Origin of the sequence: Saccharothrix deserti (genome assembly GCF_009769385.1) — a bacterium.
Lineage (GTDB): Bacteria > Actinomycetota > Actinomycetes > Mycobacteriales > Pseudonocardiaceae > Actinosynnema > Actinosynnema deserti.
In genome coordinates this window covers 1-57,671 of the sequence record NZ_VKAB01000026.1, presented here as the reverse complement: position 1 = coordinate 57,671, position 57,671 = coordinate 1, and the positions used below count along the sequence as shown (strand labels likewise).

The 57,671-nt window shown below is 71.4% G+C and carries 50 protein-coding genes and 1 pseudogene (1 of these 51 running past the window's edge); 27 read left to right on the top strand and 24 right to left on the bottom strand.

Translation table 11 applies throughout. The features are described 5' to 3' along the window. Positions 1–678: the 5' portion of a DUF4331 domain-containing protein gene (locus FM051_RS34495; protein WP_158850832.1), read on the bottom strand. The gene continues 897 nt to the left of window position 1, outside the view; only the first 678 of its 1,575 coding nucleotides appear in the window; the start codon lies at positions 676–678; its stop codon lies off the left edge, out of view. A gap of 200 nt (positions 679–878) precedes the next feature. Here FM051_RS34495 and FM051_RS34490 point away from each other — a divergent pair, with 200 nt between their 5' ends. From FM051_RS34490 to pcaC, 7 genes are read left to right on the top strand one after another with little or no spacing between them, the layout of a single operon-like run. Beyond that, on the top strand, positions 879–1,676 hold the full coding sequence (locus tag FM051_RS34490; RefSeq protein WP_158850830.1) for a CoA transferase subunit A: 798 nt from the start codon (positions 879–881) through the stop codon (positions 1,674–1,676). Between the two features lie 38 nt (positions 1,677–1,714). Beyond that, positions 1,715–2,437: a CoA-transferase subunit beta gene (locus tag FM051_RS34485; protein ID WP_158851073.1), complete on the top strand. Its 723-nt coding sequence runs from the start codon at positions 1,715–1,717 to the stop codon at positions 2,435–2,437. 33 nt (positions 2,438–2,470) lie between these two features. Next, entirely contained in the window at positions 2,471–3,193 is a 723-nt protein-coding gene (pcaH, locus tag FM051_RS34480) for a protocatechuate 3,4-dioxygenase subunit beta (protein WP_158850828.1), read from the top strand. Further along, entirely contained in the window at positions 3,186–3,806 is a 621-nt protein-coding gene (pcaG, locus tag FM051_RS34475) for a protocatechuate 3,4-dioxygenase subunit alpha (protein WP_202919169.1), read from the top strand. Before pcaH ends, pcaG begins: the two co-directional genes overlap by 8 nt. Then, entirely contained in the window at positions 3,781–5,157 is a 1,377-nt protein-coding gene (pcaB, locus tag FM051_RS34470) for a 3-carboxy-cis,cis-muconate cycloisomerase (protein ID WP_158850826.1), read from the top strand. The genes pcaG and pcaB overlap by 26 nt, the downstream gene beginning before the upstream one ends. Continuing rightward, positions 5,154–5,903: a 3-oxoadipate enol-lactonase gene (gene pcaD, locus FM051_RS34465; RefSeq protein ID WP_158850824.1), complete on the top strand. Its 750-nt coding sequence runs from the start codon at positions 5,154–5,156 to the stop codon at positions 5,901–5,903. Before pcaB ends, pcaD begins: the two co-directional genes overlap by 4 nt. A gap of 17 nt (positions 5,904–5,920) precedes the next feature. Next, complete coding sequence (gene pcaC / locus FM051_RS34460; RefSeq protein ID WP_158851069.1) at positions 5,921–6,265, top strand: 4-carboxymuconolactone decarboxylase; 345 nt, start codon at positions 5,921–5,923, stop codon at positions 6,263–6,265. A gap of 190 nt (positions 6,266–6,455) precedes the next feature. Here the strand turns inward: pcaC and FM051_RS34455 are convergent, their stop codons facing one another. From FM051_RS34455 to FM051_RS52255, 8 genes and pseudogenes are all read right to left on the bottom strand, one after another. After that, a complete protein-coding gene (locus tag FM051_RS34455) occupies positions 6,456–7,217 on the bottom strand; it encodes a DUF3618 domain-containing protein (protein WP_158850822.1) in 762 nt (253 codons plus the stop codon). Continuing rightward, the gene (locus tag FM051_RS34450) at positions 7,193–7,648 is read right to left on the bottom strand and encodes a phage holin family protein (protein ID WP_158850820.1); all 456 of its coding nucleotides are present in this window, start codon (positions 7,646–7,648) and stop codon (positions 7,193–7,195) included. Before FM051_RS34450 ends, FM051_RS34455 begins: the two co-directional genes overlap by 25 nt. Then, positions 7,635–8,360 (bottom strand): hypothetical protein, encoded by a 726-nt coding sequence (locus FM051_RS34445; protein WP_158850818.1) that lies wholly within the window; start codon positions 8,358–8,360, stop codon positions 7,635–7,637. Before FM051_RS34445 ends, FM051_RS34450 begins: the two co-directional genes overlap by 14 nt. Positions 8,361–8,567: 207 nt before the next feature. Beyond that, the gene (locus FM051_RS34440) at positions 8,568–8,942 is read right to left on the bottom strand and encodes an SSI family serine proteinase inhibitor (protein ID WP_158850816.1); all 375 of its coding nucleotides are present in this window, start codon (positions 8,940–8,942) and stop codon (positions 8,568–8,570) included. Between the two features lie 123 nt (positions 8,943–9,065). Next, a complete protein-coding gene (locus tag FM051_RS34435; protein ID WP_202919168.1) occupies positions 9,066–9,815 on the bottom strand; it encodes an SDR family NAD(P)-dependent oxidoreductase in 750 nt (249 codons plus the stop codon). A gap of 40 nt (positions 9,816–9,855) precedes the next feature. Then, entirely contained in the window at positions 9,856–11,736 is a 1,881-nt protein-coding gene (locus FM051_RS34430; protein WP_238412865.1) for a vWA domain-containing protein, read from the bottom strand. 82 nt (positions 11,737–11,818) lie between these two features. Beyond that, positions 11,819–12,046, bottom strand: a pseudogene (locus FM051_RS52260) (P-loop NTPase family protein); the annotation flags it as partial. 262 nt (positions 12,047–12,308) lie between these two features. Then, the gene (locus FM051_RS52255) at positions 12,309–12,848 is read right to left on the bottom strand and encodes an MOSC domain-containing protein (protein ID WP_158850814.1); all 540 of its coding nucleotides are present in this window, start codon (positions 12,846–12,848) and stop codon (positions 12,309–12,311) included. Positions 12,849–12,933: 85 nt separating this feature from the next. On the opposite strand from FM051_RS52255, the gene FM051_RS34415 reads away from it, so the two are divergent. The 4 genes from FM051_RS34415 to FM051_RS53365 all read left to right on the top strand — a co-directional run bounded on the left by FM051_RS34415 (position 12,934) and on the right by FM051_RS53365 (position 15,318). Further along, a complete protein-coding gene (locus tag FM051_RS34415; protein WP_158850812.1) occupies positions 12,934–13,170 on the top strand; it encodes a hypothetical protein in 237 nt (78 codons plus the stop codon). Between the two features lie 176 nt (positions 13,171–13,346). Then, complete coding sequence (locus tag FM051_RS34410) at positions 13,347–14,333, top strand: LacI family DNA-binding transcriptional regulator (protein WP_158850810.1); 987 nt, start codon at positions 13,347–13,349, stop codon at positions 14,331–14,333. A gap of 203 nt (positions 14,334–14,536) precedes the next feature. After that, positions 14,537–15,190: a glycosyltransferase family protein gene (locus FM051_RS34405; RefSeq protein ID WP_158850808.1), complete on the top strand. Its 654-nt coding sequence runs from the start codon at positions 14,537–14,539 to the stop codon at positions 15,188–15,190. After that, entirely contained in the window at positions 15,187–15,318 is a 132-nt protein-coding gene (locus FM051_RS53365; RefSeq protein WP_274383825.1) for a hypothetical protein, read from the top strand. Before FM051_RS34405 ends, FM051_RS53365 begins: the two co-directional genes overlap by 4 nt. 220 nt (positions 15,319–15,538) lie before the next feature. Here FM051_RS53365 and FM051_RS34400 read toward each other — a convergent pair whose 3' ends face one another. The 3 genes from FM051_RS34400 to FM051_RS34390 form a co-directional block, all read right to left on the bottom strand. Beyond that, complete coding sequence (locus FM051_RS34400) at positions 15,539–15,985, bottom strand: alpha/beta hydrolase family protein (RefSeq protein ID WP_158850806.1); 447 nt, start codon at positions 15,983–15,985, stop codon at positions 15,539–15,541. Between the two features lie 402 nt (positions 15,986–16,387). Beyond that, entirely contained in the window at positions 16,388–18,115 is a 1,728-nt protein-coding gene (locus tag FM051_RS34395; protein ID WP_158851063.1) for an ABC transporter ATP-binding protein, read from the bottom strand. Next, the gene (locus FM051_RS34390) at positions 18,112–19,788 is read right to left on the bottom strand and encodes an ABC transporter ATP-binding protein (protein ID WP_238412864.1); all 1,677 of its coding nucleotides are present in this window, start codon (positions 19,786–19,788) and stop codon (positions 18,112–18,114) included. Before FM051_RS34390 ends, FM051_RS34395 begins: the two co-directional genes overlap by 4 nt. 138 nt (positions 19,789–19,926) lie before the next feature. Here FM051_RS34390 and FM051_RS34385 point away from each other — a divergent pair, with 138 nt between their 5' ends. From FM051_RS34385 to FM051_RS34370, 4 genes are all read left to right on the top strand, one after another. Beyond that, positions 19,927–21,255: a lysine N(6)-hydroxylase/L-ornithine N(5)-oxygenase family protein gene (locus FM051_RS34385; RefSeq protein WP_158850802.1), complete on the top strand. Its 1,329-nt coding sequence runs from the start codon at positions 19,927–19,929 to the stop codon at positions 21,253–21,255. Positions 21,256–21,333: 78 nt separating this feature from the next. Further along, the gene (locus tag FM051_RS34380; protein ID WP_158850800.1) at positions 21,334–22,341 is read left to right on the top strand and encodes an iron-siderophore ABC transporter substrate-binding protein; all 1,008 of its coding nucleotides are present in this window, start codon (positions 21,334–21,336) and stop codon (positions 22,339–22,341) included. A gap of 91 nt (positions 22,342–22,432) precedes the next feature. Beyond that, a complete protein-coding gene (locus FM051_RS34375; RefSeq protein ID WP_158850798.1) occupies positions 22,433–35,791 on the top strand; it encodes a non-ribosomal peptide synthetase in 13,359 nt (4,452 codons plus the stop codon). Further along, positions 35,788–35,982: an MbtH family protein gene (locus FM051_RS34370; protein WP_158850796.1), complete on the top strand. Its 195-nt coding sequence runs from the start codon at positions 35,788–35,790 to the stop codon at positions 35,980–35,982. Before FM051_RS34375 ends, FM051_RS34370 begins: the two co-directional genes overlap by 4 nt. Positions 35,983–36,228: 246 nt before the next feature. On the opposite strand, the gene FM051_RS34365 is transcribed toward FM051_RS34370, so the two are convergent. Further along, complete coding sequence (locus FM051_RS34365; protein WP_158850794.1) at positions 36,229–36,795, bottom strand: snapalysin family zinc-dependent metalloprotease; 567 nt, start codon at positions 36,793–36,795, stop codon at positions 36,229–36,231. A 180-nt stretch (positions 36,796–36,975) separates the two neighbouring features. Between FM051_RS34365 and FM051_RS34360 the strand changes: the two genes are divergently transcribed. Genes FM051_RS34360 through FM051_RS34350 form a run of 3 tightly spaced genes read left to right on the top strand, consistent with a single transcriptional unit; the run spans position 36,976 to position 39,435 of the window. After that, a complete protein-coding gene (locus tag FM051_RS34360) occupies positions 36,976–37,557 on the top strand; it encodes a PadR family transcriptional regulator (protein ID WP_158850793.1) in 582 nt (193 codons plus the stop codon). Continuing rightward, a complete protein-coding gene (locus FM051_RS34355) occupies positions 37,554–38,729 on the top strand; it encodes an FAD-dependent oxidoreductase (protein WP_158850791.1) in 1,176 nt (391 codons plus the stop codon). The genes FM051_RS34360 and FM051_RS34355 overlap by 4 nt, the downstream gene beginning before the upstream one ends. A 16-nt stretch (positions 38,730–38,745) precedes the next feature. After that, positions 38,746–39,435: a phosphotransferase family protein gene (locus FM051_RS34350; RefSeq protein WP_202919167.1), complete on the top strand. Its 690-nt coding sequence runs from the start codon at positions 38,746–38,748 to the stop codon at positions 39,433–39,435. A gap of 98 nt (positions 39,436–39,533) precedes the next feature. Here the strand turns inward: FM051_RS34350 and FM051_RS34345 are convergent, their stop codons facing one another. From FM051_RS34345 to FM051_RS34335, 3 genes are all read right to left on the bottom strand, one after another. Continuing rightward, positions 39,534–40,559: a class I SAM-dependent methyltransferase gene (locus tag FM051_RS34345; RefSeq protein WP_238412863.1), complete on the bottom strand. Its 1,026-nt coding sequence runs from the start codon at positions 40,557–40,559 to the stop codon at positions 39,534–39,536. A gap of 27 nt (positions 40,560–40,586) precedes the next feature. Next, on the bottom strand, positions 40,587–41,999 hold the full coding sequence (locus FM051_RS34340) for a hypothetical protein (RefSeq protein WP_238412862.1): 1,413 nt from the start codon (positions 41,997–41,999) through the stop codon (positions 40,587–40,589). A 331-nt stretch (positions 42,000–42,330) separates the two neighbouring features. Next, positions 42,331–43,236: an NADP-dependent oxidoreductase gene (locus tag FM051_RS34335; RefSeq protein ID WP_158850789.1), complete on the bottom strand. Its 906-nt coding sequence runs from the start codon at positions 43,234–43,236 to the stop codon at positions 42,331–42,333. A gap of 219 nt (positions 43,237–43,455) precedes the next feature. On the opposite strand from FM051_RS34335, the gene FM051_RS34330 reads away from it, so the two are divergent. Continuing rightward, on the top strand, positions 43,456–44,250 hold the full coding sequence (locus FM051_RS34330) for an alpha/beta fold hydrolase (RefSeq protein ID WP_158850787.1): 795 nt from the start codon (positions 43,456–43,458) through the stop codon (positions 44,248–44,250). Positions 44,251–44,296: 46 nt separating this feature from the next. Here FM051_RS34330 and FM051_RS34325 read toward each other — a convergent pair whose 3' ends face one another. After that, positions 44,297–44,611 carry an ArsR/SmtB family transcription factor gene (locus tag FM051_RS34325; protein WP_158850785.1) on the bottom strand — a complete coding sequence of 105 codons (315 nt, stop codon included), beginning with the start codon at positions 44,609–44,611 and terminating at the stop codon, positions 44,297–44,299. Between the two features lie 102 nt (positions 44,612–44,713). On the opposite strand from FM051_RS34325, the gene FM051_RS34320 reads away from it, so the two are divergent. After that, positions 44,714–45,436: a hypothetical protein gene (locus FM051_RS34320; protein ID WP_238412861.1), complete on the top strand. Its 723-nt coding sequence runs from the start codon at positions 44,714–44,716 to the stop codon at positions 45,434–45,436. A gap of 40 nt (positions 45,437–45,476) precedes the next feature. Here the strand turns inward: FM051_RS34320 and FM051_RS34315 are convergent, their stop codons facing one another. Continuing rightward, entirely contained in the window at positions 45,477–46,508 is a 1,032-nt protein-coding gene (locus FM051_RS34315) for a helix-turn-helix transcriptional regulator (RefSeq protein ID WP_158850783.1), read from the bottom strand. Positions 46,509–46,596: 88 nt separating this feature from the next. Here FM051_RS34315 and FM051_RS34310 point away from each other — a divergent pair, with 88 nt between their 5' ends. Together FM051_RS34310 and FM051_RS34305 are read left to right on the top strand one after the other, a co-directional pair. Further along, on the top strand, positions 46,597–47,049 hold the full coding sequence (locus tag FM051_RS34310) for a cupin domain-containing protein (protein WP_158850781.1): 453 nt from the start codon (positions 46,597–46,599) through the stop codon (positions 47,047–47,049). After that, complete coding sequence (locus tag FM051_RS34305) at positions 47,037–47,450, top strand: DUF1304 domain-containing protein (RefSeq protein WP_238412860.1); 414 nt, start codon at positions 47,037–47,039, stop codon at positions 47,448–47,450. The genes FM051_RS34310 and FM051_RS34305 overlap by 13 nt, the downstream gene beginning before the upstream one ends. Before the next feature lie 696 nt (positions 47,451–48,146). Here FM051_RS34305 and FM051_RS34300 read toward each other — a convergent pair. Continuing rightward, the gene (locus FM051_RS34300; RefSeq protein WP_158850779.1) at positions 48,147–48,683 is read right to left on the bottom strand and encodes a hypothetical protein; all 537 of its coding nucleotides are present in this window, start codon (positions 48,681–48,683) and stop codon (positions 48,147–48,149) included. 74 nt (positions 48,684–48,757) lie between these two features. Here FM051_RS34300 and FM051_RS34295 point away from each other — a divergent pair, with 74 nt between their 5' ends. Genes FM051_RS34295 through FM051_RS34285 form a run of 3 tightly spaced genes read left to right on the top strand, consistent with a single transcriptional unit; the run spans position 48,758 to position 51,631 of the window. Beyond that, positions 48,758–49,759 (top strand): FecCD family ABC transporter permease, encoded by a 1,002-nt coding sequence (locus FM051_RS34295; protein WP_202919166.1) that lies wholly within the window; start codon positions 48,758–48,760, stop codon positions 49,757–49,759. Between the two features lie 10 nt (positions 49,760–49,769). Then, the gene (locus tag FM051_RS34290; protein WP_238412859.1) at positions 49,770–50,798 is read left to right on the top strand and encodes a FecCD family ABC transporter permease; all 1,029 of its coding nucleotides are present in this window, start codon (positions 49,770–49,772) and stop codon (positions 50,796–50,798) included. Between the two features lie 2 nt (positions 50,799–50,800). Continuing rightward, a complete protein-coding gene (locus FM051_RS34285; RefSeq protein WP_158851051.1) occupies positions 50,801–51,631 on the top strand; it encodes an ABC transporter ATP-binding protein in 831 nt (276 codons plus the stop codon). Between the two features lie 7 nt (positions 51,632–51,638). Here the strand turns inward: FM051_RS34285 and FM051_RS50845 are convergent, their stop codons facing one another. Next, a complete protein-coding gene (locus FM051_RS50845; protein ID WP_202919165.1) occupies positions 51,639–52,094 on the bottom strand; it encodes a hypothetical protein in 456 nt (151 codons plus the stop codon). A 159-nt stretch (positions 52,095–52,253) separates the two neighbouring features. Here FM051_RS50845 and FM051_RS34275 point away from each other — a divergent pair, with 159 nt between their 5' ends. Then, positions 52,254–53,519 (top strand): helix-turn-helix domain-containing protein, encoded by a 1,266-nt coding sequence (locus tag FM051_RS34275; protein ID WP_158850775.1) that lies wholly within the window; start codon positions 52,254–52,256, stop codon positions 53,517–53,519. On the opposite strand, the gene cutA is transcribed toward FM051_RS34275, so the two are convergent. The 3 genes from cutA to FM051_RS34260 are packed head-to-tail and all read right to left on the bottom strand — an operon-like array spanning position 53,503 to position 55,472. Then, the gene (gene cutA, locus FM051_RS34270; protein WP_158850773.1) at positions 53,503–53,829 is read right to left on the bottom strand and encodes a divalent-cation tolerance protein CutA; all 327 of its coding nucleotides are present in this window, start codon (positions 53,827–53,829) and stop codon (positions 53,503–53,505) included. The two genes, FM051_RS34275 and cutA, sit on opposite strands and share 17 nt — an antisense overlap. Before the next feature lie 28 nt (positions 53,830–53,857). After that, positions 53,858–54,685: an SDR family NAD(P)-dependent oxidoreductase gene (locus FM051_RS34265; protein WP_158850771.1), complete on the bottom strand. Its 828-nt coding sequence runs from the start codon at positions 54,683–54,685 to the stop codon at positions 53,858–53,860. Between the two features lies 1 nt (position 54,686). Next, positions 54,687–55,472: a carbon-nitrogen hydrolase family protein gene (locus FM051_RS34260; RefSeq protein WP_202919164.1), complete on the bottom strand. Its 786-nt coding sequence runs from the start codon at positions 55,470–55,472 to the stop codon at positions 54,687–54,689. 138 nt (positions 55,473–55,610) lie between these two features. Here FM051_RS34260 and FM051_RS34255 point away from each other — a divergent pair, with 138 nt between their 5' ends. Beyond that, positions 55,611–56,483, top strand: coding sequence for a UvrD-helicase domain-containing protein (locus tag FM051_RS34255; protein WP_202919163.1), 873 nt, complete (start codon positions 55,611–55,613; stop codon positions 56,481–56,483). 580 nt (positions 56,484–57,063) lie between these two features. Here the strand turns inward: FM051_RS34255 and FM051_RS34250 are convergent. Then, entirely contained in the window at positions 57,064–57,510 is a 447-nt protein-coding gene (locus tag FM051_RS34250) for a hypothetical protein (protein ID WP_158850767.1), read from the bottom strand. Positions 57,511–57,671: the final 161 nt, after the last annotated feature.

Below are 57,671 nucleotides of genomic sequence, written 5' to 3'. Positions count from 1 at the left end.
CCCGACCTCGGACAGGTCCGCGCCGTAGAGCAGGTCGAACACCCGCAGGTCGAGGAAGAACGAGTCGTCGGCCTGCCCGACGTACGCCTTCGCGCCGCCCTGGATCTGGGTGATGGCCTGGTCGCGCAGCGCGGCGTAGTCCGGCATCGACTTCGGGCCGGTGTTGGACGGTGCGACCTTGCCCTTCTGGACCAGCTTCGTGGACGCGCCGCGCTGGTCGACCAGTTCCAGCGTGTAGGTCTGCCGGAACAGCAGGTTCTCGTCGTCCAACGAGTCCACGACGCCGTTGTTGTACAGGAACGTGGACTTGCCGCGCCGGTCGTCGTTCTGGAACGTGAACCGGTAGGTGAGGTCCGCGCGGGCGTCACCGTCGTTGTCGACGTTCAGGTCGTACCGCGCGTCGGTCGCCCACGGGTAGAAGTTGGGGCCGCCGTTCGGCTCCTGGAACGGTGAGAAATTCGCGATCAGCGTCACGGTGTCCTGGTGGTCGGGACTCACGAACGCGTAGACGTCGGTGTTGTCGACTGCAGGGTCGCCCGCGATCAGCGGCGCCTCGCGGTGGCTCGACGCGCCCGCACCGGACGTGCCGAGCAGGCCGGTGGCCAGGGCGGTTGCGCCGACCGCGGCCAACGCGGCGACCACCCGGGTGGCGCGGCGGCTGGTGAGCGGTGTGGACATGCTCGATCCCTTCATCGGATTCGCGAGCGTGCTGACACTGATCAGTTCGTCCCAGCGGCACTTCCGGTTCAGAACGTAGGGGTTGCGGGCTTCCGTTCAGTGGAAGGGGCCGTTGACCCGCGACGAGCGCGCTCAATAGCGTTCGCCGCACGAAATCCGCACGAATCGCCGGTTCGGACCGCGCACAACAGGAGGTCGGATTGGCCACCATCGCCCCCCTCGCGGAGGCCGTGGCGCACGTCGTGCGTGACGGCGACACCGTGGCTTTCGAGGGGTTCACCCACCTGATCCCGTTCGCCGCGGGGCACGAGGTGATCCGGCAGGGCAGGCGCGACCTGACCCTGGTCCGGATGACCCCGGACGTGCTGTACGACCAGCTCATCGGCGCCGGCTGCGCCCGCAAGCTGGTGTTCTCCTGGGGCGGCAACCCCGGTGTCGGCTCGCTGCACCGGTTCCGCGACGCCGTCCAGCACGGCTGGCCGAGGCCGCTGGAACTGGAGGAGCACAGCCACGCGGGCATGGCCAACCGGTACGTCGCGGCGGCGTCCGGGCTGCCGTTCGCGGTGCTGCGCGGCTACACCGGCACGGACCTGCCCGACCAGACGGCCAACATCGCCTCGGTGACGTGCCCGTTCACCGGTGAGGTGCTGACCGCGGTCGCCGCGTTGAGCCTGGACGCCGCGGTCGTCCACGCCCAGCGCGCGGACCGGCACGGCAACGTGCAGCTGTGGGGCATCACGGGGGTGCAGAAGGAGGCGGTGCTGGCCGCGACGCGTTCGCTGGTCACCGTCGAGGAGATCGTGGACGAGCTGGAGCCGCGGCCGGGCGCGGTGGTGCTGCCGTCCTGGGTGGTGGACTACGTCGCCGAGGCGCCGGGCGGTGCCCACCCGTCCTACGCGCACGACTACTCCGTGCGGGACAACGACTTCTACGTGGCGTGGGACGAGATCAGCCGCGACCGGGACAAGTTCGCGCAGTGGCTGGAGAGTGTCGCGTGACCGATCAGAAGCCCACGACCGACTACACATCGGACGAGATGATGACGGTCGCCGCGGCACGGGCGCTGCGCGACGGGGCGGTGTGCTTCGTCGGCATCGGCCTGCCCAGCACGGCGGCGAACCTGGCCCGCCGAACGCACGCGGAAAACCTCGTGCTGATCTACGAATCCGGCACGATCGGCGCGAAACCCGACCGGCTGCCGCTGTCCATCGGGGACGGTGTGCTGGCCGACACCGCGGTCAGCGTGGTGGGCGTGCCGGAGATCTTCAACTACTGGTTGCAGCCGGGCCGGATCGACGTCGGCTTCCTCGGCGCGGCCCAGCTCGACCGGTTCGGCAACATCAACACCACGGTCATCGGCGGCGACTACCGCAACCCCGGCGTGCGGCTGCCCGGCGCGGGCGGCGCGCCGGAGATCGCCGCGTCGTGCCGCGAGGTCGTCGTGGTGGTCCGGCAGACCGAACGGGCGTTCGTGGAGCGGGTCGACTTCGTCACCTCGTTCGGCTTCGGCCGCGGGCCGGGCGAGCGGGAGAAGCTGGGGCTGACCGGCGCCGGACCGCAGCTGGTGATCACCGACCTGGGCGTGCTGCGGCCCGACCCGCGGACCCGTGAACTGGTGCTCACCCAGCTGCACCCCGGCGTGGAGGTGGCGACCGTGCGCGAGCGCACCGGGTGGGACCTGAAGCTCGCCGACGACCTCGGCCGCACCGAGCCGCCGACGGACCGTGAACTCGCCGTCCTGCGCTCGCTGAAGCACTGAAATCCCCCTCGGCACGACGAACAGGAGAACGCGGTGCCGACCTATCGACCGCACACCTACAGGCCGGACACGCCGTCGCACCCCCCGGTGAGCTGGCCCGAGTACAAGTCCAACGTCGGCCGGGCCCCGCACAAACCCTTCGTGCTGCTGCCGCAGCGGCTCGGCGAGATCACCGGTCCGCTGCTCGGCGAGGGCCGGGTCGGGGCGAACGACAACGACCTGACCCTCGGCCACGACGGCGAGCCGCAGGGCCAGCGGATCATCGTCTCCGGCCGCGTGCTGGACGGTGACGGGCGGCCGGTCGCGGGCACCCTGCTGGAGGTGTGGCAGGCCAACGCGGGCGGCCGGTACCGGCACGACGCCGACCGCCACCCCGCGCCGCTCGACCCGAACTTCACCGGCGTCGGCCGCACCATCACCGACTCGGACGGCCGCTACTCGTTCACCACGATCCAGCCCGGCGCGTACCCGTGGCGCAACCACGACAACGCGTGGCGGCCCGCGCACATCCACTTCTCGCTGTTCGGCACCGCGTTCACCCAGCGGCTGATCACCCAGATGTACTTCGAGGGCGACCCGCTGTTCGCCCAGGACCCGATCTTCAACTCGGTCCGCGACCCCAAGGCCCGCGAGGCGATGGTGGCGAAGTTCGACCTGGCCACCACCGTGCCCGAGTGGGCGCTGGGTTTCCAGTGGGACATCGTGCTGCGCGGCAAGAACCCGACGCCGCTGGAAGAGGAGGACGACGATGAGTGAGTCCCAGTCCACTGGTCTTCAGCTGAGCGGGCTCCAGACGACCCCCTCGCAGACCGTCGGCCCGTTCTTCAGGCACGGCCTCGAGTGGGAGGACGGCCCGTACGTAGTGCCCGAAGGCACGTCCGGAGCGTTCCGGATCGAGGGCACGGTGTTCGACGGCGCGGGTCTGCCGGTGCCGGACGCGGTGATCGAGACCTGGCAGGCCGACCCGGACGGCCGGTTCGACCACCCCGACGACCCGCGCGGTGCGGTGCGGTGGAAGGATTTCCGCGGTTTCGGCCGCAGCGCCACCGACCCCGAGGGGCGGTACTCGGTGCTGACCGTCAAACCCGGTCCACTGCCGGTGGCAGGGGGCGGTCGGGAGGCACCCCACCTCAACGTGTCGGTGTTCTGCCGGGGCATGCTGGTGCGGCTGGTCACCCGGATCTACTTCCCCGACGAGGAGGAGGCCAACACCGTGGACCCGGTGCTCACCTCGATCGACGACCCCGCCCGGCGGGCCACCCTCATCGCCGGGATCGCCGGGAGCGCCCCGACGGAGACCACCCCTCCCGGCTACCGCTTCGACATCCACCTGCAAGGGGAGCATGAAACCGTCTTCTTCGACCTCTGAGCACAGCACCCGTTCACCCGGGCCACGCTCGCTGTGGGGCACGTTGTTCACCGACCCGGACGTCGAGGCCGAGACCTGCGACCGGGCGTGGCTGCGGGCCATGCTGGACTTCGAGCGCGCCCTGGCCATCGTGCAGGCCAGGGCGGGCATCGTGACCGAGGAAGCGGCCCGGATGGTGGTCACCGCCATCGACGTCGGGCACTACGACCCGGTCGTCCTCGGCGAGGGCGCCCTCATCTCCGGCACGCCCGTCGTGCCGCTGGTCCGCGCGATCAACGCGCACGTCACCGCGGAGGGTCGCGCGGCCGTGCACAACGGCGCCACCAGCCAGGACGTGCTGGACACCGCGTTGTCGCTGGTGGCGCACCGGGCGCTGGGGCCGATCCTGGCCGGGCTGCGCGGCGTCGCCGCCGAGTGCGAACGGCTCGCCGAACGGCACCGGGACACGTTGATCGCGGGCCGCACGCTCACCCAGCACGCGCTGCCGACCACGTTCGGGCTCAAGTGCGCCGGGTGGATGGTCGCCGTGGACGAGGCCGAGACCGCGCTGGCCCGCGTGCGCGCGCACCGGCTGGCCGTGCAGTTCGGCGGCGCGGCGGGCACGTTGGCCGCGGTGCGCGACCCCGGCGGTGCCCTGACCGAGCAACTGGCCGCCGAACTCGGCCTGGCCGCGCCGCTCATCCCGTGGCACACCAACCGGACCAGGGTGGCCGAGCTGGCGGGCGCGCTGGGCGAGGCGTCCGGTGTGCTGGCCAAGATCGCGCAGGACGTGGTGCTGCTCGCGCAGACCGAGGTCGCCGAGGTGGCCGAGGGTGAGGGCGGCACGTCGTCGGCCATGCCGCACAAGCAGAACCCGGTGCGCGCGGTGCTGGTGACCGCGTGCACCCGCCGCGTGCCGGGGTTGGTGTCCACTGTGCTGTCGGCGATGGCGCAGGAGCACGAACGCGCGGCCGGCGCGTGGCACAGCGAGTGGCAGACCGTCACCGAGCTGCTGCGGCTGGTCGGCGGAGCCGTGCGCGGCACCCGTGAGCTGCTGTCCCGGCTGCGGGTCGACCCGGCGCGGATGCGCAGCAACCTGGACCTGACCGGCGGGCTGCTGATGGCCGAGAACGTGGCCGTGCGCCTGGCCGACCGCATCGGCCGGTCCGAGGCGCAGGACCTGGTCGCCGAGGTGTGCCGGACCGCGGTGGCGGCGGAGCAGTCGCTGCGCGACGCGCTGCTGGCCGACCTGCGGATCGGGTTGTCGGAGAAGGAGATAGACGACGCGCTCGACCCGGCCGGGTACATCGGCAGCGCGGGCGAGTTCGTGGACCGCGCCCTCGCGGCGCACCGGGGAAGGGAGCGGCCGTGAAGCTGCACTACGAGTTGAGCGGGCCGACGGACGCGCCGGTCGTCGTCCTGGGCAGCTCGCTCGGCACCACGACCGCGATGTGGGAGCGGCAGCTGCCCGTGCTGCACCGGCGGTTCCGGGTGCTGCGCTACGACCACCGCGGTCACGGCGGCAGCCCCGCTCCGGCCGGGCCCTACCGGATCGACGACCTCGCCGACGACGTGCTGGAGCTGCTGGACGCGTTGGGCCTGGCGCGGGTGTCGTACTGCGGGGTGTCCCTGGGCGGCATGGTCGGCATGTGGCTCGCCGGGCACGCGCCCGAGCGGATCGAGCGGCTGGTGCTGTGCTGCACGACGGCCACGTTCCCGACGGCCCAGCCGTGGCTGGACCGCGCCGCCGCCGTGCGGGCGTCCGGCACCGGTTCCGTCGCGCCCGCCGTGGTGGGCCGCTGGTTCACCCCGCCGTTCCGCGACCGGTCGCCCGAGTTGATCGCCGCGTACGAGGCCGGTATGTCCGAAGTGGACGACGAGGGTTACGCGGGGTGCTGTGAGGCGTTGGCGTCACTGGACCTGCGGTCCGTGCTGCCCGTGATCGAGGCGCCCACGGCCGTCATCGCCGGCGCGGACGACGAGGCCACGCCGGTCGCGTGCGGGCAGGCCGTCGCCGACGCCATCCCCGGTGCGAAGTTCCACGTCGTGGCGGGGGCGCACCTGGCGAACGTGGAGGCGGACGACGAGGTGTCGGCGATCCTGGAGGGTCACCTGTGAGCGGGTTCGACGAGGGCATGAGGGTGCGCCGGGAAGTGCTCGGTGACGAGCACGTGGACCGGGCCGTGGCGCGCACCGACGCGTTCACCGCGGATTTCCAGGACTTCATCACCCGGTACGCGTGGGGCGAGGTGTGGACCAGGCCGGGGCTGGACCGGCGGGTGCGGTCGTGCATCACGCTGGCGATGCTGGCCACGCTCGGGCACGAGGAGGAGTTGGCGATGCACGTGCGCGCGGCGTTGCGCAACGGTGTGACGGCAGACGAGATCAAGGAAGTCCTGCTGCAGGTGGGCATCTACGCGGGCGTACCGGCCGCGAACCGGGCGTTCGCCGTCGCCCAGCCGATCCTGGCCGAGGCGTAGGCGCCCCCGTCCGCATCGAGCGCGATTCGGTTGGCTGCGGCCGGTTGTAGATCACCACCGTCTGCAGATCACCCCGTCGCCCATCAGACCTGAGTTCAGCTGTCGGTGCCCGGCTCCCGTGGCCCGGACAGCGAGCAGCGCCGGTCTCCGCCGGGAGATCGGCGCTACTTGCCGGAGCCCTTGGGAGCCGTTACTGGTTCTTGGCCTCCTGCTTGACTTGTTGACCGGACTCGCGGGCGTGCTCGCCGACGTCCTGGGCCGACCCCTTGGCCTGCTCCACGGTCGTCTGCGTGGCGTCCTGGGCGACCTGCTTCACCTGGTCCGCGGCCTCGCCGACCACCGTGCCCGCGTCGTCCTTCAACCTCTGCGCGGACTCGGAGATCGCCTCCTTCACCGGCTCCACCGCGCCACCGGCGCGTTCGCCGAGCTGCCGGACGGCGTCCTGCTCGGTCCGGGTCGCCGGGATCAGCGTCGCGACCAGCGCACCCGCGCCGAACGCGATCAGGCCCGCCGCGAGCGGGTTGCCGCGGGTCTGCTGCCGTGCCTGCTCCGGGGCGCTCTGCACGGCCTGCGCGGCTTCCTGCGCCTTGTCGCTGACGGTGGTGCTGACGGTGGACGCGACGTTCTGCGCCTTGTCACCGACGGTCGAGGCGGCTTCCTGCACCCGCCCGCCGACACCGGACGTCATGCCCGCCGGCTGGTCGTACCCCGGTTGGTCGTACCCCAACGGCTGGCCGTAGCCCGCCGGACGGTCGTACACCATCGAGGTGGTGTCCGGAGCCGTGCCCATGACTCTCTGCCTCAAGCCGGCCATGCCGCGCCGGACCCGGTCGACCCGGCGTTGCGCGATGTTGCGCGGCCTGGCGTGGTCGACGATCCGGTTGGCGTCGGCGACCAGCTCCGAGCGGGTCTGGTCGATGTCCTGCCTTATTTGGTCGGGTGACGGGCCCATTCCGCGTCCTCCTTCAAGGTATCGATGGTGTGCTCCGGCTTGGGTGACACCTTGCGCAGCCGAGCTCGGCCGGTGGAGAACAGGACGAACCCGGCGATGGCCCACAGCGCGGCGACGATGAGCGTGGCCCAGCCCAGGGCCATGAACGACGCCAAGGCGAACACGAGGGCCAGGCTGAGCAGGAGCGCGGTCATGTAGCCCGCGAACCCGGCCGCGCCGAGCATCCCGGCCGCCTTGCCCGCCTTCGTGGCTTCCTGCCTGATCTCGGCCTTGGCGAGTTCGAGTTCCTGGCGCATCAGTCGCGACAGGTCCTCGGTCAGCTCACCGACCAACTGCCCGAGCGAGGCCTCGTCGGTCGGCGGCGCTCCGGTCTCCGGCGCACGGCTCTCCGGCACGTGCGGGTGCGGTGTGTGTGTCTCAGCGCTTGACATACGGCGCTCCCTCTGGCTGGTACGGGGTGCGCGGCGACGGCGCCGGATAACCCGGCGGCACCGTGCCGTGCTCGCGCGACGGTGTCCCGGTCGGCGGTGCCGCGGCCGGCGCTGTCGCGGTCGGCGGCGGTGTCGTGACCGGTGGCGGCGGCATCGGCGCCGCGGTCGGCGTGGTGACCGGGGTCGTCGGCATCTGGTCGGTGTACCCGCGCTGCGGTTGCGCCGCGCGCGACTGGTCGGCGGTGCCCATGCTCTTGGCCGCGCGGGCGACCAGGAAACCGGCCACCGCCGCGCCGATCAGGAACGTCCCCGGCTTGCGCCGCGCGAAGTCCTGCGCGGAGTCCAGCAGCCCTCGCGCGCCCCGCTCGTCGAGGTAGCGGGCCGCCTGCCGGCCGGCGTCGGAGACCTGGCGCAACGTGCCCGCGGTCATCGAGTCCGGCCCCGAGTTGTCGGCCATCGTGCCCAACTCGTCGGCGATCCGGTCGATCTGGCGCGACACCCGCCGCGCCTGGTCCTCGGCCTCACCGGCGACGCGTTCCCGCATGTCGCGGACGACGTGCTTGGCCTGGCCCGTCGCTTCCTGGGCCACCTGGCCGGCCTGCTCACGCGCGGTCGCACTCACCTCTCCGGCGGCCTGCCGGGCGTGCTGCGCCACGGCGGTGCCTTCCTGCCCGGCGGTCTCGCGGACCGCACCCACTTGGTTCTTGTCCACGACTGACTCCTCACGATCGGCGTGTTCCTCGCCTACCGACCTACCCAGGTGGCGGACGGCTAACCTCCTTCGCAACGGCAACTATCTGGCCGTGAAGGAGTGCCCACTCCCAGTTATCCGAAATGATCCGAAAATGCGCGACGACCCCGCGGCCGGTGGTCGGCCGCAGGGTCGTCCGCGGGGTCGTCCGGAAATTCGGTCAGGTGGTCAGAACGAGAAAACCGTGCCGGTCTCCTGCTCCATCACGCACCGGTTCGGGAATTCCTCGACGTACTGCACGGGCTCACCGCGCCACGAGCCGAACGCGGCCACCCGCACCGGGTTGTAGTCGAACGTGCACACCTGCGGCCCGGTGCCGGTCAACTGCGTGAAATCACCGCCGGCGGCCTCGATCTCACCGCACGCGGCCTGCGCCCGCACGTGCTCGCCCGCCGCCGGGTCGCAGGTCAACCGAGTGCTCTCGACCCCGGTTTGCTCCTGGTAGACGGCCAGCACGAGGTCGGTCTCCGGTGGTGCGGCGGACGCCGTGCCGGTGCTGATCAGCGGGGCGGCCAGCAGGCCGGATGCGAACAAGGAAGCCATGAGGGTTCGTGTTCGTCGCATGGCCCCGGGGTGACCCGATCGAGTGGAAGTATTCGGTCGGATTCGCACGTCACCGAGATGTCGTAATCCGTGGACCAACGTTTCCAATTCAACCGGAATCTCTCACCAGGTGGGTCGCGAGGTGATTCCGCCGTCCACTACCAGGTCGTTTCCGGTGATCCACGACGCCATCGGCGAGGCCAGGAAGACGCAGGCGTCACCAACGTCCTCGGGTCGGCCGAGCCGGCCCAGCGGCGCGGCCCGCGTCCACCGCTCGACCCCGTCCGGCCAGTCCTCGGCCAGACCCGGCCGGTCGATCAAGCCGGGGGAGACCGTGTTGACCCGGATGCCACGCGGCCCGTACTCCAGCGCGGCCGACCGTGCATGCATGATCAGGGCGGCCTTGGACGCGCTGTAGTGCGCGTGCCCGGCGGCGGGGTGCGTGCCCTCGACCGAGGCGATGTGGGTGACCGACCCACCCGCCGGCAACACCTCGGCCGCGGCCTGGGTGCAGCAGAACGCACTGGTCAGGTTCACATCCACCACCGCACGCCACTGCGCGGCCGTCATACCCGTCAGATCCTGCACCGGCTGCACCCCCGCGTTGTTCACGACCGCGTCCAACCGCCCACTCCACTCGGCCGCCTCGCGCACCAACCGTCGGCACTCCTCTTCGTCGCCGAGGTCGGCCTGGATCCCGATCGCCCGACCACCGGCCGCCGAGACCTCCGCGACGACCGCACCCACATCACCCCGGTTGCCGTGCACGACCACCGCCGCCCCGGCTCGCGCGAACCGCCCCGCGATCCCGCGCCCGATCCCTCCGCTGGCCCCGGTGACGAGCGCGACCTTGCCTGCGAGAAGTCCTGTCACGGACGCGCACAGTAGTGCCAGGAAGGCTTCCGGACGTCGGTCAGCTCATCCGGAACACCGGGCCACGCGGCCGGAACGGGAGGTGGGCGCCCTTGGGCACCAGGAAGGCGTGTTCGCGGCGCACCCGCACCACGTCGCAGTAGCCGTCGGTGATCACCAGGATCGGGCCGTCGTCCGGGAAGTCGTCGGCTCGTTCCAGCACGTCGACGCCCGGCTGGAGGATGGTGCCGCCCCGGCCGCGCACGCGCACCCGGCCCGCGATGTCCTCCACCGGCACGTAACCGGCGTCGTAAGCCACGGCGTCGCAGAACACCACGCGGGCCGCCGGGACGTCACGGGATATCGCATACGAGGCGATCGCGCCCAGCGCCTTGCCCAGCAGCTCGGGGTCCATCGAACCCGACGTGTCCAGCACGACACCGAACGTCGCCCGCCGCTCGACTTCCTCCGGCCGCACCCAGCCCGGACGCGGGATGTGCGGTGTCGCGGACTGGCGGCGGGACGCGCGGGCGTACGTGCGGCGGCGTTCGACCGACGGCACGTGCTCCTCGAACCACCGCGCCAACCGGGCGTCCCAGTCCAACGGCGGCTGTTCCAGCGCACGGATCTCCTCGACCAGGCCCGAGGGCAGCAGGCCGCGCTCGGCGGTGTGGTAGCTGAGCCCGGTCAGCAGGGCCCGGCGGTAGAACGCGTCCAGGTCCGCGGTGTGGCGCGGTCCGTGCCGGGGGTCGCCGAACAGGTCGGAACCACGACCGCGCAACGTGGCGAGCTTGCGGTAGCGGCGCAGGTCGGTGGTGATCCGGTCGTACACGGACTCCGCCGACAGCCCGGCCGGCTCCGGGTCGTGCAGGACGCCGTCCGGCGCGACGCCGACGCCCATCTCCACCAGCCAGCCGTTGACCACGAAATCCGCCGCGACGTTCCACAGGTACGGGTCGCGGCCGTCCACCCGGTCGCCGTGCCGCAGCGCGGCGTGCAGCATCTCGTGCGCCAGCACGAACCGCCACTCCGCCGGTGTGAGATGAGCCCTGGGGTTGACGTAGATCTCGCCGCGCGACGCGTCGACCGCCGCGATGGAGATGTCCCAGCCGCGCGCCAGGTCCGCGTCCGCGACCACCGTCATGCCCGACGCCAACGCGCCCAGCAGCGGGTACGACGAGACGAACCAGCCCAACGCCAGGTCCCACACCGAACGCGTCGGACGCGAGTCCGTGAGCTGCTTGCGCGCGCCGCCGGCGACGTCCACCGCCGCCACGGCGGCGCCCGCCAGGCCCGCGGCGAACAGGTCCGTCCACTGCACCGGTTTCGGGCCGGGAGGCATCACGTCGAGGCAGCCGAACCCCTCCCACGACTCCGGCCGCCGGCCGAGCTTCACCGCCGCCTGGAACTCCACCACCTCGCCGCACTCGACCACACCGAAGCCCAGGTGCAGCAGGCAGTGCGCCAACGACTTCCCCGCCGCCGGCCCGTGCGCCTTGTCCGCCGGCAGCTCCTTCACCAGCCGCGCCCGGAACGCCTCGGCCAGGAAGTACAGCAGGTCGCGGTCGGCGGGCGCGTGCGGCCACCGGGCGTCACCGCGCAGCACCGCCTCCAGCCCGTACGCGTGCCGCACGGTCTTCACGTACGCCTTGAACATCGACGCGTGCGACGACGTGAGCGTGCCGAACGCGAGCACGCCCAGCACGTCGTCGGTGATGTCGTCGCCGTACGAGTGCAGCGCGTCGGACAGCATGTGCCAGCCGCGCGGCGTGGAGAACGGCTCCTCCACCTTCGGCGGCGCGCTCCACAGGTGGTCCGGCCGCTGGGTCAGGTAGTCGAACACCCACGGGTGGATGCCCGCGCCGCCCGCCCACGCCAGCCAGTCCTTCGGCGACGCGGCCAGGTGGACGTGCACCATGCGGTTGACCAGCGCCGAGGCCATCGGCCGGGCGAGGGGCGTTGTCGGTGGCGCGGTTGCCCGCGCCGATCACCACCGAACCCTCGGGCAGCTCGTAGGAGCCGATGCGGCGGTCCAGGATCAGCGAGTAGAACGCCTTCTGCACCTCGGGGGAGGAGGCGTTCAGCTCGTCCAGGAACAGGCAGTACGGCTCGTCCCGGGCGATCGACTCGGGCGGCGCGAACCGGGACCGGCCGTTCACCAGCTCCGGCACGCCGATCAGGTCCTCGGGCGCGAGCTGGGCGCCGAGCAGCGTCACGCACTCCAGGCCGAGGGATTCGGCGAACTCGCGCACCAACGACGACTTGCCGATACCGGGCGCGCCCCACAGGAACACCGGGCGCACGACAGCGAGGTGCAGCAGCACGTCGGGGAGCTGCACAGGAGTCACGGTCACGGCACTTCGCACGCCGCAGAGGATCCTTGTTCCACCAGGCGAAGTCGATCCGTTTTAGCCCCGACAGCCCCGACAGCCCCGACAGCCCCGACAGCCCCGACAGCCCCGACAGCCCCGACAGCCCCGACCGGTTCCGCGACCGTGCTCTCGGGCGGCGCTCCTAGACGGGCCCGAGGGGGCTGTGCGGTTCGGCGGGCAGCTCCACGCGGATCTCGTCGCCGGGGCGGACCTCGCCGCCGACCAGCACGACGGACATGATGCCCGCCTTGCGGACCACGTTGCCGTCCTCGTCGCGGCCGACGACCTCCTTGAGCAGGCCCTGCCGGAACGCCTCGATCTGCGGGCACGGGTTGCGCAGCCCGGTCACCTCGACCACGGCGTGCGGACCCAGGTGCAGGCGCGTGCCCGTGGGCAGTCCGAGCAGGTCGACACCGCGCGTGGTCACGTTCTCACCGAGTTGGCCGGCCGCGACCTCGAAACCGGACGCGTTCAGCTCGTCGTGCAGCTCCGCGTGCATGAGGTGCACCTGGCGCAGGTTCGGCTGCGTGGGATCGCGCCGCACCCGTGACCGGTGCTTCACCGTGACGCCCTGGTGCACGTCGCCCTCGACGCCGAGCCCGGCGACGAGCGTGATGGCGTCCTGGTTGGGCTTGGTGAACGTGTACTCCTCGCTGCGGCTCACGGCCACGACTCTCCCCATGAGATCGACCCTACCCAGTAAGACTTCGCGGTGTCGCGGCGATAACCCCAGTGCACAACCACCTGTGGACAACGGTGAAACGATCATGGATGCCGAGCTGAACCACCGCGCACGCGCTCTGCTCCGCGCGATCGGCGCGGGACGGGCCGAGGTGACCCGCAGCAGCGAACCGGACCTGAAGGTCGACGGGCTGCTGTGCTGCGACCAGGTGACCGCCCACGAACTGGCCCACGCCGGACTGGTCCGCCCGGCCCAACCGGAGACCTCCGAGCCGTGGGTGCGGGCCGAGCTGACGCCCGCCGGCCGCGCGGTGCTGGCCTGAACGGCGGGTCGACCGGCACCGGCCCGGCGCGTGGCCGCCGCACGCTGACGGCGTGGCCGCACTCTTGACGCTGCCTGCGCGTAGCGGTTGACTGCGTGTCCGTAACCGGTTTCGGTACCGGTTACGGGGGCCGGTTACGAGGACCGGTCAGCCGGGGAGCAGCCGAGGAGTGCACCGTGCGCGTCACGATCGCCGAAGTCGCCCGACGCGCCCAGGTGAGCAAGGCGACCGTGTCCCGCGTGCTCAACGGCAAACCGGATGTCGACGCGGCCACCGCGGCACGGGTGCGGCAGGTGATCGCGGACGTCGGCTACGTGCCCAGCGCACGGGCCGTCGGCCTCGCCCGGGGCCGGGCCCGCACCGTCGGCATGCTGGTGCCGTCGCTGACCTGGCCGTGGACCGGCGAGGTCGTGCAGGGCGCGGTGGACGAGCTGGAGGCCGAGGGGTACGGCCTGCTGCTGTACACGGTGAACCGGGGCGCGGAGTCGTTGGCGCAGTTCGCCAGTCACGTGTCGGCGAAGGCGTTCGACGGGCTGCTGGTGATCGAGCCACCGGACACCTTGAGCTACATCGAGACGTTGCACGACCAGGGCCTGCCGGTGGTGATGATCGACGACCGGGGCAGCAGGCCCGGCTTCCCGTCCGTGTGCACGACCAACCGGGAGGGCGCGCAGGCGGCGGCACAGCACCTGATGTCCACCGGGCGCACGGCGTTCGCCATCGTGACGGGACCGTCGCACTTCGGGTGCGTGCGCGAGCGGCTGGACGGTTTCCTCGACGCGCTGGGCGCCGCGGGCGTGCACGTCGACCCGAGGCTGGTGGTGGAGGGCGACTTCAGCACCGATCGCGGCGCGGTGGCGACGGAGAAGCTGCTGGCCACCGGGCTGCGCTTCGACGCGGTGTTCGCGCACAACGACCTGTCCGCGCTGGGCGTGATCCGGGCGTTGGGCGCGGTCGGCCGGAGGGTGCCGGACGACGTCGCGGTGGTCGGCTTCGACGACGTACCCATCGCCGCGCACACCGAGCTGACGACCGTGCGGCAGCCGATGAGGGAGATGGGCGAGGCCGCCGCGCGCCTGCTGCTGTCCCGCCTCGAAGGCACGCCCCCGCCCCCGGAACCGGTCGTGCTGCCGACGGCGTTCGTCGTCCGCCGGTCAGGCTGACCGGGAACCGGCCAGGAGCGGGTCACCGTGGCCGACGCACAGCACGTCCGGTTCGAGGTCCAGCAGGCGCCGCACCGAGTCCAGCAGTCGTGGCCGGTCGGTGTTGAAGACGCCGGGGATCGCCCGTCCACGTCGTGAGTCCGCTGCCCGGACCGCGGCCGAATGGCGTAACGGGCGCGCGCCTGCCGGGCCGACTGCCAGGTATGCGTGTTCTCTTCGCGACCACCGCCGATGTGGGCCACTTCGGACCGGTCGTTCCGTTCGCGCGGGCGTGTGCGGCCGCCGGGCACGACGTCGGGGTCTGCGCGCCGGTGTCGTTCGCGGGCGCGGTCGAACGGGCCGGGTTCCGGCACCTGCCGGTGGGCGAACCCGAGCCCGCGGAGATCGGGTCGATCATGGCCCGCGTGCCCGAGCTGTCGATGGAGGAAGCCAACCGGGTCGTGGTGCGGGACGTCTCCGCCGGTGTGGACGCCCGTGCGGCGCTGCCCGGCGTCGAGGCCGCCGTGCGCGAGTTCAAACCCGACGTGGTGGCGCGGGAGATGGCCGAGTTCGCGTCGTTCGTGGTCGCGCGGCGGTGGGAGGTGCCGCAGGTGGAGATCGCCGTCGGGCCGGCCGAGACCGACGTCGCCGCCTGCGCCCTGCTCGACGACGCGTTGGCGCGGCTGGGCTGCCCGGACGACGCCGAACTGCTGACCAGACCGTTGCTGACCTCGGTGCCGGAGTCGCTGGACGCCACCGACGGCCTGCCCGCCCGACCGATCCACCGCTTCCGCTACGAGCCACCACCGGCGACGGCACGCGGCCTCCCGGAGTGGCCGGATTCCGACGCTCCGACGACGCCGCGTCGACCGACGTGACCGAGGCCCTGTCGCGAGTGCTGCGGGACGAGTCGCACCGGCCGGCCGCGCGCAGGCCGGCCGATGAGATCGCGAACCTGCCGTCGGTCGGGGAGAGCGCCGCCGTGCTCGCGCAAGCGCTTTCCTAGTGTCCTGCGCCTGAAATTCGTCGAGTAAGCGTGGGATTTGCCGGATGGCTCGGACGGGAGCGCCGCGGGCCGGTCCGGTGTCCGCGCACACCGGTGGCGGCACAACTCCGCCCATGAGCGGAAGCGCGCCGGCGGCGACACCTGCGACCCGGTGCTGGTGCTCGGCTGGACCTCCGAGGACATGCCCCGGCATACCGTGCCCGGATTCGGGCACGGCGGTTCACACGGACGGGTTCAGGCGCCTTGGTCGCCGGTCCGGCCGATGATCCACCGGGTCAGGGCGTCGAGGTAGCCGGGCGCCAGGCGGGTGCCGCCGTCGGTCCGGACGCGGTGGTCGGCGCCGGGGAACACCTCGACGGTCAGCGTCGCCCGGCGGTCGCGGCAGGAAGTCCAGCGCGGCGGCGGCGTCGGACGCCAGGTCGTCCATCGTCGCGTCGAGCCAGTCGCCGGACGACCCGCCGACGCCGCGCTTGTCGTAGGACAGCACGGCGATCCCGGCGTCCACCAGGTGCCGCCGGATCGCCGGGAAGTGCGTGCCGTTGTCCCGGTCCGACGGCCCCGCCCCACCGACCATGACCACACCCGGCACCGGCGCACCGCGGTCGGGCAAGGTCAGCGAACCGGCCAACACCACCCCGGCGATGGTGAAAGTGACGTTCTCCGACAAGACTCCCCCTGAGTCGACGATGATCACCGGCGTAGCGCCGGCGGCTCCAGTTCGAGGTACCGGATCGCCCCGCCGCCTCGCACAAAACCCAGTGTCCTGCGCCGGCGAATTCGATCGAGATATGAGGCGAGGCGGTCGAGGATCGCGTCCGCGCCCGCGCGGATGCGCTTCCGGCCACTTCCGCACGGTGGGGTGTTCGTGCGTGCGGTAGTCGTCGCAGATCAGGTGTGCGTCGAGGTCGGCGGGCACTTCCTTGTCCGGCTAGGCCGGGCATTTCCTGGACTCCACGGCCCGGTGGCGGCGGTGGACGGAGCCGATGGCCTCGCCGGTGGCGACTCGACGAATCTCAGACCCAGGACACTGGACGAACACGTGCGATCCAGGACCGCACGTGTTCCGCCGCTAGGACCGGGTGCCCGACCAGGCCGACCAGAGCACCGCGTAACGACCGCCGGCGGCGAGCAGTTCCTCGTGCGTGCCGCTCTCCACCACCCGACCCGCCTCCAGCACGACCACGCGATCCGCCGTCGCCGCCTGGGTGAGCCGGTGCGCCACCAGCAGCCCGGTCCGCCCGTCCAACGCCCGCGCCGCCGCCGCCTCCAACTCCCGCGCCCCCGCACTGCCCGCGTCCGCGGTCGCCTCGTCCAGGATCGCCACCGGCGGGTCGGCCAGCACGAGCCGCGCCAACGCCAGCTGCTGCGCCTGCGCCACGGTCAACCGGTGCCCGCCCTCGCCGACCACGGTCTCCAGCCCGGACGGCAAGGCCGACGCCCAGCCCAGCGCCCCGACCCGCTCCAACGCCGCCGCGATGTCCTCGTCGGAGGCATCGGGACGGGCCAGCCGCAGGTCGTCCACCAGCGGACCGGCGAAGACGTGCACCTCCTGCGTGATCAACGCGACCGACCGCGCCGCCAACCCCAGCTCCACCCCGCCGAGGGTGATGGACCCGCTGGTCGGCTCGTGCACGCCCGCGATCAGCTTCGCCAACGTCGTCTTGCCCGCACCGGACGCGCCGACCAGCGCGACCCGCTCACCCGCGCCCAGCTCCAGGTCGACGTCCCGCAGCACCGGGTGTCCGTCCACATAGGAATACCCGACCCCGGCCAGCTTGATCGTCGTGTCCACCGGCCGCACCCGCCCTTCGACCGCGGGCATCGGCTCGTCCGTCACGCCCACCAGCCGTGCCAGGGACGCGGTCGCGGCCTGGGCGTCGTCCGCCAACGCCAGCGCCGCGTTGATCGGGTTGAACAGGCTGTGGAAGTACAGGGCCGCCGCGGTCGCCGTGCCGACCGACGCGGAACCGGCGCCCACCAGCAGGTACCCGGTCACCAGCACGCCCGCCAGACCGATGAACTCGGCCACGTTCAGCCGCCCGTAGAACCGGGTCAGCAGCCGGATGCCGCGCAACGCCAGGTCCACCGCCGCCTGCGACCGCGACCGCACCCGCGACACGTGCGACGAGGCCAACCCGAACGTCCGCACGGTCGCCGCGCCGCCGATCGAGTCCAGCAACTGCTGCTGCTGCACACCGACGGCCACCCGCTGCGACGCGTACAACCGCACCGCCCGCCCGCCGTACCAGCGCACGGTGTGCACGTGGATCGGCATCGCCAGCAGCACCGGGATCAGGAACCGCCAGTCCAGCACCGCGATGCCGACCACGGTCAGCCCGATGGTCAACGCCGACCGCGCCATCACCGGCAGCGCGTTGCGCACCGCGTCCGCGATCACCTGCACGTCCCGCGTCACCCGCGAGGTCAGGTCACCCGCGCCGGCCTTCTCCACCCGCTCCAACGGCAGGTGCAGCGCGCGCTCCACGAACTTCTCGCGCAGGTCGGCGAGCATCCCCTCGCCCAACCGTGCCACCAAAGCAGTGCCGAACGCCGTCGACACGCCCTGGGCGACCGCGACCAGCACCAACACCACCACCGGCCAAGCCAGAGCGGACGACCCGGCACCGACCAGGTCCACGATCCGACCGAGCATCGGCGCGGTGATCAACCCGACCGCCGTGCCCGCGAACAGCACCAGCAGCGCCGCCCACGCCAACCCGCGACGCGGTCGCACCAGTTCGCCGACCGCGGCCCAGGTCCGCGTGCCGGACGCGGTCGCCAACAGCTCGCGCATCAGCTCAACACCACCAGTCGGTAGTCCTCGTCCGCCACCAGGTCCGCGTGCGCGCCGGACGAGACGACGACACCGGAAGCCAGGAACACCACGCGATCCGCCGCGGCCAGCAACGCCGGGCTCGTCGCCACCACGATCGTCGTCAGACCCGACCGCATCCGCTTGATACCGCCGGCCAGCGACACCTCGGTCACCGCGTCGACCGCGGTCGTCGGGTCGTGCACCACCAGCACCGGGGGAGCGGCGGCCAGGGCACGCGCCAGCGCCACCCGTTGCCGCTGCCCGCCCGACAACGACCGGCCGCGCGCCGAGATCACCGTGTCCAACCCGTCGGGCAGCGCCCGCGCCACGTCGTCCACCCGTGCCGCGTCCATCGCCTCGTCGATCCGCGCACCACCGGCCGCGACGTTCTCCCGGACCGATCCCTCGAACAGGTCCGCGTCGTGCGCCGCGACCAGCACCGCCGACCGCAGCGCCTCACTCTCCACAGTGGACAGGGGCAGGCCGTCCAACGTCACCGAACCGGCCGCCGGGTCCACCTCGCGCGCCAGCACGGCCAGCAACGACACCGCGTCCGCCGGGTCGCGGGCCACGACGCCGAGCAGCTCACCGGGCGACGCCGTCAACGACACACCGCGCAGCGACCCGGACACCACGTCCACCAGCTCCACCCGCCCGGACACCGGAGGCGGCAAGGGTGACGACCCCGGCGGCACGGCCGGGGGAGCGGCCAGCACCTCGGCCACCCGCGCGGCCGACGCGCGGCCCTGCGCGAGCAGCCCGTTCACCCACGAGAAGATCGACAGCGGCCACAGCAGGAACTGCGCCAACCCGACCGCGGCCACCAGGTCGCCGACGCTGATCGACCCGGACGCCGCCAGGTGCCCGCCGACCAGCGCCACGATCGCCAGGAAGACGCCGGTCATCGCCAGCATCGAGCCGTCCAGCCAGGCCCGCGAGCGGGCGGCCCGGATCGCGGCCTCCATGGAGGACCGGCTGGTCAGCCGGTACCGCTGCGCCGCCGTCGCCTCCGCGCCGATGCCCTTCAACGCACGCAGCCCGGCGATCAGGTCGGCCGCCACGCCGGACGCCAACGCGGCCCGGTCCTGCTCGGCGTCACTGCGCCGTTCGAGTGGTTTGCCGAGGACGTGCGCGAGGCCCAGCAGCACCGGCGCGGCCACCAGGACCAGCAGTCCCAGCACCACCGACACCCGCAGCAACGCCACCGCGCCCACCAGCACGCCGATCACCGCGGAGAACGCGATCGGCAGCGCCAGGTTGACCTGCCCGACGCGTTGGGCGTCGCTGGTCGCGATGCTCGCCAACTCCCCGGACAGCCTGCCGTGGGCCGCGCCGCCGTCCGCCGACAGCACCCGCGCGGCCAGCTTGGACCGCACCTCGTGCCCGGCCTGGTGCGAGGCTTTTTCCCCGCTGCGCAAGGAGAACCGGAAGCTCAGCGACAGCGCCACGAACACCGCGGCGAGCACGCCGATCCAGAACACCAGCCGCCCGCCCGCGCCGGTCCGCACCGCCTCGTCGATCACCACGCCGATGAGCAGGGGTACCGCGGCCTCGCCCGCCTGGTGGGCCGCGCCGAGCACCGAAGCGAGGGTCACCGACTTCCACTGCCCGGTCACTGCCCCCTTGAGGACATCCGTCTTGAGGACCGTCTTCACCCCGGCGTCCGCCTTCCACTGGATGTCAGGTGAGGCTACCCTAATCAAAAGAGAGGTCTGGATCACTCCCATGGCGACCTTGCTTAGGTTAGGGTAACCAAAGTTCGATCAACCTGTTGTCGCACCGATGGGACAGCCATGCAACAGCCACCGGTCTTCGACGTCCTCGGCGTCGGCTTCGGGCCGTCCAACCTGGCCCTCGCGATCGCCGTCACCGAGTACAACGCCGCCGCGCGCCCCGAAGACGTGGTGACCGCCCACTTCCTGGAACGCCAGCCGGAGTTCGGCTGGCACCGCGGGATGCTGATCGAGGACGCCACCATGCAGGTGTCGTTCCTCAAGGACCTGGTGACCCTGCGGAACCCGAACAGCACCTTCACCTTCCTGAGCTACCTGCACAGCAAGGGGCGCCTGGTCGACTTCATCAACCACAAGAACCTGTTCCCGCTGCGGGTCGAGTTCCACGACTACTTCGAGTGGGCCGCCGGGCGCGTGGACGACCTGGTGTCCTACGACCACGACGTGGTGGACGTGCGACCGGTGACCGAGGACGGCGTGATCACGCACTTCGACGTGGCCTCGCGCACCTCGTCCGGTGAGCTGGAGGTGCGCCGCGCCCGCAACCTGGTGCTGGCCACCGGCCTGCGGGCGGCACTGCCCGACGGCGTCCGGCCGTCCGAGCGGGTCTGGCACAACCGGGACTTCCTGCACCGCGTCGAGGCGCTGACCGACCCGCGCCGGCTGGTCGTGGTCGGCGCCGGGCAGAGCGGCGCCGAGGTCACCGCGTTCCTGCACGAGAGGTTCCCGTCCGCCGAGGTGTGCGCGGTGTTCGCCCGCTACGGCTACAGCCCCGCCGACGACAGCTCGTTCGCGAACCGGATCTTCGACCCGGACGCGGTCGACGACTACTTCACCGCGCCCGAGCCGGTCAAGCGCAAGCTCATGGACTACCACGGCAACACCAACTACGCGGTGGTCGACAACGACCTGATCGCCGAGCTGTACCGGCGGGTGTACCGGGAGAAGGTGTTGGGGGAACAGCGGTTGCGGCTGCTCAACCTCTCCCGCGTCGCCGAACTGGACGACCGCGAGGACGGGCTGACGGTGACCGTCGAGTCGCTGAACACCGGCGAACGCGAGGTGCTCGACGCCGACGCGATCGTCTACGCCACCGGCTACCGCGAGGCCGACCCGACCGCGTTGCTGGGCGACCTGGCCGAGCACTGCACGCGTGACGCGCAGGGCAGGCTCAGCGTCGGCCGCGACTACCGCCTGGACACCGACGACGACCTGCTGGCCGGCCTCTACCTGCAGGGCGGCACCGAGCACACGCACGGCATCTCGTCGTCGCTGCTGTCCAACACCTCGGTCCGGGTGGGCGAAATCCTGGAGTCCGTCCTCGGTCGCCGCGAGCCCACGGTGCCCGTGCAGGCCGAATACGCGATCAGCGTCTCACGGATGAGCTAAAACGCCTCGCGATTTGTTAGGTTATGCAAACCTAACTGCACAGCGGCGCGCCGCCGCGCCTCCGAAAGGGAAACCCTGATGTCCACGAAGTTCAAGCTGGTCGCGGTCGTCTCGGCCGCCGCGCTGGCGCTGGCCGCCTGCGGGGGCGGCGGCGACGCCGGCTCCGGCGGGACCCCGACCAACGCGGCCTCCTCCGGCGCGTTCCCGGTCTCGGTCGAGCACAAGTACGGCACCACCGAGATCAAGGCGGAGCCGAAGAAGGTCGTCACGCTCGGCCTGTCCGACCAGGAGCCCGTGCTGGCCCTGGGCGTCAAGCCGGTCGGCGTCGTGGACTGGTTCAAGGAACGGCCGTTCGGCAACTGGCCGTGGACCAAGGAACTCTGGGGCGACACCCAGCCGGAGATCGTCGGCGAGCGCGACGAGTACAACCTGGAGAAGGTCGCCTCGCTCAAGCCGGACCTGATCATCGCGGTCTACTCCGGCATGAAGCAGGAGCAGTACGACACGCTGTCGAAGATCGCGCCCGTGGTGGCGCAGCCCAAGGCGTTCCCGGACTACGCCGCGCCGTGGCAGGACCAGACCCTGCACATCGGCAAGGCGCTGGGCAAGGAGAAGGAAGCCCAGGCGCTGATCGACGGCGTGGCGAAGAAGTTCGGCGACGCCAAGGCCGCGCACCCGGAGTGGGCGGGCAAGACGATGGTGGTGGCCGACAGCTTCAAGCCCGGCCAGTACTCCGCGTTCGCGCCGACCGACCCGAAGGCCATCTTCATGAAGGAGTTGGGCTTCACGCTGGTGCCCGAGATCGGCACGCTCGCCGGCGAGAAGAACGTGGCCGAGTTCAGCGAGGAGCGGTTCGACCTGCTCGACGCCGACCGCCTGGTGTGGATCATGTTCGACCAGAGCGCGTGGGAGCGGATCAAGGGCGTGCCCGCCTACCAGCGGCTCAAGGTCGTCACCGAGAAGCGCGACCTGTTCCTCACCTACATGGACCCGCCGATCGGCGCGGCCATGTCGTTCAACACCGTGCTGAGCGTGCCCTACGGCATCGAGCAGGTCGTGCCGCTGCTCGAAGCGATCAAGAACTAACAGGCGGTCCAACGGGTGGGGGTGCCGTCGCGCATCCCCACCTGTTGCGTGCGCTGGGTGAAGTCGGGAAGAAGCGGGGAAGGTTGTGACCATGGCTCTGCCCTTGACCGGTGCTCAGACGGGTGTCTGGTTGGCACAGCAGTTGGAACCCGACAACCCCGTCTACAACGTGGCCTGGTGCCTGGACCTGCGCGGCGCGGTCGACCACGACCGGCTGGAGGCGGCCGTCCGGCAGGCGATCGGCGAGGCGGGCGCGCTGCACGTCCGGTTCACGGGGCAGGGCCAGGTGCCGGTGCCGGTGTCCACCGACATCACGCACCTGTCGTTCGACTCGCCCGCCGACGCGCGGGCGTGGATGGACGACGACCTCGCGCGGCTGACCGACATCGCCAACGGTCCGCTGTTCCACCACGCTTTCCTGTGCATCGCCGACGACCACGTGATCTGGTACCAGCGCTACCACCACCTCGTGCTGGACGCCTACGGCTGCGTGCTGATCACCCAACGCGCCGGCGAGCTGTACGCGGCTTCCGATGAGCCGCGCCCCAAACCGGTGGAGGCGTTGGTCGACGCTGACATCACCTACCGCGATTCCTCGGCGCGCCGAGAGGACCGGGCGTACTGGCACGCGAAGATGGCCGACCACCCGGAGCCGGTGCGACTCGTGCCGCGTGCCGCCGGGCAGGTGCGCCAGGTCATCCGACGCACCGTCGAACTGCCGAACGCCCTGTCGTCACGGCAGGTCATCGCCGCCGTCGCCACCTACACCCACCGCGTGACCGGCGCGTCCGACCTGGTGCTGGCCATGCCCATGACCGGTCGGCGGGACGAGGTCAGCCGGGTCACGCCCGGCATGGCGTCCACCGTGCTGCCGCTGCGCGTCACCGTGCGGCCGGACAGCACGATCACCGGCCTGATCGCGGACGTCGACCGGGAGATCCGCGAAGTCCTCCCGCACAGCGCCTACCGGGGCGAGGACCTGGCCCGCGAACTCGGCCTGCGCGACGGCATCCCCGAGCTGGTCGGGCCGACGGTCAACTACCTGGGCTTCGGTCGGGAGACGGAGTTCGGCGACCTCGACACCACGTTCCACATGCTGTCGCTGGGACCGGTCAACGACCTCACCACGTCGTTCCTCCGGCGCGGTGACGGACGGCTGGTCGTCACGTTCGAGGCGAACGCCGCCGTGTGCACCGAGGAGGAGCTGGCCGACCACCAGCGGCGGTTCCTGCGCGTGCTCGACGCCGACCCGGACCAGCCGGTCGCGCACATCGACCTCGTGGACGACGGGGAACGCGCGCGGCTGCTGGAGTTCGGCACGTCGCCGCGCGAGGTGGACGAGGTGACGTGGCCCGGCGCGTTCGAACGCCAGGTCGCCCGCACCCCGGACGCCGTCGCGGTCGTGTGCGAGGACGTTTCCCTGACCTACGCCGAGCTGAACGTCGCCGCGAACCGGCTCGCGCGTGCGCTGCGCGCGCAGGGCGTGCAGCCGGAAGACGTGGTGGGCGTGGCGTTGCCGCGGTCGGCCGACCTGGTCGTCACGCTGCTCGCGGTGATGAAGGCGGGCGCCGCCTACCTGCCGCTGGACCTCGACCACCCGCGTGACCGCGTCGACTACATGGTGGCCGACGCGGGCGCGAAGCTCGTGATCACGCCGGAGTCGCGGTTCGAGCTGCCTTTCGACGGCTCCGACCTCGGGCTGGACATCGCGCTGGACCAGGCCGCGTACGTGATCTACACGTCCGGCTCGACCGGCAGGCCCAAGGGCGTCGTGGTGACGCACGAGGGCATCGGCAGCCTCATCGCGACCGCGCTGGACCGCATCGGCATCACCCCGGACAGCCGGGTCGTGCAGTTCGCGTCCGTCGGCTTCGACGTGGCCGTGTGGGACCTGTGCATGTCGCTGGGCGTCGGCGGGCGGGCGATCGTCGTGCCGTCGCACCGCCGGGTCGCGGGCGAGGCGTTGACCTCGTACATCGCCTCACACCGCGCCACGCACATGATCCTGCCGCCGTCGCTGGTCGCCGCGCTGCCGCCGGAGTGCGAGCTGCCCGAGGGCGCGGTGCTGATCGTGGGCACGGAGACCGTGCCGACCGAGCTGATCGCCCGGTGGGCACGGCGGCTGCGCGTGGTCGCCGCCTACGGGCTCACGGAGGCCACGGTCAACTCGACCCTGTGGGCCGCGCAGCCGGACTGGACCGGGCCGGTGCCGATCGGCGTGCCCGACCCCAACACCCGCTGCTACATCCTCGACTCGGCGTTGCGGCCGGTGCCGGTGGGTGTGGAGGGTGAGCTGTACGTCGGTGGGCGCGGGCTCGCGCGTGGTTACCAGGGGCAAGTGGCGCTGACCGCGTCCCGGTTCGTGGCCGACCCGTTCGGGGCTCCCGGCGCGCGCATGTACCGGACGGGCGACCGCGCCCGGTGGCGTGCCGACGGGAACGTCGACTTCCTGGGCCGGGCCGACGGCCAGGTGAAGATCCGCGGGTTCCGGATCGAGCCGGGCGAGGTCGAGAGCGTCCTCATGGCGCACCCGGACATCGCGCAGGCCGCCGTGCTGGTGCGGGAGGACCACCGGCGGGTGAAGCGGCTGGTCGCCTACGTGGTCGGGTCGGCTACGCCGGTGGTGGCGCGGGAGCACGTCGCGGGGGCGTTGCCCGAGTACATGGTGCCGTCCGTGGTGGTGCCGCTGACCGGGCCGTTGCCGTTGACGCCGAACGGGAAGCTGGACCGCGCGGCGCTGCCCGAGCCGGACTGGACCGCGCTGGGCGGTGACGCGCCGGCGACCAACCCGGTCGAGCAGACTCTGGTGGACCTGGTGGAGGCCGTGCTGGGGCTGACGCCGGGTATCCACGACAACTTCTTCGAGCTGGGCGGCGACAGCATCGTCACCATGCAGCTGGTGTCGCGGGCCCGTGACACCGGTCTGGTGATCACGCCGCGTGAGGTGTTCGAGCACCGGACCGTGGCCGCGCTGGCCCGTGTCGCTCGTGAGGCCGTTCCCGAGGTCGAGCTGACCGGGTTCGACGGTCCCGTGCTGCCGGTGTCGCCGTTGCAGGAAGGGTTCTTCTTCCACGCGCAGTACGACACGGACGACTCGTACGTGGTGCAGGAAGTGCTGACTTTGGACGTCGGCCGGGAGGACGTGCAGGGGCTGCTGGACCGGCACCCGTTGCTGCGGGCGGGTTTCCGGCAGACCGACCGGGGACGCGTGGAGCAGGTGATCGCGGAGGCGTTGACGCTGCCTTGGCGCGAGTACCCGGCTTCCGATGATCTCGAAGGCGTTCTGGCGGCCGAGCGCGCGGAGGGCTTCGACCTGTCCCGGCCGCCGTTGATGCGGGCGGCCCGGTACGGTGACCGGCTGGTGCTGACGCTGCACCACATCCTGCTCGACGGGTGGTCGGTCGGGTTGGTGCGGCGGGAACTGGTGGGTGGCCGGGTCGAGCCCGTCGACCACCGGCGTTACTTCGCGTGGCTGGCGAGCCGGGACCGGGACGCCGCACACGCCGCCTGGCGCGCGGCACTGTCCGATGTGGACGAACCGACCAGAATCGCCGGAACCGCAATTGTCGGACCCGGCCGGCAGAATAAAAGCAGGGGTCCCCTGGGCGGGGACGCTCGCGAAGCACTGCGCTCGGGCGGGGACCTCCGCGAAGCACTGCCGTCGACCGCGCTTGAGGTGTCGCCGAGGCACGGGCAGCACCGCGTGCGGCTGCCTGCCGAGCTGAGCGCGTCACTCGTCGCCGAAGCGCGTCGGCGCGGCCTCACGCTCAGCACCGTCCTGCACGGCGCCTGGGGGCTGCTGCTCGGCGGACTCACCGGGCGCGCGGACGTCGTCTACGGCACCACCGTCGCGGGCCGCCCGGCCGAGGTGCCCGGTATCGAGAACGCGGTCGGTCTGTTCATCAACACCGTCCCGGTGCGCCAGCGCTGGCGCGGTGCGGACAGCCTCGCCACCGTCTTCCGGCACTTCCAGGACGAGCAGGCCCGCCTGCTGGACCACCAGCACCTCGGCCTGGCCGAAATCCAAAGGGTCACCGGGCACGGCGAGCTGTTCGACACCCTCGTCGTGGTCGAGAACTTCCCGGACGTGGTGGACGACGTCGAGATCCGCGACCAGGTGCACTACCCGCTCGCCCTCGTCGTCCTCCCCGGCGAGCGCATCGAACTCCGCCTCAAGCACCGCCTGCCGGACGCCGAAGTGGCCGCCCTCGGCGAACGGCTGGTCGGGCTCCTGTCCGCGTTCGCCACCACCCCCGACCGACCCGTGGCGAGCCTCGACCTGGTCTCCGCCCGCGAAACCGAGTGGTTCGCCGAACTGAACGCGACCGCCGCCGACGTGCCGGAAGGCACGCTGGTCAGCCGGATCGCCGCCCAGACCGCCCGCACCCCGGACGCCGTCGCGGTCGTCTACGACGGCGTCTCCCTCACCTACGCCGAACTCGACCGCCGCGCCACCGCCCTGGCACGCAGGCTCCGGGCCGGCAACGCCGGTGACGTCGTCGGCGTCGCCGTGCCCCGCTCTGCGGAACTGGTGGTCGCGCTGCTGGGCGTGCTCAAGTCCGGCGCGGCCTACCTCCCGCTGGACCTCGACTACCCGGCCGAGCGCATCGAGTTCATGCTCGCCGACTCCGGCGCGACGACCGTCGTGCGGCCCGAGGACTGCCTGGACGAGAACGCGCCAAACGTCGAACTGCCCGCCGTGCAGCCGGACCAGCCCGCCTACCTGATCTACACCTCGGGCTCGACCGGACGGCCCAAGGGCGTCGTGGTCACGCACCGGGCCATCGTGAACCGGCTCGCGTGGATGCAGCACGAGTACGGCCTGGTCGCCGACGACCGCGTGCTCCAGAAGACCCCGTCGAGCTTCGACGTGTCGGTGTGGGAGTTCTTCTGGGCGCTGTGCGAAGGCGCGGCCGTCGTGCTCGCCAAGCCGGACGGCCACCGCGACCCGGCCTACCTCGCCGACCTGATCCGCCGCGAACGGATCACCACGCTGCACTTCGTGCCGTCGATGCTGGCCGCGTTCCTCGGCGTCCCCGAGGTGCACGAAAGCGCACAGTGGTCCGCGAGCCTGCGCCGCGTGTTCAGCAGCGGTGAGGCGCTGACCGGTGACGTGGCCGGGCGGTGGCTGGAGCTGACCGCCGTGCCACTGCACAACCTCTACGGCCCCACCGAGGCGGCTGTCGACGTCACCTACTTCGAGTACGACGCCGCGCCCGACCTGGCCGTGCCGATCGGCCGCCCGGTGTGGAACACCCAGCTGCACGTGCTCGACCCGTTCCTGCGACCCGTCCCGACCGGCGTGCCGGGTGAGCTGTACCTGGCGGGCGTGCAGCTCGCCATGGGCTACTACGGCCGGTTCGCGCTCACCGCAGAGCGGTTCGTGGCCAACCCGTTCGGTGCGCCTGGTTCCCGCATGTACCGCACGGGTGACCTGGTGGTGCGCCGCCCGGACGGCGCCATCGTCTACCTCGGTCGCACCGACCGGCAGGTCAAGGTGCGCGGCAACCGGATCGAGCTGGGCGAGGTCGAGTCCGCGCTGGGCAAGCTGCCCGGCGTCCGGCGAGCCGCCGTGATCGCCCGGGACAACCAGCTGCTGGGTTACGTGACGCCGCAAGACGTCGACCTCGACGCGCTGCGCTCTGGGATCGCGGAAGCCCTGCCTGCCGCGATGGTCCCGCACGCCCTGGTGGCGCTGCCGGACTTCCCGCTCACGCCCAGCGGCAAGCTCGACCAGAACGCGCTGCCCGCGCCGACCGCCACGGTCACCGCCGACCGCCGTGCACCGCAGACCGACCGGGAACGCCTGCTGTGCGAGGTGTTCGCCGACGTGCTGGGTTTGACCGAGCCGGGCGTGGACGACGACTTCTTCGTGCTCGGCGGCGACAGCATCACGTCGATCGCGGTGTCCAGCCGGGCCCGCAGGCTCGGCATCGAGATCAGCCCGCGTGACGTGTTCGAACACCGCACGGTCGCCGCGCTGGCCACGGTGGAGGCCGTCGACACGGCGGTCGAGGACGCCCCGCTGCTCGTGCTGACCGACGAACAGCGCCGCGCCCTGCCCGAGGCGGAGGACGTGTGGCCGCTCTCGCCGTTGCAGGAGGGCCTGTACTTCCACTCCAGCTACGACACCGGCGCGCTCGACGTCTACCTCTCCCAGGAGACGATGGACTTCGCCGGCCGGCTGGACCTCGACCGGCTGCGCCGCGCAGGTGCCGCCCTGCTCGAGCGCAACCCGAGCCTGCGCGCCGGGTTCACCAGCGACGGCGTGCCCGGACCGGTGCAGTTCATCGCACCCGGCCTGGAGATCCCGTTGCGCGTGGTCGACCTGGCCGACGAAGCCGGGATGTCCGACGAAGCCGCGATGGCCGATCTGCTGGCCGCCGACCGGCGTGAGCGGTTCGACCTGGCCGCGCCGCCGCTGTGCCGGTTCCTGGTGCTGCGGCTGCCCGACGGCCGCGACCGGCTCGTCATCACGCACCACCTGATCCTGTGGGACGGCTGGTCGGCGTGGCTGTTCCTGGAGCAGCTGCTGGAGCTGTACCGGGACGTCGACGCCGAGCTGCCGCCGCCCGGCTCCTACCGCGACTACCTGACGTGGCTGGCGCGGCAGGACCACGACGTCGCACTGCAGGCGTGGCGCACCGCCCTCTCCGGCCTGCGCGAACCGACCCTGGTCGCGCCGGTGGACCGCTCGCGTGAGCCGGTCATCCCGGCCGAGTTCCACCGGGAGCTGTCCGAGGACCTGACCGACCGCATCCGGGCGCAGGCCAGGCAGCACGGCCTGACCGCCAACGCCGTGTTCAACGCCGCGTGGGCGCTGGTGCTGGCGAGCCACGTCGGCCGGGACGACGTGGTGTTCGGCACCGCCGTCGCGGGCCGCCCGGTCGAGGTCGAGGGCGTCGAGCACGTCATCGGCATGTTCCTCAACACCATCCCGACCCGGATCGCGGTCAACCCCCGCGAGACCGTGCTGGAGCTGCTGCGCCGCATCCAGGCCGAGCGGACCGCGCTGATGTCCTACGAGCACGTCGGCCTGGGCGAGATCCAGCAGGAGGCCGGGCACCGGCAGCTGTTCGACACGCTGTTCGTGCTGCGCACCGGCGACGGCGACGACCGGCAGGGCGAGCTGGCGTCCCGGCACGGCGTGCTCGACGTGTCCAATGTGGACGGCACGCACTTCCCGTTGACGCTCATCATCACGCCGGGCGCCCGCACTCGCGTCACGCTCGCCTCCCGGCCGGACGTCTTCGCCACCGACGCCGCCCAAGCGCTGCTCACCCGGTACACGACCGTGCTGGAACGGCTGGTCGACGCGCCGAACGCCCTGCTCGGCGCGCTCGACGTGCTGCCCGACCACGAGCGCCGCGCGTTGGCCGCCGAGTGGGACGCCAGCGCCAACCCGATGATCGAGGACACCGTCGCCGACCTGCTGGTCGCCCAGGCGCGGAAGACGCCGGACGCGACCGCGCTGGTGTTCGGCGACCAGCGGCTGACCTACGCCGAACTGCAGGACCGGATCGACACGCTGGCCCGGCTGCTGATCAGCCGGGGCGCGGGGCCGGAACGGGTCGTCGCGCTGGCGTTGCCGCGCACCACCGAGATGGTGGTGGCGCTGTTCGCGGTGCTGCGCACCGGCGCCGCCTACCTGCCGCTGGACCTCGACCACCCGGCCGACCGGCTGCTGCTGATGATCGAGGACACCGAGCCGCTGTGCGTGCTGTCGACCACGGCGGTCGGGTTGGTGCCGGACGCGCTGTGCTTGGACGATTTGGGCGCGGACGACCTGCCTGACGCGCCCGACGAGGTCGAGTGGCCCCGGTTCTCGCTGGAGCACCCGGCGTACGTGATCTACACGTCCGGCTCCACCGGCCGCCCGAAGGGCGTGGTCACGCCGTACCGCGGCCTGACGAACATGCAGCTCAACCACCAGCAGGCGATCTTCGCGCCTGCCATCGCGGCGGCCGGGGGACGACGGCTGCGCATCGCGCACACCGTGTCGTTCGCGTTCGACATGTCGTGGGAAGAGCTGTTGTGGCTGGTCGAGGGCCACGAGGTGCACGTGTGCGACGAGGAGCTGCGCCGTGACGCGGCGGCACTGGTGGCGTACTGCGACGAGCACCTGATCGACGTGGTCAACGTGACCCCGACCTACGCCCAGCTGCTCATCGAAGAGGGCCTGCTGGAGGGGCACGTGCCCGCGCTGGTGCTGCTCGGCGGCGAGGCCGTGCCGGAATCGGTGTGGCAGCGGCTGCGCGACACGCCCGGCACGTACGGGTACAACCTGTACGGGCCGACCGAGTACACGATCAACACCCTGGGTGCGTCCACTGAGGACAGTGAGACGGCCACCGTGGGCAAGGCGATCTGGAACACCCGCGCGTACGTGCTGGACGCGCACCTGCGGCCGGTGCCGCCCGGTTCGCCCGGTGAGCTGTACATCGCCGGTGTCGGCCTGGCCCGCGGCTACCACGACCGGTTCGGCCTGACCGCCGAGCGGTTCGTCGCCGACCCGTACGGCCCGCCCGGAACCCGCATGTACCGCACCGGTGACCTGGTGCGCGCCCGTGCCGACGGCAATCTCGACTTCCTCGGCCGCACCGACGACCAGGTCAAGATCCGCGGCTACCGGGTGGAGCTGGGCGAGGTCGAGTCGGCGCTGGCGGCCCAGCCCGGCGTGACGCACGCGGCGGTCGTCGTGGACGCCGGTCCGGGCGGTGTGAAGCGGCTCATCGGCTACGTCGTGTCTTCCGTCGAACCCTCTGTGTTGAAGGAAGGCCTCAAGTCCGGCCTGCCCGACTACATGGTGCCCGCCGCGATCATGCCGGTGGACGCGCTGCCGCTGACCGTGAACGGCAAGCTCGACGTGCGGGCCCTGCCGAAGCCCGTGGTGACGGGCATGGCGTCGTCCCGTGCCGCCGCGACCCGCGAAGAGGAAGTGCTGTGCGGGTTGTTCGCCGACGTGTTGGGCGTGCCGTCGGTGGGCGTGGACGACAACTTCTTCGACCTCGGCGGCCACTCGCTGCTCGCCACCCGGCTGATCAGCCGGGCCCGGTCGGCGCTGGGGGTGGAACTGGCGATCCGCGACCTGTTCGACGCGCCGACGGTGGCCGAACTGGCGTCACGGGCCGGTGGCGGGTCGGTTCGGCCGCCGCTGGTGCCCGTGGAACGGCCCGCCGAGCTGCCGCTGTCGTCGGCGCAGCAGCGGTTGTGGCTCATCCAGCAGATGGAGGGCACGTCCGCCGCGTACAACTTCCCGCTGGTGTTCAAGCTCTCCGGCCCGCTGGACGTGCCCGCGTTCACCGCCGCCGTCGGTGACGTGGTCGACCGGCACGAGGCGCTGCGGACCGTGTTCGGTGAGCACGAGGGCGCGCCGTTCCAGCGGGTGCTGCACGACGTCGCGCCCGTGGTGGTGGTGCGTTCGGCTGTCGAGGACGACGTGCCCGGCATTGTGCGCGAGGAGGTCGACCGGCCGTTCGACCTGCGCACCGAGCTGCCGTTGCGGGTGACGATCGCGTCGCTGGGTTCGGACGAGCACCTGATCGTCATCCTGCTGCACCACATCACCACCGACGAGTGGTCCGACCGGCCGTTCCTGCGCGACCTCGCGTCGGCGTACCGGGCGCGGCAGGCCGGTGAGGCTCCGCAGTGGGCTCCGCTGCCCGTGCAGTACGCGGACTACACGGTGTGGCAACGGAACGTGCTCGACGTCGTCGGCGAGGAGCAGTTGGACTTCTGGGCGAAGGCGTTGGCCGGTGTGCCGGAGGAGCTGGAACTGCCGGTGGACCGGCCGCGTCCGGGACGGCCGACGTTCCAGGGCTCGGACCTGGAGGTCGTGTTCGAGCCGGAGTTGGCCGACGGGCTGCGGGCGTTGGCGCAGACGTCCGGTGCGTCGATGTTCATGGTGTTGCAGGCCGCCGTCGCCGCTCTGCTGGGTCGGCTGGGCGCGGGTGACGACATCCCGTTGGGCGCGCCGATCGCCGGCCGCACCGACGAGGCGTTGGACGACCTGGTCGGGTTCTTCGTGAACACGCTCGTGCTGCGGGCGGACCTGTCCGGTGACCCGAGCTTCGCCGAACTGGTGGCGCGGGTGAAGGAGACGTCGCTGGCCGCGTTCTCGCACCAGGACGTGCCGTTCGAGGCCGTGGTGGACCGGCTCAACCCGGTCCGGTCGGCGGCGCGCAACCCGCTGTTCCAGGTGATGGTCGGCTACCACAGCCGGGGCGGTGACGCGGGGTCGTTCGACGGCCTGCCGGTGACGTGGGTCGGCCACGAGACCACGACCGCGAAGTTCGACCTGGTGTTCAGCTTCACCGAGGTGGTCGACGGGCCGGTGACGTGCCGGCTGGAGTACGCGACCGACCTGTTCGACCGGGTGACCGTCGAACGCCTCGGCGCGCGGCTGACCACGCTGCTGGACGCCGTGCTGGCCGCGCCGTCCGCGCCGGTGAGCGCGGTGGACCTGCTGGCGCCCGACGAGCGCCGGCGCGTGGTGGACGAGTTCAACCGGACCGCCCGGGTGGTGCCGGAGGAGACGTTCACGACGATGTTCGCCCGGTGCGTCGCCACCGCACCCGACGCGGTGGCCGTGGTCGACCGCAACCGGTCGGTCAGCTACGCCTGGCTCGACGCCCGGTCCAACCGGATCGCCCGGCTGCTCGCCGCACGCGGCATCGGCCACGAATCGGTGGTGGGCATCGCCGTGCCGAAGTCGGCGGACATGGTCGCCACCGTCGTGGCCACCCTGAAGCTGGGCGCGGCCTACCTGCCGCTGGACCTCTCCCACCCGGCCGACCGGATCACGTACATGATCGAGGACTCGGCGGCGTCGGTCGTCGTGACCACGTCCGCCGCGCCGGTTCCGGTGCCCGCCGTGCTGCTGGACTCCCCGTCCGTGGTGGCGGAACTGGCCGCGCTGGACGAGTCCGCTGTGGACGGTGGGCCGCTGGGCCTGGACTCCGCGATGTACGTGATCTACACGTCCGGCTCGACCGGTCGTCCCAAGGGTGTGGTGGTGCCGCACGAGGGGATCTCCAGCCTCGCCGCGACCGCGATCGACCGGATGGGGCTCACCTCGGAGAGCCGGGTGCTCCAGTTCGCGTCGGTCGGGTTCGACGTGGCCGTCTTCGAGCTGACCATGGCGCTGTGCGTCGGCGGGCGGCTCGTGTTCGCGCCGGACGAGGTGCGGGTCGCCGGTCCCGAGCTGACCGACTTCCTGCGCGACCGCCGGATCACGCACATGATCCTGCCGCCGTCACTGGTGTCCGCGCTGCCCGCCGACTGCGAACTGCCCGAGGGCTCCACCATCCTGGTCGGCACCGAGACCGTGCCGCCGGACGTGATCGGCCGCTGGGCGGGCCGGCTCAACCTGCTCGCCGCGTACGGCCTCACCGAGGCCACGGTCAACTCCACGCTGTGGAAGGCGCTGCCGGACTGGGACTCGGCGGTGCCCATCGGCATCCCCGACCCCAACACCACCGTGTACGTGCTGGACGACCGGCTGCGGCCGGTGCCGCCCGGCGTCGTCGGCGAGCTGTACGTGTCCGGGCGCGGCCTGGCCCGCGGCTACCTCGGCCAGTTCGCGCTGACCGCGTCCCGGTTCGTCGCCTCGCCGTTCGGTCCGCCCGGAGCCCGCATGTACCGCACCGGCGACCGCGCGCGCTGGCGTGCCGACGGCAACCTGGACTTCCTCGGCCGCGTCGACACCCAGGTGAAGATCCGGGGCTTCCGGATCGAACTCGGCGAGATCGAAGCCGCCCTGGCACGGCACCCGGCCGTGACGCAGGCGGCCGTCGTCGCCGACCGCACGGGTGACGTGACCAGGCTCGTCGGGTACGTCGTCGGCTCGACGGCGGACGACCTGCGGGCGTTCGTCGCCGAACGGCTCCCCGAGTACATGGTCCCGGCGACGGTGATCTTCCTGGACGGCCCGCTGCCGTTGACGCCGAACGGCAAGCTCGACCGGCGTGCCCTGCCGCAGCCCGACTGGTCCGCGCTGACCGGCGACGACCGGCCGGTGACGCCGGAGCAGAAGGCGATCGCGGAGCTGTTCGCCGAACTGCTGGGGGTGTCACCGGGCATCCACGACAACTTCTTCACCCTCGGCGGCCACTCGATGGCGTCCATGCGGCTGGTCGGCAAGATCCGGTCGGTGTTCGGGGTCGACATCGCGTTGCGCGACGTGTTCGACTCACCGACCGTCGCCGGGCTGGCCGGGCGGCTGACCGGCGTCACGTCGGCCCGTCCGCCGTTGCGCCGGTTCGACCGGCCGGTGGACCTGCCGTTGGCGCCCGTGCAGCGGGGGCGTGGCTCGTCTTCGTGGGACCACGCCCTGGCTCTGCGTGCTCGGACGCCGTTCGACGTGCCCGCTCTCGTCGCTGCCTACGCCGATGTGGTCGGCCGCCACGAGCCGTTGCACACGGTGTTGGACGGTGACGTGCAGCGTGCCGTGCCCGTGCCGCCGCTGGAGGTCGTGCCGGTGGTGGCGTTGGACGAGGCGCTGGCCGCGGTCGCCGCCGAGGCGGTCGACCTGACCGCGCAGCCGCCGGTTCGCGGTCGGTTGGTCGTGGACGCGTCCGGCGGGCAGGCGCTGCTGCTGACCATGAGCTACCTGGCGGTGGACGAGTGGTCGGTCGTGCCGCTGTTCCGCGACCTCCAGCACGCCTACGCGGCCCGCCGCGCCGGTGACGCTCCACAGTGGACCGAACTGCCGGTGGCCTACGCCGACTACACGTTGTGGTCGCTGGAAGTCGTGGAGTCGGTGGGGGAGAAGCAGCACGCGTTCTGGCGTGAGACGTTGCGTGACCTGCCCGTGCTGGCGCTGCCCTACCAGGGGGAACGCCGGCCCGGTCGTTACGCCGCCGCGGTGATCCCGTTCTCGCTCCCGGCGTCGCTGCACGCGTCCATCGACCGGTTGGCGGCGCAGACCGGCACCAGCATGTTCATGATCGTGCAGGCCGCGTTGGCCGCCGCGCTCACGCCGTACGGCACGGACATCCCGATCGGCACGATGGTGGCCGGGCGGACCGAGGAGGCGCTGGCCGACCTGGTCGGCTCGTTCTTCAACCGGATCGTGCTGCGCACCGACACCGCCGGCGGCCCCAGCTACACCGAACTGCTGGCCCGGATCCGCGCCACCAACCTGGCGGCGCTGGACCACGCGGACGTGCAGGTGCCCGCCGAGCCGCAGGTCATGATCGTCCACCACGAGAAGGCCGTGCTGTCGACGCTGGAAGGCGACACCGGCTCGCTCGAAGCCGTGCCCACCGGCACCACGCCGGCCGAACTGACCGTCAGCTTCTACGAACCCCAGGACGACGGCCCCGTGCCGTGCTTCCTGGCCTACTCGACCGACCTGTTCACCCCAGCCACCGCCCAACACCTGGCCGCCGCCGTGCTGGACCACCTGCACCGCGCGACGACCGACCCCGACCGGAGGATCGAGCCGTGACCAACCCGTTCGAAGACCCCGAAGGCCGCTTCCACGTCCTCGTGAACGACGAGGGACAGCACTCGCTGTGGCCGTCGTTCGCCGACATCCCGGCCGGCTGGACCGCCGAGTTCGGCCCCGACACCCGAGACGCCTGCGTCGCCTACGTAGAGGAGCACTGGACCGACCTACGCCCCCTCACCCTGCGCTAACCCCCCCAGCCCCCAGCCCCCAGCCCCCAGCCCCCAGCCCCCGAGAGTCGAACGTTCAGGTCGCGTGTGTCCTACGTTCAGGCGCGGTGTGTCCTACGTTCAGGAGCCCTGAGTTCTACGTTCAGGTTGCCCCGGGTTCGTCCTCGGGCTCCGGACGCGGCGCTTGGGTGGACGTCCCGCGGTGTTCCGGACGTGCGACGCAGGGGCCTCGTGAGGCGGTTCGCGCCACCCCACGAGGCCCGGCCATCAGTACACGAAGCACTCCGTGCCCGCGTAGCCGGCCGCACGGACGTCCGCCGCGGCCAGTTGACCGGCGAACCTGCGCTCGACCTCGGCACGTTCCGCCGCGTTCGGCAGGTCGTTGCGGCACGACGTCGGCGCACTCGACCCGGACATCAGGTCGGCGCACAGCCCGGTCCGCCGGTCCGGCAGGCCGAGGATGTGCCCGATCTCGTGCGTCGCGATCCGGGGCCGGTAGTAGCCCTGGTCCACGGCCTGGCGTCCCATGTAGACGGTCCCGTTGCCGAGCGAGTCGACGTACGCCCGCGGCCACCCGTTGTCGGCGAGGATGCGGATGTTGGTCGGCGTGCCCGTGGTCTTGCGGGCCAGCTTCACGTTGGCCACGGAGTTGTTCCAGTTCGTCGCGGCGCGATCCCAGTCCGCGGTGAACTCCTGGGCCTGGCTGACGTCGTAGTACAGGGTGCGCACCAGCGCCTGCGGGTCCGCCGACGCACTGGGCGCGGCCACCGCGACCAGCGGCAACAGCAGGCCCAGCACGGTCACGACGACACGCGCGGCCTTTCGTACGAGCATGGTGGTCTCCTTGGGTACAGGGATGGGGAGCCGTGCTGACAGGGGAGGCTCCCGCCATCCCAACGAACCAGCCGTAGCCGATTGTCACCAGGCCCATACGTAGGGTTGTGCGCATAAGTGAATTGGTTGACTCTGACTAGTCAATCGAGGATAGTCAGAGTTGACTAGGGAGGTGGCGCGGTGAAGTCCAAGCGGAAGGTCGGTAACCTGCTCGGCTTGGCGGTGCTCGGCTATCTCGTCCGGGAGCCCATGCACCCCTACGAGCTGAGCCGGCTCATGCGCGACCACGGGGACGATCGCAGCATCAAGTTCACCCACGGCTCGCTCTACATGGTCTTCGGGCAGCTCGCCAAGGCCGGGTTCATCGTCGAGCACGAGACGTCACGCGAAGGGCAGCGGCCCGAGCGGACGGTGTACGCGTTGACCGACGCCGGGCGGGCGGAGCTCAAGGACTGGATGCGCGAACTCGTCGCCGAACCGAGGCACGAGTACCCGCACTTCGTGGCGGCTCTGTCCATGATCGGGGCGCTGCACCCCGACGAGGTCACCACCCTCCTGCACGACCGGCTGGACGGCCTCGGGCGGCAGCTCGACGAGGCCGAGGAGATCGTCGCAGGCGCCGACGCGCACCCGCTGTTCCTCGTCGAGGAGGAATACCGCATCTCGATGCTGAACGCCGAGATCGCGTTCGTCCGGCACTTCCTGGCACGCATCGAGGACTGGCGCCCGCTGTGGGCGGGCTTCCACGAGGAGGAACGATGAGAGCGACCGTTGTCGGGGGCGGCATCGGCGGCCCTGTCGCCGCGTTGGCGTTGCGGAAAGCCGGGATCGAGGCCACGGTCTACGAACGCTACGACCGCACGGCCGACGGTTCGGGCGGGGCGTTGAGCATCGCGCCCAACGGGCTGCAGGCGCTGGACGTCGTGGGGCTCGCGGACGCGGTGCGGGACGTCGGCACGCCGATGACCGCCATGGCGTTGCAGAGCTGGACGGGCAAGACGCTCGGCCGGTTCGGCAGCGAGCCGCCGCAGCTGCTGGTGTGGCGCTACGACCTCTACCGCGTGCTGCGGGAGGAAGCCGTCCGGCGCGGCATCACCGTCGAGCACGGCAAGAAGCTCGTCGACGCCGTCGACCACGGCTCGCACGTCACCGCGCACTTCGCCGACGGGGCCGAAGTGGACTCCGATCTGCTGGTCGGCGCGGACGGCATCCGGTCGACCGTGCGCGGGATCATCGACCCGGGCGCGCCGGGACCGCGTTACGCCGGCCTGCTCGGCTTCGGCGCCCGGATGGCGCGGACCGGTGAACCGTCGACCGACGGCACCATGCGGCTGGTCTCGGGCAAGCGCGCGTTCTTCGGCTACCAGGTCCACGACGACGGCTCCGGCGGCTGGTTCGCCAACCTGCCCCACAAGACACCGATGACGTCCGCCGAAGCCCGTGCCACCAGCGCCGAGAAGTGGCTGGACGTGCTCGCCTCGGCGTTCGCCCCGGACCGCACGCCCGCCGCCCGGATGATCGCCGCCACCGACCCGGCCGGCCTGGTGGTGACCGGCGGGCTGGAGGACGTGCCGAGCGTGCCGACGTGGAGCCGTGGCCGGATGGTGCTGGTCGGGGACGCCGCGCACGCCACGTCACCGAGTTCGGGGCAGGGGGCTTCGCTGGCGTTCGAGAGCGGGGTGCAACTGGCCCGTTGTCTGCGCGACCTGCCGTACGACGAGGCGTTCCGGGCTTATGAGAGCCTGCGTCGGGAGCGGGTGGAGCGGGTCATCGCCCAGGCCGCGCGGACGAACCGGGACAAGGCCGCCGGTCCGGTCGGTCGGGTGCTGCGGGACGTGATGATGCCGTTGGCGTTCAAGTTCGTCGATCCGGCCAGGTTCACCTGGCAGTTCGAGCACCGGATCGAGTGGGACGACGTACTCAGCCGCGCGTAGTCGATCGGAGGTCGATGTGACCGGAGCGGACACCCGGCTCCCGCACGGGTACACCAACGCGACCGGCAAGGCCGGGGGAGTGGTGCGCAAGTCGTACCTCGGCCCCGATCCGCTGGAACGGGCCGCTGTCGAGCGTGCCGCGTTGGCGGGGTTGCACGGCCGGTTCCCCGTGCCCGCCCTCGTACCCGGCGCCCCTGACGGCTCGCTGTGGCTGGAGGAGGTGGACGGCAGGCACGCGCAGGAGGTGATCGCCTCCGGGCGGGCCGGGGAGGTGCTGCGACTGTGCGGCGAGACCCGGCGGCGGTTGTCGGAGATCGACCCGGCCACCGTGCCGGGTCTGCCGGGTGACGGTGACGGTGACGGTGACGTGATCGTGCACGGTGATTTCGGGCCGCAGAACGTGCTGCTGAGCGCGGGCGGCGGGACGGTGCTCGCGGTGATCGACTGGGAGCTGTGCCGACTGGGGGCCGCGGTGGACGACCTGGCGTGGACCGAGTGGATCGTGCGGACCCACCACCCGGAGGCGGTGGGGGATCTCGGTGAGCTGTTCGCCGGGTACGGCGAGCGGCCCGCGTGGTCGGTGCGGCACGAGGCGATGTCGGCGGCGTGTCTGCGGTGCCGTGACTTCTGCGAGCGGTGGGACGCACCGGACGCGGTCGCGATGTGGGAAGGGCGCATCCGCGCCACGGAGGCCTTCACGGAGTGACGCGGTCATCCCGATCGGCGACTGCATCGCTGTCTTCGCCAACGGCGGCACGGCGGCCTACGCGCTCGCAGTCCACGGTTCGGCCGCCGTGCTGGTGCTCATCGCCGCGGCGTCGTTGCTGTGGGAGACCCGGAAGCGGTCAGCAGGAACGCCGGCGACCACCAGTAGTCGTGCAGCCGGGTGACCTCGACACCGGTGAACCCGGCCCGCGTGACCTGTTCGGCCCACCGCGACGCGGGCTGTTCCCAGGTCGCCCGGGTCGCGCCCGGCACCAGCTGGCCGGTGAGCACCGGCATCAGGAAACCCTGCGCCACCAGCGTCCGGTCGGCGTCGTACTCGGTCAGTCCGCGTTCGTAGGCCTCCGCCAGGAACCTGCGGTGCTCGGGGCTCGCGTGCGGCAGGTCCGGCACGTCGAACTCGACCACCGCCAGCACGCCGACGTGCCCGACCAGGTCGGCCAGCACCTCGTCGCGCACCTCGTGCGGCAGGGTGTGCAGGGCGAACGTCGACTGGGCCACGTCGAACACCGCGTCGTCCGGCAGTGCCGCCGCGAACGGCTCGACCCGGCTGTGGCGGGCGTCCACCTGGAACCCGTCCAGCGCCCGCACCGCCGAGTCGAGCAACGTCTCTGAAGGCTCCACCAACGTGACGGACGCCGGCGCCTGCTCGACGGTCAGCGCGGGCCGCAACGCCCGCCCGTCACCGCAACCGATGTCCAGCAGGCTCGACGGCCGGACCCGGGCGTAGAGGTTCCCCAACGCCTCGGTGACCGCCTGGTAGAGGCCGACGTTGCCGCCGCCGTTGATGAACGCCTCGAACGCGGCCGGCTGGTCGTACACGGACCCGCTCCGCGCGTCGTCCAAGTGCTCGGCCAGGGCCGCCGTGAGCGGTGTCCCGCCACCGCGGACCGCCTCCCTGGCCCGGTCGATGTCTCCGGCGGCCAACGCCTTCAGGGCTTCGTCGATGTAGGTCGTCACCGCACGAGCTAACCAAACGGCCTGCTCGATCGCGTTCTCCAGGTCGCCGAACGCACCGCGGACCACCCGGCCGGCGGCCTCGTCGTGCGGGAGCAGTTCGGTGGCGGTGTTGCCGAGCATGCAGCTGCGCCCCGGCGTCGTGTGCACGGTGAGTCCGACGGAATTCCCCTGGGTTCAGCGACCGCGCATCACGATCAGGTCGCCGTGGCCGCCGTACCCGAGGACGGGCTCGGCGTACTGCGTGCCGTCGAACGTGATCAGCCACCACTCGTGGCCGACGGGCAGCAGCATCGGGTGCGGGATGTTGGTGCCGTACGGCGCGTCGAGCGCCCCGAGCTTGCGCATCGACATGTCGTACACGGGGTAGTGCCCGGCGTCGCTGTCGCTGGCGAAGACGTACCAGCCCCGGCCGACGCGCTGGATGATCGTCCCCTCGGCCTGGTCCAGCGTGTCGTCCGCGCCGACCATCCGCGACTCGCCGTAGTCCGCGCCGGGCGGTGCGACGGCGAGCGCCGGGTGGAACACGAACGCCGGCCGCTGCGCCTCGCTCTCCACGAACGCGAGGTGCCAGCGGTCGTCGACGCGGGTCAGGGCGGGGTCCCACGAGCTGACGGCGGTCGGCAGCGCCAGCCGCGCGGAGGGCAGGACGTGCACGCCGCGCAGCACGTTCGCGGTGGTCGTGGTGTGGCGGATGTGCACGCCCTCGAACGCGAAATCGCCCCACGAACTCGTCAGCACGACGAACCGGCCGGTGCGGTCGTCGTGCACGATCTGCCCGGCGTGATCGCCCAGCACGACGCCGTCGCGCTCGAAGAACAGGACCGCGACCTGCTCCAGCCGGGTGGGGTCGGCGAGGTCGATCGTCCACACCGCCCAGTGCGCCTGCTGGAAGAAGCCCAGGCCGGCGTTCGTCATCGTCAGGTAGAGCTTGCCGTCGCGGACGAACGGCCTGCCGTCGGCGTGCTGCACGACGTGCGGGTCGCGGACACCGGCCTGCCCGAAGTAACCCGCCCGGACCCGACCGAGCCGCACGTCCCCGCGCCCGCCGTAGGCGTAGTCGAGGCCGTCCAGGACCGCGGGGACCCGCAGGTCGACCAACGCCCGCACGCCGTCCCGTTCGGTGAGCACCGGTTGCCAGCCGGTGCCGGTGCTGGCGGTGTCGGTGTCGGTGTCGGTGGCGCCGGTGGTGTCGGCGGTGTCGACCAGGACTGTGACCGCGTTCTCGTTGACCACCACGGCGAACCGGAACGCGCCGCTCACCCGCACCTCGGCGGACTTCACGACGGTGGTCGCGCCGCCGGTCGTCACCTCGATCGCGGCCCGACCGGTGGTCGCGTCGAGCGTGCCGAGCACCGAGGTGCCGCCGCCCGCCAGGCCCGCCACCACAACGCCGTCCGCCCGCCGCACGTCCACCAGTACCGATGCGAACGGCGCGCGAGGACGGACGCCGGTGCGGACGAGCGTGCCGGAGGTAGGGCTGGTCCCGCTGTCGTACTGCACGAACCGCGGTGACACCAGGTCGAACGGGCGGTACCGGTGCGATACCGCGAAGTGCAGGTCGAGTGGAGTCACGGACGGCTGACCCATCGCGGGCACGTTACCGAACCGGGCCGAGAGCGCCCCCGTCGGTGTCCGGAGCTGTTCGGCTCAGGCGGTGTCCTTCAGCGCGTAACGCACGCGGTGCGTGGTGTAGACGAGCGGCAAGTCCGGAGCGCGCTCACGTGCGCGGTCCGCGGCTTCGCACCGCACCGGTGCCGCCACACCGCCGTGCCCGCCCTCCAAGCCGTGAGCTCGACGCCGCTCGCGACGAGCCGCAACCCGTCCACGGTGCCGAGTTCCCGCGACTTCGACGGAAACTCCGCGCCCTCGGACGTGGTCCGGTCGATCTCGGTGGCCGTCAGGCGGCGTTCCCGGTCGTTCACGCCGTCAGCACGAGCTTCCCGCGCCCGTGACCCGAGGCGCTGACGCGGTGCGCCTCGGCGGCGTCGGCCAGCGGGAACGTGCCGCCCACGGCGATGACGAGCTCGCCCCGCGCGGCGAGGTCCGCGAGTTCGGCCAGGCGCTCGGGTGACCGCTTGCTCGGCGTGGACGAGAACACCACGCCGTACTCGCCGGCGGCACCGTCGGCGATGGTGACGATGCGGTCGGTGCCGCCGCGCAGTTCGATCGACGCCGGCAGCGCGCCCTTGCCCGCCACGTCGAACACCGCGTCGATGCCCTCGGGGGCCAGCGCGCGCACCCGTTCCACCAGGCCTTCGCCATACGTGGTCGGCGTGGCGCCGAGTGCGGCGACGTGCTCCTGGTTGTCCGGGCCGGCGGTGCCGATGACGCGCACACCGGCCGACAACGCCAACTGCACGGCCATCGTGCCGACACTGCCCGCGGCGCCGTGGACGAGCAGCGTCTCACCGGGCCGGACGTCCAGCAGGTCCAGCACGCGGTCGGCGGTCTCGGCGGCTGTGGGCAGGGCCACGGCGTGCTCCCACGACAGCGCTTCCGGCTTGGGCGCGAACGTGGAGGCCAACGCGTACTCGGCGTACGAACCGGTGTCCGCCCAGCCGAACACGTGGTCGCCGACCGACACGCCGGTGACGTCCGGGCCGAGCGCGTCGACCACGCCCGCGACCTCGGAACCCAGGATCGTCGGCAACGGCGTCCTGAAGACGGACTCCATGATGCCCGAGCGGACCTTCACGTCGAACCGGTTCACCCCGGCCGCCCGCACCTCGACCCGCACCTGGCCGGGACCGGGTTCGGGGCGCTCCGCGTCGGTCAGGACCAGCTCTTCCGGCCCGCCGAACCGGCTCAGCACAACGGCTTTCACGACGACGTCTCCTCTGGCATCGCGCGGCCCTTGTCGGTGAGCCACACGTGCAGCACACGCCGGTCGCGCGACCTCGGTTCCCGGGTAGCACGTTACGTGGTCGTGCACCGGACCTGATGGCGGTATGCCCGATCGGCATGGGCGGACGTTCGGCGGAGGGCATTAGGCTGGCCCGGACCGGTGAAGTCCAGTGTGGACCTTTGGGGTGTTTGTCCAGTCATGCCGTGCGCAGAAGCCACCGATGGCACGAGGATCGCGTTCGACGACATCGGTGCCGGTGAGCCGGTGGTGCTGCTCGCGGGTCAGGCGAACTCCCGGGGTTGGTGGGACCCGATCCGCGGCGATTTCGCGGCGCACCACCGGACCATCGCGGTGGACGCGGTCGGGACCGGGGGCAGTGACGAGCCGAGGGACGGCCGGTACGACACCCGTCGGTTCGCCGCCGACGTGGTGGCCGTTCTGGACGCTCTGGGTGTCGGGAAAGCCCACGTCTACGGCACGTCGATGGGCGGGAAGGTCGCCCAGTGGGTGGCGGTCGACCATCCCGACCGGGTGGGCGCGCTGGTGCTCGGGTGCACCTCGCCGGGCGGGGAGGGCGGCCTTGTCGCCGAGCGGGACGTCGTGCGGCCGCTCAGGGGAGCCCCTGCGCAGGTCCGGGAAGCGCTGGTGGACTTGATGTTCACGCCCGAGTACGCACGGGCGCACTCCGGTCCGTTCCACGTCCTCGGGGCTCGCGGCATGTCGCCGTCCGCCCGGCGGGGGCATCGGCGTGCCAGTGAAGGCCACGACGCCTGGGACGAGCTGGGGCGGATCCGCGCGCCGACGTTGGTGCTGCACGGTTCGGCGGACCTGTTCTGCCCGGTGGGCAACGCCGAGCGCATCGCGAGCCGCATCCCCGGTGCCGAGGTGTCCGTCATCGACGGCGCCCGCCACGCCTATTTCGAGGAGTTCCGCGAGCAGGCGAGCGCGGCGGTGCTGTCGTTCCTGGCACGTCATCCCCTGGACGCCGGCTGAACGGGTTCGCCCAGCCAGGTTGCGCGCGGCCAGTGACCCGGCCGGGTCAGTCCGCGTCGAGCACCTTGGCGACCAGGCCGGGGAACCGGGCGTCCAGCTCGTCCAGCCGCAGCGTGTTCATCCGCTGCCGCCCCTCGTCCCACTGCCGGATGATCCCGGCCTGCCGCAGCGCCCGGAAGTGGTGGCTGAGCGTCGAGGCCGCGACCGGCAGGCCGAACGTGCCGCACGGGCGGTCGCCCTCGGCGATCAGCAGCCGGACGATCGCCCGCCGGTGTGGGTCGGCGAGCGCGCGCAGCACGTCGTCCAGTCGGACGTCGGCGATGTCCGGGTGGCTCAGCGGCACCCAACGGCCCAACCCCATTCCCGGCAGTCCTCTCAGCTCTATTCGACACTTAACGAAAAGTCTACGTCCTGCCTGGTCTCTTAGAGAGGTCTCGAAAAGACACCCCAGGGGAGGCCAACCATGGGATTCGTCCTGAGCACGCTGCTGATCGCCACGCTCGCCTGTCCGATCGCGGACCCGGCGCCCGCCGGCCCGCGACTGCCCCACCAGCCGGACGTGCCCGGCCCGACGAACATCGAGGACGGCGCGGTCGACGTCACCACGGACGGCGGCAAGGGCGTCCTGCTGGAGTTCAAGACCCGCCGCTGGACCGAGTCGGGGGAGAAGCCCGCCGCGCCGCGCCGGTTCGTGTTCCTGTTCGACGACTCGGTCCGCTTCAACACCACCGCGTTCCCGACCTGCGACCGCACGACGATCGAGCGGGACGGCGTCGGGGCCTGCCCGGCGGGCTCACGGGTCGGCGGCGGCACGGCCGAGCTCTACCCGACCGGATCGGCCGACGTCGCCGTGTTCAACGCCGCCTTCGCCGACGGGACGCGCGGCGTGCTCATCACGATCCCGGCGACGGGCACGATCCTGGAGAACACGTTCGAACGCGTCTCCCACCCGTACCGCGACCGGTACACGTGGGGCTCGGACGAGATCTTCCCGCCGAGCGCGGTGCCGCCGCAGGACCGGGCGGTCACGCGGGCGTTCACGGTGACGTTCGGCGGGCGTCACGACGGGCGCAGCTTCGCCGAGACCGACACGCCGGTGGGCAGGCCGATGGACTTCGGCGTCTACAGCCACTACGTCACCGGCCAGATCACCCTCACCGAAGAACGCACGACCCGCACCTCATGACCTGGGCACGCCCCCGCGGCCGGGCTGCGGGGGCGTGTGGTCAACGGTGTTCCTCCGGCCGGAGCCGCGCGACCAGCTCGCCCCGGCTGCGCACGTCGACCTTGCCGAACACCGACTTCAGGTGGTCCTGCACGGTGTGCGCGGAGATGACGAGCCGGGCCGCGATGTCCGAGGTGGAACGTCCCGCGATGACCTCGTGGCACACCTCGCGTTCACGGGGCGTGAGACCGTAGGCGGCCAACAGCAGGCCGAGCAGCTCACTGCCGGACGCCCGTTCGACGGTCACCACCGTCTCGTCGTCGTCCTCGGAGATCAACCTGCTCGCCTGGAACAGGATCCAGCCGCCGGACGCGTCGCGCACGCGGGCCCGGAACGTGCCGGACCCGCTGGACCGCGCGCCGACCACCACGGCCCGCAACATCACCGCGAACCGGCCGGGCGCGATCTCGTCCAACTCCTCCCGCCACGACCGGGCGGCGGACGTGGCCGCGCGTTGCGCGCCGTCCCGACCGACCACCACGATCGCCGGCTCACCACCGGACCGGTAGTTCCCGCACCGCACCGCCACCCTGGTCGCGCCGGCGATCGCCGGCGCCACGGAGGCGACGAACTCGGTCTCCCGGTCGGTGAAGTCACCGCGCCGCACCATGCCCGCCGCGCCCCAGCACGTGCCGTCCACCCGGAACACCGCGCGCAGCTCGTGACCGAGGCCGAGCGGACGCCACACCTCGTTGAGCCGACCGCTGTGCGCGACGTCCCGGTGCGGCACGTCCGACAGCAGCGCCACCGGTTCGGGGCGACGGGCCAGCTCGGCGAACGTGTGCGGCTCGGCCCCGCCGTACTCGTAGCCGGCCAGCAACGGCTCGTACTGGACCGGGATGCTGGTGGGGCCGCTGGTCATCGAGCTGATCACGGCGGTGTCCGGGTCCAGCGACGCCCAGCAGGTCAGCTCGGTGGGCACGACCCGTTCGACCACGTCGATGGCGGCCCGGTGCAGTTCGGCGACCCCGAGGCCCGCCGAGGCGAGTGCGGCGATCTCACGCCGCGCGCCGATCGCACGACCTTCCCACATGGACGGAGTATGCGCCCCGTTCCGGGGGTGCCGACATCCCACATTTCCGGGATGGAGGGGCCCGGTGGACGGTTCCTACCGTCGGGTCATGAAGACACACCTGAGCACCGCCGGCGACGGCATCGAGCTGAACTCGCCGGACGCCAAGATCACCGTCAAGGTCGACGCCGTGCACACCGACGGCGCCTACGAAGTGTTCGAGGTCGACGCGCAACGCGGCCCGACCATGCCGCCGCACCGCGAGCCGTGGGCCAAGACGTACTACGTGCTGCACGGTCGGATGGCCGTGCTGGTGGACGGCGAGGTCTACGACATGGGCCCCGGTTCGTCCATCGCCATCCCGTCGGGGGCCTCGAACACGTTCACCGTGCACACGCGGTCCGTGCAGTTCCTGGCGATCAGCCTGACCGACGCGCTGGGCCGGTTCTTCCGCGACATCGACCAGGCCGTGCCCGCCGGCACGCCGCTGGAGGACGTGGCTCCGCGGCTCCCGGACCTGGTCGCACGGCACGGGGTCACGGTGGGGGAGTGGCCGTCGTGAACGTCGTCGCGCAGGTCGCCGCCGGGGTGGCGGTGGCGGTGCACCTGCTGGCGTTCGCGTGGGAGACGCTGCTGTTCCGGCGGCCCGGCGTGCACCGGGACGTGTTCAAGGTCCCGAGCGAGGACGTCGAGCCGGTCCGGATGTGGGCGTTCAACGTGGGCATCTACAACCTGCTGCCGGCGTCCGGGACGGTCATCGGCCTGATCGCGGCGAACACCGGCGAGGAGACGATCGGCCGCGCACTGGTGCTCTACACGTGCTGGTTCATGGCGTTGGCGGGCGTCGGTCTGGGCGTGTCGGACCGGCTCGCGATGAGCCGCCCGAAGGGCGCCGGCGTCGTCGGCACGATCGCCCAACTCGTCCCGCCACTGGTCGCGATCATCGCGTTGACGCTGACGTGACCAGGGCATTGACGCTGACGTGACCAGGCTCGACGGTGCCGGTCACCGGGGCTGCTCCGGCTGCTCCGGCCGGCACAGGGGCGGGCCGGCACAGCACCGGGTCGGGCTTCGCGCCGCCGGAGCGCCGCCGGAGAACGCGAGCATCTCGGGGTTGCCCGCGCCCTCCTTGCCGAGTTGTCGAGCCGGCGACTCCCGAGCCGGCGACTCCACCGCGCCCGGCCGCCTGACGCGCCCGGCCGCCTGCACGGCAGGCCGAGGCGCGGGTGGGGTGGCCCAGTCCCGGGTGGCCCAGTTCGGTCACCACCATGCCGGGCACCTCACCTCACACCATGCCGCGCGCCTTGCGGCCGGGAACGCGGCCACGCGGCCGGTGTTGTCCACGCAGGACCGGCACGCAGGACCGGTCGGCGGTGTCCTGGGGTCCGCGGCGTCCTGGTTCCGTGGGGCCTGGTTTCGCGGCGTCCTGGTTGAGCGGCTTCGGCGGGGCAGAGGTGGTTGGTCGCGGTCCTCGTTGTTTCAACCGACGTTTGAGTCGGCCGATAACAGTGTTTTCCGTACGTCCCCGGGCCATGATCACCCGATCGTGTACAGCATCGGCAGGTAAAAGCGCTGGTCAAAGCCAGTCTACCTGAACCGTCAGGCCGATGATGTTTTCGTCAAAGCCCGCCGTCCGTGGTCCGGAAGGCGGCGTCGGCACTACCGGTCGCAGGCGGTCAGGGCGGTGAACGCCTCCCAGGCCGACTCCGGGCCGAACAGTCGCACCGGTGTGAACAGCACGTAGTGCAGTGGCAGGTAGGACAGGTCGCCCCACGGTTCGCGGCGGTGGGCGCGGCCGAGTAGCCGCCCACAGCGGGTGCAGGCGATCCACGGGACCACGACGAGATCCGCCAGGCCGAACGGCTCACCGCCCATCGCCTCGCCGTCCTCGATCACCCGCACATCGCCCCCGGCACGCGAACGGCATCGGCGCAGGACCGGTTCGACGGCCTCCCGCACGCCCCAGACCTCCGCGGTGACCGCTATCCGCGCGTGGTCGTCCGCGCTGATCGCCACCCCACCCTCCACCAGGCCCGAGACCAGCCGGTCCAAACCGGCCTCCTGCTCGCCGATGTCCCAGCAGTCGACGACCTCCCGCGCCCGATCCGGTGGCAACAGCGCCGCCAGCCGCCGCCACCGATCCGCTTCCGCGTCAACTCCCGCGTCAGCTCCCACGTCCGTGCGTCCCTCGCCCACGCGCCCGAGGCTAACCGCACGATCCACTCGCCTAGAGTGTCGGTTAGCCTTACCTAAACTTCCGGGAGGTGTGGGTGTCGCGCGAAGCGGTGCGAGGGGGCGCCTTGCTGGTGTCGATCGGAGTGCTGGGCCTGGTCGTCCTGCTCAGCCTCTGGATCGGCACCAAGAGCATCCCGTTCACCGACACCTTCTCCCTCCTCCTCGCCGACGACGGCACCGGCGACGCGGCGATCGTCCGCGACGTCCGCGTCCCCCGGGCCGCCCTCGGCCTGCTGGTCGGCGCGGCGCTCGGGCTGTCCGGCGCGGTGATGCAGGCGCTGACCCGCAACCCGCTCGCCGATCCCGGCCTGCTCGGCGTGAACATGGGTGCGGCGGCGGCGATCGTGTCCGCCATCGCGTTCTTCGGCATCACCAGCCCCACCGGCTACGTCTGGTTCGCGTTGGCCGGCGCGGCGGGCACGGCGACCGTCGTCTACGTGCTCGGCGCGGCCGGCCGGGGCACGGCCACACCGGACCGGCTGGTGCTCAGCGGCGCGGCGCTGACCGCCGTTCTCCTCGCCTACGTCTCGGCGATCCTGCTGCTCTTCACGCACACGTTCGACTCGTTCCGGTTCTGGAACGTCGGCTCGCTCGCCGGCCGCGACTTCCAGCTCATCGGCCAGATCTCGCCGTTCGTGCTGCCCGGCATCCTGATCGCGTTCCTGCTCGCGCGGAACCTCAACGTGCTGGCCCTCGGCGACCACACCGGCAAGGCGCTGGGCGCGAACGTCAACCGCACCCGCGCGTTCGGCGTCCTCTCCGTCACGCTCATGGCGGGCGCCGCGACCGCCGCCGCCGGGCCGATCTCGTTCGTCGGCCTGACCGTGCCGCACGTGGCCCGGATGATCGGCGGCAGCGATCAGCGCTGGGTGCTGGCGTTCTCCGCGGTCCTCTCGCCGATCCTGCTGCTCGGCTCGGACATCGTCGGCCGGGTGATCATCGCGCCGCAGGAGATGGAGGTCGGCATCATCACCGCGTTCATCGGCGCGCCCGTGTTCATCGCGCTGTGCCGCCGGCGGAAGCTGGCCACGCTGTGAGGACGACCCTGTGAGGACCATCCGCACCCCGGCCGTCTCGCTCCGGTTCAGCGAACGCGCCCTGCTCGTGAGCACGGCCATGGCGGCGCTGACCGTGGCCGCCGCCGTCGCCACCATGGTCACCGGCGACTTCCCGCTGACCATCGGTGAAGTGCTGGCCACGTTCTCCGGCAACGGCGACGGCTACGCCGACTTCGTCATCTTCACCCTCCGGCTGCCGCGCCTGATCACCGGCCTGCTGGTCGGCGCGGCGCTCGCGCTCAGCGGCGCGATCCTGCAGAGCCTGTCCCGCAACCCGTTGGCCAGCCCCGACATCATCGGCTTCACGCAGGGCGCGGCCACCGGCGCGATCGCGGTGATCGTGCTCGTGCAGGGCAGCATGACGGCCACCGCGCTCGGCGCCACCGCCGTCGGCCTGCTCACGTCCGCCGCCGTCTACCTGCTGGCGTTCAAGCAGGGCGTGCAGGGCTTCCGGCTGGTGCTCATCGGCATCGGCGTGAGCGCCATGATGCTCGCGGTCAACTCCTACCTGATCACCCGCGCCACCCTGGAGAGCGCGTTGGCCGCGCAGACGTGGCTGGTCGGCGGCCTGAACAACCGGGGCTGGGACGAGGCCCAGGTCGTCGCCGCCGTCCTCGCCGTGCTGCTGCCGTGCGCGCTGGTCCTCGGCCGCCGCCTGGCGCTGCTGGAGATGGGCGACAGCGCCGCGACCGGCCTGGGCGTGAACGCCGAGCGCACCCGCCTGGCCCTGCTCGTGGTGAGCGTCGGCCTGGCCGCCGTCGCCACCGCCGCCGCCGGTCCGATCAGCTTCGTGGCCCTGGCCGCGCCGCAGTTGGCCCGACGGCTCACCGGCGCGTCGGGTCCCGGCCTGGTCGCCTCGGCCCTGATGGGCGGCCTGCTGCTGGTCGTCAGCGACTTCGCGGTGCAACGGCTGTTCCCGACGACCCAGCTCCCGGTCGGCATCGCGACCGGCGCGATCGGCGGGCTCTACCTGGTGTGGCTGCTGGCCCACGAGTGGCGGAAGGGGAGCGGGACGTGACAATGCCAAAGGCGGAGCCGACAACCGGACGACTGCGAGGTTCGGATCTGACGCTGTCCTACGACGAACGCGTCGTCGTGTCCGGATTGGACGTCGAGATCCCGGACGGCTCGTTCACCGTCATCGTGGGCCCCAACGCCTGCGGCAAGTCCACCGTCCTCAAAGCACTGGCGCGGATGCTCAAGCCCCGCACCGGCGCCGTGTACCTGGACGGCGAGGTGATCTCGTCGTACCGCTCCAAGGATGTCGCCCGCCGCCTCGGCCTGCTGCCGCAGACCTCCATCGCGCCCGGCGGCATCACCGTCGGCGAACTCGTCGCCCGCGGCCGGTACCCGCACCAGCGGCTGCTGCGGCAGTGGTCCACCGAGGACGAGGCGGTGACCGCGGAGGCGATGAGGCTGACCGGCGTGCACGACCTGGCCGACCGGCTGGTCGACGAACTGTCCGGCGGCCAGCGGCAACGCGTGTGGCTGGCCATGGTGCTCGCCCAGCAGACGTCGATCCTGCTGCTGGACGAGCCGACCACGTTCCTCGACATCGCGCACCAGATCGAGGTGCTGGACCTGTGCGCGAACCTGCACGAGGACGGCAACCACACCCTCGTCGCCGTGCTGCACGACCTGAACCAGGCGTGCCGCTACGCCACCCACCTGATCGCCATGAAACCCGGCGTGGGCGTGGTCGCGCAGGGCAACCCCGCCGACATCGTGACCGCCGAACTGGTCGAGGACGTGTTCGGCCTGCCGTGCCGGGTGATCGCCGACCCGGAGACCGAAACACCGCTGATCGTGCCGCTGCGCAGGCAGCGCGTCACACAGACCTCTGGAGCGTGACCGGCCATCAGTCCTGCCGCGCCACGGTGGTCGTCTCGTCCGGCCAGACCAAGTGCGCGCGCCGTGTCCCTGTCGATCGGGAGCTGATCTCGAACAGGGTGCGTGCCCTCTCGGCGCTTTCGGAGCTGAGGTGGAAGCCGCCTTCCACGGAGTCGACCTCGGCGCGGTCCTCGAAGGCCACGCCGTAGCCCGCGACACGGGCGCCTTCCCGCTCGCCGTACTCCTCCACGATGGCGAACAGCCGTGGGGCCTCGTCCGCCGCCAGCTCGTGAACCAGCGCGGCGTCGGTGGTGGCGGCTTCGACCGGCCGGAGGCACGGATCGGCGACCGGCTGCTCGTCGGCCGGGTCGGCGAAGCCTCCGTCGTGCCAGACGGCTCCGGGGACGACCGGCCAGCCGAACGCGGCGTAATCCAATGCGGCTTGCAATGTGTTCTGCCGGGTGCCCGGCGTACTGCTCGGCACTGTTTCGCCTTTTCTGATGGAGGAGTGGCGCTTGAGTCCGAGCCAAGCGGTTCGTCCGTTCGGGCGGAGTCGCCGCGACAGGTGGCCATCCGCTTGGAGTGGCCAGAGCAGGTGGCCAGACTGGTGTGGCCGGGCTTGCTCACCCTTCAGGATGGAACCATGCACGAGCCGCTGAGTATCGGACCGTTGCTGCGCCGGCAGCGGCAGGTGCTTGGGCGCTCGCAGAGCGAACAGGCCGAAGTGCTCTCCGAACTCGCGGGCCGTGCGGTTACGCGCAACGAAGTGTCGAGGTGGGAGTCCGAGGCCAGGCTGCTGACGCCGTACTGGCAGCAGCACTACGCCAACAGCCTCTCCGTCCCCGTGGCTGAGCTTCGTCGCGCTGTCGCGGCGGCGAAGGCCCAGCGGCGGCTGAGTCGAGGTGAACCACGGCCTGAAGGAGGCGACGTGCACCGACGGGCGTTTCTAGGCACGTTGGCCGGTCTGGCAGCTTCACTGCCGGCGGTGCCACTGTCGGCTGGTGGCCGACGCATCGGAGCGGCCCACACCGAGCAGCTCCTGGCCCGCACAGCGCGGCTGCGCCGGTTGGACGACTTCTTGGGTGGCGCTGACACATACCGGCTCTACGCCCAAGAGCTGTACCAGACCAGTCGGCTCGTGCGGGTTGCAGGCATGACGAGTGCTCAGCGCCAGGCGTGCACGGTGGTCATTGCCGAGCAAGCGCAACTCGCCGGCTGGGCGGCCTTCGATGCCGGGATGCACCGCGAAGCCGAGGAGCACTACCTCACCAGCTTGGAAGCAGCCAAGGAAGCCGAGGACGCCGCACTCGCCGGCAATGCCCTTTCATTCCTGGCCTACCAGCGAGTGAGCGTTGAACGACCCAGTGTCGAGATGGCGACGGCTTCCTACGCCACGGCACAGGCCACCGCGACGCCGCGGGTTCGAGCGTTGCTCCTGGAGCGCTTGGCGTGGACTCACGCTGTCGCCGGCCAGGCGCAAGAGACCGAACGTGCGTTGGCGCAAGCTGACGAAGCGCTTCGCGTCCCAAGTGACAGGCCTGAGCCTGATTGGGTGTACTGGGTGGACGAGGACGAGCTGCAGATCATGGCGGGCCGTTGCTGGACACGGCTTCGCCGTCCATTGCGGGCGGTGCCGGTGCTCGAAGGCGTGTTGTCGCGCTACTCGGACACTCACGCCCGCGACAAGTCCATGTACCTGACGTCGTTGGCGCATGCGTACGTGGACGCGGGTGAGGTCGAGCAGGCGGCCGTCGTCACCATGCGCGCCACCGAGTTGGCCAGTGGCCTGGGGTCGGTTCGTCCGGCCGTCCGGATAGCCGAGGTGGCCGGTCGGTTGCGGCGACACCGGAGCCTTCCGGCCGTCGCCACGACCCTCGACGCTGCTGACGGGCTTACCGCTCGGGCGTGACTGTCTTGCGCAACCAGGCGAAGTAGTCGGCCGAACCGGTCACCAAGGGGACAGCCGTGATCTCCGGGTTGTCCCAGGGGTGCTCGGCGCGCAAGCGCGCTTCCAGATCGGGATAACGCGCGGCAGTGGTCTTGAGGGTCACTTGCCACTCTTCGCCTTGTCCTTCTTCGCCGAGGTGCCAGAAGAACGACGTCACCGGTCCGCTCACCTGTGCACCTGCTGCCAGCCGGGCTGTGACGGCCGACTGTGCCAGCTTTGCCGCTGCGTCACGGGTGTCGGTCGTGGTGGTGACTTGAAGGAAGTCGTTCATGACAGCCAGCCTAAAGAGCTGGACGAAGTCACACCCGCCACCTGACGCGGCCCGGTGGCTCGGGGGTCAGGTCGGTGGCGAAGGCGGCGGCTATGCCCTCGACGTCCCACGAGTCCCGCGCCAGGACGGGGTGCTTCACCGCGTACTGCGAGATGACGTGCAGCTTGTCCGGCAGGAACCGGATCAGTTGGCCGGTGACATCCGCGGCGAGGTCGCTGAGCAGGTAGGTGACCAGCGGGGCCATCTTGTCCGGTGTCTGGTCGGGTGAGCTGATCTGGTCGGCCCGCGGATCGGTGTCCATCATCGGTGTCCACGCGAGCGGTGCGACCGCGTTCACGCGTACGTTCCGTGCCGCCAACGATGCCGCCCACGACATCGTCACCGACGCGATCGCGCCCTTGGACGCCGAATAGGCGGCGGCGTCGGCACGGCCGAGCATCGCACCGGACACGACGTTCACGATCGACCCGCCCCGCATGACCTTCGCCGCCGCCGTGCCGCAGTACATCGTGCCGAGCACGTTCACCTCGATCACCGAGCGCAGGATGTCGGGCTCGTCCTCCCACGGCTCGGCGAAGTGCGTGATGCCGGCGTTGTTCACCAGGCCGTCCACCTGCCCGAACGAGGACAGGCACAGATCCACGACGGCCGACGCGGCCAAGGGGTCCGCCACCGAACCGGTGTGCGCCACGGCCAGACCGCCCGCCGCCACGATCGACGCCGCGACCGAAGGCGCACCCTTGATGTCGTTCACCACGACTTGGGCGCCCTCGGCCGCCGCGTGCCGCGCGTACGCCTCGCCCAACCCGCGACCGGCACCGGTCACGATCACCGCCTTGCCGTCCAGAACACCCATGTCAGCCGACCTGACCCCGGTAGCCGGCCTTCGCGTCGTCGGCGCGCAGCCGGTCGAGCTCGGCCCGCTCCAGCACGGCGACCACGACCTGCGGGCCGAGCCCCGCCTCGACCAGGCGACGCCCGTCCGGGTGCCACACCCCGCTGCCGCCGCACGAACGCCAACCGGCACCCGCGCCCGCGAGGTTCCCCACCAGCGCGTACATCCGGTGGTCCATCGCACGGGCCGCCGGGTGCACGTCCAGCCGCCGTTCCTGCCCCTCCGTGTACAACGCCGACACGGCGTAGACGTCCGCGCCCTTCCCCGCCATCTCCAGCGCGTGCTCGGGCGCCGCGGCGTCGTAGCAGACCGCCAGGGCGATCCGCCAGCCGTCGATCTCCAGCAGTGGCGAGGACACGCCCGGCTCGAACAGCTCCCGCTCGTCCCGGTGCAGGTAACGCTTGCCGACCACCTCGACCGAGCCGTCCGGCGACAGCGCCAGCGACGCCAGCAGCCGATCGCCGTCCGGCCCGAGCCACGCCGCGCCGACCACGGTCGTCACCCCGTGTGCCCGGCTCGCCTCCCGGACGACGTCCAACCGGGGGTCCTCGGCGGTGACCCAGCACGCCGAGTCGGTGAGCCGGGCCAGGTCGTAGCCGGTCAACGACAACAGGGGGAACAGCAGCAGCCTCGCGCCCGAGTCCGCCGCGACGGCGACCGTCGTGGCCGCGCGACGCGCGTTCTCCGCGACGTCACCGGGCACGGGCGCGTGCTGCGCGACGGCGACCACCAACTTGTCGGATTCCACGCGACCGATCATTCCACGCGGAATCCCGGCGCGAAGGCGTTACCGGGAAACGAGCCGGGAAATGTGGTAAACATAAGGGTTGACTTCGCCTGGGAATGGCGGATTCAAGACGGTCCCAGTATATCACAGGGGGCAAGCGTGACAACCGGGGAATTGTCCGCCGAACGGGAGCGGATCGCGTTCCTGCACGACCGGCTCGACCGGGAACGAACCGCCGCACAAGCCGAACTCGACGCCGCACTCCGAGACTCCCACGAACAGCGCTGGCACCGCGAAGTAGCCGTCCGCACGCTGTCCGACCAGGTCAGCCGCCTGAAGGTGGCGGGCGACGGCCTGTGCTTCGGCCGCATCGACACCGCCGACGAGCGCACCTACGTCGGCCGGATCGGTCTGTTCGACACCGAGAACGACTACGAGCCGTTGTTGACGGACTGGCGCGCACCGACCGCACGTCCGTTCTACACCGCGACCGCGGCAAACCCCGAAGGAGTGGTGCTCAGGCGTCATTTCCACACCAAGGGCAGGCACCTGGAGAGCTTCCACGACGGCGAACTCCAGTTCACCTCGAAAGCACTGCTCGACGCGTTGAACGCGCCCAGGTCGGACACGATGCGGGACACCGTGGCCACGATCCAGGCCGAGCAGGACGAGGTGATCCGGCTGCCGCACCGGGGCGTCCTGGTGATCGAGGGCGGGCCGGGCACCGGGAAGACGGCGGTGGCCCTGCACCGCGTCGCCTACCTGCTCTACACGGTGTATCAAACACCCATCTGTGGGACTCGACCCACCTTCAAGGTGAAGGTCGGGAGTCACAACCGCAATCTAACAGCGCATACGCCGACCTGTACAGGTGGGACACGTCCCACACAAGTCTTCTGGCACGGTCACCGTCGGTACACCTCAGCGAGGCGGGGAGTGGGCGTCTGGACGGTCCTTTGTGGAGCAAATCTCCAGCGGAGCAGGCCTGTCGAGATCGCATGGAGCGCCCTGTCGAGTGCGGCGATGCGATAGGCGTGGCGCAGCCTGCCACGTTCAGCACCGAAGCGGATCGGCGGATTCGCATCCGCCGTGCCGACGTGGCGGATGCTCTTCTGCGCCGGGCTCGGTTGGAGGACGCTCGTCGCTGGGAGACACATCGACGTCCGATCTCGGCTGAGACGCTTCTCAGGCGTCTTCGGATCGGCACGCGACGCGCCCGGCGGTTGGTCGAGGTAGTGGGGTCAGAGCGCGCGACCGCCGCATGATCGGGGGAGCTGGCGCGTGGATGCTCCGCTTGCGCGGGAAGGCGCGGTCCCGAACTTGCTCGACTTGCTCGCGGGCGGTCTGGGGAGATCACCTCCGCTCGCGCGTGGAAGACGGTCAGGTCGATCTGGTGATCGTCGGGTGGCCGCAGACCACTCCCGCTTGAGTGGGGAAGGCAGCGCTGCCGCACGTGAGCACGACGTGCAGCCGGGACCACCCTGCCCGCGCGGGGAAAGCGTACAGCTTGGTGTCGCCATGGCTGGTCAGCCCGGGTCACTCCCGCTCGCGCGGCAAAGACCAACAGGTTGCGCAAGGCGATCCAATACCTCGTTCAGGAAATCGGTACCGTTCAAGCGGATTCCTTGATCGCATGGCAGGTAGCGTCGAGGCAGGGCACAGAGCGGCTGCGCAACGGCGAGCCGTGGGCGCTCCAGACCGCTGCCATGTCGACCGACCTCAGGGCCTCGCGCATCCGGTTTCGGGCTTTGTCCGAGAACCCGAGCCAGCTCATGCGGCCTCGAGTGAATCTGTGGCAGCAGGACGGATCGCTGTCGATGCCCAGGTGTCGTCGGAGTGCGAGGCTCTTCGGCGCCGACAGCCCGAGCGCGTGAGCCAGTTCGCCAGGGGAGTGGTGGAATCGCTCCTGGATGTCGACCTCCCGGATCGCCGCCGCGGGTACCGACGCGTCCGCGACGAAGCGCACCGGTGCGCCGTCCTGCTTCTTCGTGAAGTGCACGGTGATCGTGACGCCCGAGCCGTCCACGGTCGTGGCGAGGTCCTCCAGGCGCGGCAGCACGTGTGCGCGTGCTTCGCCTTCCTTGATGCGCCGTTCGGAACCTGTCAATGGTGTTGAGACAGTTCAGGCTGCTTGTTCTGTTTCGTGTTCTGTCTCCTCGTTTTCTTGGGGTGGTTCGTTGATCCAGGCGGATTTGGGTAGCTTGGGTGGGGTCGGTGCGC

Coding starts and splice junctions, on each gene's coding strand:
- FM051_RS34415 (WP_158850812.1), top strand. CDS start 12,934: ATGGATGCCGAGCTGAACCACCGCGCACGCGCTCTGCTCCGCGCGATC.
- FM051_RS34385 (WP_158850802.1), top strand. CDS start 19,927: ATGCAACAGCCACCGGTCTTCGACGTCCTCGGCGTCGGCTTCGGGCCG.
- FM051_RS34485 (WP_158851073.1), top strand. CDS start 1,715: ATGATGACGGTCGCCGCGGCACGGGCGCTGCGCGACGGGGCGGTGTGC.
- FM051_RS34365 (WP_158850794.1), bottom strand. CDS start 36,795: ATGCTCGTACGAAAGGCCGCGCGTGTCGTCGTGACCGTGCTGGGCCTG.
- FM051_RS34375 (WP_158850798.1), top strand. CDS start 22,433: ATGGCTCTGCCCTTGACCGGTGCTCAGACGGGTGTCTGGTTGGCACAG.
- FM051_RS34440 (WP_158850816.1), bottom strand. CDS start 8,942: ATGGCTTCCTTGTTCGCATCCGGCCTGCTGGCCGCCCCGCTGATCAGC.
- FM051_RS34430 (WP_238412865.1), bottom strand. CDS start 11,736: ATGGCCTCGGCGCTGGTCAACCGCATGGTGCACGTCCACCTGGCCGCG.
- pcaG (WP_202919169.1), top strand. CDS start 3,186: ATGAGTGAGTCCCAGTCCACTGGTCTTCAGCTGAGCGGGCTCCAGACG.
- FM051_RS34315 (WP_158850783.1), bottom strand. CDS start 46,508: ATGTGGGAAGGTCGTGCGATCGGCGCGCGGCGTGAGATCGCCGCACTC.
- FM051_RS34380 (WP_158850800.1), top strand. CDS start 21,334: ATGTCCACGAAGTTCAAGCTGGTCGCGGTCGTCTCGGCCGCCGCGCTG.
- pcaC (WP_158851069.1), top strand. CDS start 5,921: ATGAGGGTGCGCCGGGAAGTGCTCGGTGACGAGCACGTGGACCGGGCC.
- FM051_RS34455 (WP_158850822.1), bottom strand. CDS start 7,217: ATGGGCCCGTCACCCGACCAAATAAGGCAGGACATCGACCAGACCCGC.
- cutA (WP_158850773.1), bottom strand. CDS start 53,829: ATGAACGACTTCCTTCAAGTCACCACCACGACCGACACCCGTGACGCA.
- FM051_RS34320 (WP_238412861.1), top strand. CDS start 44,714: ATGGGATTCGTCCTGAGCACGCTGCTGATCGCCACGCTCGCCTGTCCG.
- FM051_RS34405 (WP_158850808.1), top strand. CDS start 14,537: ATGCGTGTTCTCTTCGCGACCACCGCCGATGTGGGCCACTTCGGACCG.
- pcaB (WP_158850826.1), top strand. CDS start 3,781: ATGAAACCGTCTTCTTCGACCTCTGAGCACAGCACCCGTTCACCCGGG.
- FM051_RS34450 (WP_158850820.1), bottom strand. CDS start 7,648: ATGTCAAGCGCTGAGACACACACACCGCACCCGCACGTGCCGGAGAGC.
- FM051_RS34325 (WP_158850785.1), bottom strand. CDS start 44,611: ATGGGGTTGGGCCGTTGGGTGCCGCTGAGCCACCCGGACATCGCCGAC.
- FM051_RS34355 (WP_158850791.1), top strand. CDS start 37,554: ATGAGAGCGACCGTTGTCGGGGGCGGCATCGGCGGCCCTGTCGCCGCG.
- FM051_RS34265 (WP_158850771.1), bottom strand. CDS start 54,685: ATGGGTGTTCTGGACGGCAAGGCGGTGATCGTGACCGGTGCCGGTCGC.
- FM051_RS34275 (WP_158850775.1), top strand. CDS start 52,254: ATGCACGAGCCGCTGAGTATCGGACCGTTGCTGCGCCGGCAGCGGCAG.
- FM051_RS34330 (WP_158850787.1), top strand. CDS start 43,456: ATGCCGTGCGCAGAAGCCACCGATGGCACGAGGATCGCGTTCGACGAC.
- FM051_RS34285 (WP_158851051.1), top strand. CDS start 50,801: ATGCCAAAGGCGGAGCCGACAACCGGACGACTGCGAGGTTCGGATCTG.
- FM051_RS52255 (WP_158850814.1), bottom strand. CDS start 12,848: ATGGGGAGAGTCGTGGCCGTGAGCCGCAGCGAGGAGTACACGTTCACC.
- FM051_RS34340 (WP_238412862.1), bottom strand. CDS start 41,999: ATGGGTCAGCCGTCCGTGACTCCACTCGACCTGCACTTCGCGGTATCG.
- FM051_RS34310 (WP_158850781.1), top strand. CDS start 46,597: ATGAAGACACACCTGAGCACCGCCGGCGACGGCATCGAGCTGAACTCG.